Origin of the sequence: Pseudomonas sp. WS 5412, assembly GCF_012985615.1 — a bacterium.
GTDB classification, from domain to species: Bacteria; Pseudomonadota; Gammaproteobacteria; order Pseudomonadales; family Pseudomonadaceae; genus Aquipseudomonas; species Aquipseudomonas shahriarae.
Window position 1 is genome coordinate 54,334 of sequence record NZ_JAARMB010000001.1, and the last position, 57,162, is coordinate 111,495.

48 protein-coding genes and 2 pseudogenes (1 of these 50 only partly in view) are annotated in these 57,162 nt (G+C 60.1%); 31 read left to right on the forward strand and 19 right to left on the reverse strand.

Annotation, left to right across the window (positions count from 1 at the left end; translation table 11 throughout):
• From HBR94_RS00325 to HBR94_RS00335, 3 genes are all read right to left on the reverse strand, one after another.
• Positions 1–365, reverse strand: partial view of an ABC transporter permease gene (locus HBR94_RS00325; protein ID WP_057960753.1) — the 5' end (the start) only. The gene continues 901 nt to the left of window position 1, outside the view; the window shows 365 of its 1,266 coding nt (coding positions 1–365); it begins with the start codon at positions 363–365; its stop codon lies beyond the left edge, outside the window.
• Position 366: 1 nt separating this feature from the next.
• Entirely contained in the window at positions 367–1,077 is a 711-nt protein-coding gene (locus HBR94_RS00330; protein ID WP_057438963.1) for an ABC transporter ATP-binding protein, read from the reverse strand.
• A gap of 135 nt (positions 1,078–1,212) precedes the next feature.
• A complete protein-coding gene (locus HBR94_RS00335) occupies positions 1,213–1,806 on the reverse strand; it encodes a DUF2796 domain-containing protein (protein ID WP_057438964.1) in 594 nt (197 codons plus the stop codon).
• A gap of 135 nt (positions 1,807–1,941) precedes the next feature.
• Here HBR94_RS00335 and HBR94_RS00340 point away from each other — a divergent pair, with 135 nt between their 5' ends.
• Complete coding sequence (locus HBR94_RS00340; protein ID WP_170043985.1) at positions 1,942–2,292, forward strand: hypothetical protein; 351 nt, start codon at positions 1,942–1,944, stop codon at positions 2,290–2,292.
• Here HBR94_RS00340 and trxA read toward each other — a convergent pair.
• The 3 genes from trxA to HBR94_RS00355 all read right to left on the reverse strand — a co-directional run bounded on the left by trxA (position 2,289) and on the right by HBR94_RS00355 (position 4,381).
• On the reverse strand, positions 2,289–3,161 hold the full coding sequence (trxA, locus tag HBR94_RS00345) for a thioredoxin (protein WP_057960749.1): 873 nt from the start codon (positions 3,159–3,161) through the stop codon (positions 2,289–2,291). The two genes, HBR94_RS00340 and trxA, sit on opposite strands and share 4 nt — an antisense overlap.
• Before the next feature lie 111 nt (positions 3,162–3,272).
• The gene (locus tag HBR94_RS00350; RefSeq protein WP_170043986.1) at positions 3,273–3,929 is read right to left on the reverse strand and encodes a 50S ribosomal protein L11 methyltransferase; all 657 of its coding nucleotides are present in this window, start codon (positions 3,927–3,929) and stop codon (positions 3,273–3,275) included.
• The gene (locus HBR94_RS00355; protein WP_057438965.1) at positions 3,926–4,381 is read right to left on the reverse strand and encodes a YbaY family lipoprotein; all 456 of its coding nucleotides are present in this window, start codon (positions 4,379–4,381) and stop codon (positions 3,926–3,928) included. Before HBR94_RS00355 ends, HBR94_RS00350 begins: the two co-directional genes overlap by 4 nt.
• A gap of 139 nt (positions 4,382–4,520) precedes the next feature.
• Here HBR94_RS00355 and nrdR point away from each other — a divergent pair, with 139 nt between their 5' ends.
• The 11 genes from nrdR (at position 4,521) to HBR94_RS00410 (ending at position 12,738) form a co-directional block, all read left to right on the forward strand.
• Positions 4,521–4,985 carry a transcriptional regulator NrdR gene (gene nrdR, locus HBR94_RS00360; protein WP_057439031.1) on the forward strand — a complete coding sequence of 155 codons (465 nt, stop codon included), beginning with the start codon at positions 4,521–4,523 and terminating at the stop codon, positions 4,983–4,985.
• Entirely contained in the window at positions 4,982–6,118 is a 1,137-nt protein-coding gene (ribD, locus tag HBR94_RS00365; protein ID WP_057960745.1) for a bifunctional diaminohydroxyphosphoribosylaminopyrimidine deaminase/5-amino-6-(5-phosphoribosylamino)uracil reductase RibD, read from the forward strand. The genes nrdR and ribD overlap by 4 nt, the downstream gene beginning before the upstream one ends.
• 47 nt (positions 6,119–6,165) lie before the next feature.
• Entirely contained in the window at positions 6,166–6,828 is a 663-nt protein-coding gene (locus HBR94_RS00370) for a riboflavin synthase (RefSeq protein WP_170043987.1), read from the forward strand.
• A gap of 15 nt (positions 6,829–6,843) precedes the next feature.
• Positions 6,844–7,935, forward strand: a complete 1,092-nt coding sequence (gene ribBA / locus HBR94_RS00375; RefSeq protein WP_057438968.1) for a bifunctional 3,4-dihydroxy-2-butanone-4-phosphate synthase/GTP cyclohydrolase II — start codon at positions 6,844–6,846, stop codon at positions 7,933–7,935.
• A gap of 90 nt (positions 7,936–8,025) precedes the next feature.
• Complete coding sequence (ribE, locus tag HBR94_RS00380) at positions 8,026–8,502, forward strand: 6,7-dimethyl-8-ribityllumazine synthase (protein WP_003176356.1); 477 nt, start codon at positions 8,026–8,028, stop codon at positions 8,500–8,502.
• Positions 8,499–8,999: a transcription antitermination factor NusB gene (gene nusB, locus HBR94_RS00385; protein WP_170043988.1), complete on the forward strand. Its 501-nt coding sequence runs from the start codon at positions 8,499–8,501 to the stop codon at positions 8,997–8,999. The genes ribE and nusB overlap by 4 nt, the downstream gene beginning before the upstream one ends.
• 18 nt (positions 9,000–9,017) lie before the next feature.
• Entirely contained in the window at positions 9,018–9,983 is a 966-nt protein-coding gene (thiL, locus tag HBR94_RS00390; RefSeq protein WP_057438971.1) for a thiamine-phosphate kinase, read from the forward strand.
• 66 nt (positions 9,984–10,049) lie between these two features.
• Positions 10,050–10,778, forward strand: coding sequence for a transporter substrate-binding domain-containing protein (locus HBR94_RS00395; RefSeq protein ID WP_057438972.1), 729 nt, complete (start codon positions 10,050–10,052; stop codon positions 10,776–10,778).
• A 129-nt stretch (positions 10,779–10,907) separates the two neighbouring features.
• Positions 10,908–11,525, forward strand: coding sequence for a GTP cyclohydrolase II (ribA, locus tag HBR94_RS00400; protein WP_057438973.1), 618 nt, complete (start codon positions 10,908–10,910; stop codon positions 11,523–11,525).
• Positions 11,522–11,941: a nuclear FMR1 interacting 1 family protein gene (locus tag HBR94_RS00405; protein ID WP_057960742.1), complete on the forward strand. Its 420-nt coding sequence runs from the start codon at positions 11,522–11,524 to the stop codon at positions 11,939–11,941. Before ribA ends, HBR94_RS00405 begins: the two co-directional genes overlap by 4 nt.
• Complete coding sequence (locus HBR94_RS00410; protein WP_170043989.1) at positions 11,941–12,738, forward strand: cobalamin-binding protein; 798 nt, start codon at positions 11,941–11,943, stop codon at positions 12,736–12,738. Before HBR94_RS00405 ends, HBR94_RS00410 begins: the two co-directional genes overlap by 1 nt.
• 146 nt (positions 12,739–12,884) lie before the next feature.
• Here the strand turns inward: HBR94_RS00410 and HBR94_RS00415 are convergent, their stop codons facing one another.
• From HBR94_RS00415 to HBR94_RS00430, 4 genes are all read right to left on the reverse strand, one after another.
• Entirely contained in the window at positions 12,885–14,786 is a 1,902-nt protein-coding gene (locus HBR94_RS00415; RefSeq protein ID WP_170043990.1) for a TonB-dependent receptor, read from the reverse strand.
• A 135-nt stretch (positions 14,787–14,921) separates the two neighbouring features.
• Positions 14,922–16,820 carry a 1-deoxy-D-xylulose-5-phosphate synthase gene (gene dxs / locus HBR94_RS00420; protein ID WP_115129102.1) on the reverse strand — a complete coding sequence of 633 codons (1,899 nt, stop codon included), beginning with the start codon at positions 16,818–16,820 and terminating at the stop codon, positions 14,922–14,924.
• A gap of 110 nt (positions 16,821–16,930) precedes the next feature.
• Positions 16,931–17,818 (reverse strand): (2E,6E)-farnesyl diphosphate synthase, encoded by an 888-nt coding sequence (ispA, locus tag HBR94_RS00425; RefSeq protein ID WP_057444863.1) that lies wholly within the window; start codon positions 17,816–17,818, stop codon positions 16,931–16,933.
• Entirely contained in the window at positions 17,815–18,057 is a 243-nt protein-coding gene (locus HBR94_RS00430) for an exodeoxyribonuclease VII small subunit (RefSeq protein ID WP_029299452.1), read from the reverse strand. Before HBR94_RS00430 ends, ispA begins: the two co-directional genes overlap by 4 nt.
• A 148-nt stretch (positions 18,058–18,205) precedes the next feature.
• On the opposite strand from HBR94_RS00430, the gene HBR94_RS00435 reads away from it, so the two are divergent.
• On the forward strand, positions 18,206–18,379 hold the full coding sequence (locus tag HBR94_RS00435) for a hypothetical protein (protein WP_170043991.1): 174 nt from the start codon (positions 18,206–18,208) through the stop codon (positions 18,377–18,379).
• Here HBR94_RS00435 and HBR94_RS00440 read toward each other — a convergent pair.
• The 3 genes and pseudogenes from HBR94_RS00440 to HBR94_RS00450 all read right to left on the reverse strand — a co-directional run bounded on the left by HBR94_RS00440 (position 18,376) and on the right by HBR94_RS00450 (position 20,560).
• Positions 18,376–18,774, reverse strand: a complete 399-nt coding sequence (locus tag HBR94_RS00440; protein ID WP_057438975.1) for a MerR family transcriptional regulator — start codon at positions 18,772–18,774, stop codon at positions 18,376–18,378. The two genes, HBR94_RS00435 and HBR94_RS00440, sit on opposite strands and share 4 nt — an antisense overlap.
• Positions 18,761–19,356: pseudogene (locus HBR94_RS00445) on the reverse strand (NAD(P)H-dependent oxidoreductase). The gene HBR94_RS00440 and the pseudogene HBR94_RS00445 overlap by 14 nt, the downstream one beginning before the upstream one ends.
• A gap of 184 nt (positions 19,357–19,540) precedes the next feature.
• Positions 19,541–20,560 carry an AraC family transcriptional regulator gene (locus HBR94_RS00450; RefSeq protein WP_115129096.1) on the reverse strand — a complete coding sequence of 340 codons (1,020 nt, stop codon included), beginning with the start codon at positions 20,558–20,560 and terminating at the stop codon, positions 19,541–19,543.
• Between the two features lie 228 nt (positions 20,561–20,788).
• On the opposite strand from HBR94_RS00450, the gene HBR94_RS00455 reads away from it, so the two are divergent.
• From HBR94_RS00455 to HBR94_RS00480, 6 genes are all read left to right on the forward strand, one after another.
• On the forward strand, positions 20,789–22,384 hold the full coding sequence (locus HBR94_RS00455; protein WP_170043992.1) for an FAD-binding oxidoreductase: 1,596 nt from the start codon (positions 20,789–20,791) through the stop codon (positions 22,382–22,384).
• A gap of 4 nt (positions 22,385–22,388) precedes the next feature.
• Positions 22,389–23,978, forward strand: a complete 1,590-nt coding sequence (locus HBR94_RS00460; protein WP_170043993.1) for a glycerol-3-phosphate dehydrogenase/oxidase — start codon at positions 22,389–22,391, stop codon at positions 23,976–23,978.
• 10 nt (positions 23,979–23,988) lie between these two features.
• Positions 23,989–25,578 (forward strand): FGGY-family carbohydrate kinase, encoded by a 1,590-nt coding sequence (locus tag HBR94_RS00465; protein ID WP_057438979.1) that lies wholly within the window; start codon positions 23,989–23,991, stop codon positions 25,576–25,578.
• A 107-nt stretch (positions 25,579–25,685) separates the two neighbouring features.
• The gene (locus HBR94_RS00470) at positions 25,686–26,990 is read left to right on the forward strand and encodes a phospholipase (RefSeq protein ID WP_170043994.1); all 1,305 of its coding nucleotides are present in this window, start codon (positions 25,686–25,688) and stop codon (positions 26,988–26,990) included.
• A gap of 54 nt (positions 26,991–27,044) precedes the next feature.
• The gene (locus HBR94_RS00475) at positions 27,045–29,030 is read left to right on the forward strand and encodes a DUF1302 domain-containing protein (protein WP_170043995.1); all 1,986 of its coding nucleotides are present in this window, start codon (positions 27,045–27,047) and stop codon (positions 29,028–29,030) included.
• A gap of 60 nt (positions 29,031–29,090) precedes the next feature.
• Positions 29,091–30,464: a DUF1329 domain-containing protein gene (locus tag HBR94_RS00480; protein ID WP_115129093.1), complete on the forward strand. Its 1,374-nt coding sequence runs from the start codon at positions 29,091–29,093 to the stop codon at positions 30,462–30,464.
• A 66-nt stretch (positions 30,465–30,530) separates the two neighbouring features.
• Here the strand turns inward: HBR94_RS00480 and HBR94_RS00485 are convergent, their stop codons facing one another.
• Positions 30,531–31,418, reverse strand: coding sequence for a GntR family transcriptional regulator (locus HBR94_RS00485; RefSeq protein WP_128593455.1), 888 nt, complete (start codon positions 31,416–31,418; stop codon positions 30,531–30,533).
• Between the two features lie 213 nt (positions 31,419–31,631).
• Here HBR94_RS00485 and HBR94_RS00490 point away from each other — a divergent pair, with 213 nt between their 5' ends.
• The 3 genes from HBR94_RS00490 to HBR94_RS00500 are packed head-to-tail and all read left to right on the forward strand — an operon-like array spanning position 31,632 to position 36,205.
• The gene (locus tag HBR94_RS00490) at positions 31,632–34,232 is read left to right on the forward strand and encodes an aconitate hydratase (protein WP_234451164.1); all 2,601 of its coding nucleotides are present in this window, start codon (positions 31,632–31,634) and stop codon (positions 34,230–34,232) included.
• Between the two features lie 31 nt (positions 34,233–34,263).
• A complete protein-coding gene (gene prpF, locus HBR94_RS00495) occupies positions 34,264–35,478 on the forward strand; it encodes a 2-methylaconitate cis-trans isomerase PrpF (RefSeq protein WP_170043997.1) in 1,215 nt (404 codons plus the stop codon).
• Positions 35,468–36,205 carry a transporter substrate-binding domain-containing protein gene (locus HBR94_RS00500; RefSeq protein WP_170043998.1) on the forward strand — a complete coding sequence of 246 codons (738 nt, stop codon included), beginning with the start codon at positions 35,468–35,470 and terminating at the stop codon, positions 36,203–36,205. Before prpF ends, HBR94_RS00500 begins: the two co-directional genes overlap by 11 nt.
• 435 nt (positions 36,206–36,640) lie before the next feature.
• Here the strand turns inward: HBR94_RS00500 and HBR94_RS00505 are convergent, their stop codons facing one another.
• On the reverse strand, positions 36,641–37,252 hold the full coding sequence (locus HBR94_RS00505) for a TetR/AcrR family transcriptional regulator (protein ID WP_029292295.1): 612 nt from the start codon (positions 37,250–37,252) through the stop codon (positions 36,641–36,643).
• A 116-nt stretch (positions 37,253–37,368) separates the two neighbouring features.
• Here HBR94_RS00505 and HBR94_RS00510 point away from each other — a divergent pair, with 116 nt between their 5' ends.
• From HBR94_RS00510 to HBR94_RS00540, 7 genes are all read left to right on the forward strand, one after another.
• Complete coding sequence (locus HBR94_RS00510; protein WP_170043999.1) at positions 37,369–39,147, forward strand: ABC transporter ATP-binding protein; 1,779 nt, start codon at positions 37,369–37,371, stop codon at positions 39,145–39,147.
• On the forward strand, positions 39,141–40,868 hold the full coding sequence (locus HBR94_RS00515) for an ABC transporter ATP-binding protein (protein WP_170044000.1): 1,728 nt from the start codon (positions 39,141–39,143) through the stop codon (positions 40,866–40,868). Before HBR94_RS00510 ends, HBR94_RS00515 begins: the two co-directional genes overlap by 7 nt.
• Positions 40,868–41,800 (forward strand): iron chelate uptake ABC transporter family permease subunit, encoded by a 933-nt coding sequence (locus HBR94_RS00520; RefSeq protein WP_169989771.1) that lies wholly within the window; start codon positions 40,868–40,870, stop codon positions 41,798–41,800. The genes HBR94_RS00515 and HBR94_RS00520 overlap by 1 nt, the downstream gene beginning before the upstream one ends.
• The gene (locus HBR94_RS00525) at positions 41,797–42,729 is read left to right on the forward strand and encodes an iron chelate uptake ABC transporter family permease subunit (protein ID WP_170044001.1); all 933 of its coding nucleotides are present in this window, start codon (positions 41,797–41,799) and stop codon (positions 42,727–42,729) included. Before HBR94_RS00520 ends, HBR94_RS00525 begins: the two co-directional genes overlap by 4 nt.
• Positions 42,726–43,490, forward strand: coding sequence for an ATP-binding cassette domain-containing protein (locus tag HBR94_RS00530; protein WP_170044002.1), 765 nt, complete (start codon positions 42,726–42,728; stop codon positions 43,488–43,490). The genes HBR94_RS00525 and HBR94_RS00530 overlap by 4 nt, the downstream gene beginning before the upstream one ends.
• An 8-nt stretch (positions 43,491–43,498) precedes the next feature.
• Positions 43,499–44,431, forward strand: coding sequence for a siderophore ABC transporter substrate-binding protein (locus HBR94_RS00535; protein WP_170044003.1), 933 nt, complete (start codon positions 43,499–43,501; stop codon positions 44,429–44,431).
• A 65-nt stretch (positions 44,432–44,496) separates the two neighbouring features.
• Positions 44,497–46,680, forward strand: a complete 2,184-nt coding sequence (locus HBR94_RS00540; protein WP_262383336.1) for a TonB-dependent siderophore receptor — start codon at positions 44,497–44,499, stop codon at positions 46,678–46,680.
• 418 nt (positions 46,681–47,098) lie between these two features.
• On the opposite strand, the gene HBR94_RS00545 is transcribed toward HBR94_RS00540, so the two are convergent.
• Both HBR94_RS00545 and HBR94_RS00550 read right to left on the reverse strand, forming a co-directional pair.
• The gene (locus HBR94_RS00545) at positions 47,099–48,970 is read right to left on the reverse strand and encodes a DUF2075 domain-containing protein (protein ID WP_170044004.1); all 1,872 of its coding nucleotides are present in this window, start codon (positions 48,968–48,970) and stop codon (positions 47,099–47,101) included.
• 24 nt (positions 48,971–48,994) lie between these two features.
• Positions 48,995–49,378 (reverse strand): nucleotide pyrophosphohydrolase, encoded by a 384-nt coding sequence (locus tag HBR94_RS00550; protein WP_170044005.1) that lies wholly within the window; start codon positions 49,376–49,378, stop codon positions 48,995–48,997.
• A gap of 525 nt (positions 49,379–49,903) precedes the next feature.
• Here HBR94_RS00550 and HBR94_RS00555 point away from each other — a divergent pair.
• Both HBR94_RS00555 and HBR94_RS00560 read left to right on the forward strand, forming a co-directional pair.
• A complete protein-coding gene (locus tag HBR94_RS00555; protein ID WP_222931994.1) occupies positions 49,904–52,987 on the forward strand; it encodes a DEAD/DEAH box helicase family protein in 3,084 nt (1,027 codons plus the stop codon).
• A gap of 113 nt (positions 52,988–53,100) precedes the next feature.
• Positions 53,101–53,931, forward strand: coding sequence for a hypothetical protein (locus tag HBR94_RS00560; RefSeq protein ID WP_170044006.1), 831 nt, complete (start codon positions 53,101–53,103; stop codon positions 53,929–53,931).
• A gap of 31 nt (positions 53,932–53,962) precedes the next feature.
• On the opposite strand, the pseudogene HBR94_RS00565 reads toward HBR94_RS00560, so the two are convergent.
• Positions 53,963–54,812 (reverse strand): annotated as a pseudogene (locus HBR94_RS00565) (integrase); the annotation flags it as partial.
• A 936-nt stretch (positions 54,813–55,748) separates the two neighbouring features.
• Positions 55,749–56,990, reverse strand: a complete 1,242-nt coding sequence (locus tag HBR94_RS00570) for an integrase arm-type DNA-binding domain-containing protein (RefSeq protein ID WP_170044007.1) — start codon at positions 56,988–56,990, stop codon at positions 55,749–55,751.
• Positions 56,991–57,162: the final 172 nt, after the last annotated feature.

Below are 57,162 nucleotides of genomic sequence, written 5' to 3' on the forward strand. Positions count from 1 at the left end.
TGTTCGAAGTAGGCTTGGGTGGTGCCCATCACCCGGTAACCGCGATGGGAGTCGCCCAGGGACATGGGGATCGCCCATTTCACCTGCGGGCTGGCGGCAAAGTGCTCGAAGCTGTCCCAGCGGATGTTGTTAGTCGCGTTGCCAATGCGAAACACCGAATACAGCAGCAGGTTGACCGAGCCGGAGCGGGCGCCGACGATCAGGTCGGTGCCGCTGATGGTGCTGGCAAAGCTGGCGCGGGCCTCGGTACGCACACGCTCTACCGCCAACAGCAGGCACACCGACAGGGCGATGGCGAATGCCGTCAGGATCGCGGTAAAGCGGCGGTTTGCCAGGCTGGCCATGGCTAGACGGAACAAATACATCTCAAACCTCGAGCGGCGTGGCGGCGCGATTAAGCTCGGCCAACGACAGGTTGCGGTCAAACAGCGAAGCCAGGCTCTGGTCATGGCTGACGAACAACAGGCTGGCGCCCGCTTCGCGGCATTCGGCGAACAACAATTGAAGGAAGGCTTCCCGGGCGTCGTGGTCCAGGGCCGAGGTCGGTTCGTCGGCGATCACCAGTTCCGGCTGGCCGATCAATGCCCGGGCGGCGGCCACCCGTTGTTGCTGGCCGATCGACAGCGCATCGGCGCGTCGCCCAAGCAAATCAGGGTCCTTGAGGCCCAGGTGTGCGAGCAAGGTAGCGGCGGCCTGGTCGACACTGCCGTGGCGCTGGATCGCCCGCTGTGCGCGTAGCTTGGAGAAATGGCAGGGCAGTTCGACGTTCTCGCGGACTGAGAGAAACGGCAGCAGGTTGAACTGCTGGAAGATATAGCCGGTGTGGTCGACCCGAAACCGATCGCGGGCGCCGGCCGACAGTTTGGTCAATTCCTGGCCCAGCAGGCGAATGCTGCCGCGATTGGGGATCTGCACTCCACCCAGCAGGCCGAGCAAGGTGGTTTTGCCACTGCCGCTGGGGCCTTTCAGAAACAGGGTTTCCCCTGGCTCCAGGCGAAATGCCGGGATGTCCAGCAACTGGGGGTGACCGGGCCAGTTAAAGCCCAGGTCGGACAGTTCGATCAGTGCTTGGGTCATGGGAACTCAGTATCACCTGCAGAGCGCGGTCAACTGTGGAGGCGGGCTTGCCTGCGATGGTATCGACGCGGTGTCACTGATCCACCGCGTCGTCTGCATCGCAGGCAAGCCCGCTCCTACATCAACCGTGTGGAGTCAGAATTTCAGGGTCGCGGCCTGAGGCGTCGCTTCAACACCCTGCTGGCCGCTCGGGCCGATCAGTTGTACCTGAATTTTCTGGGTGGCGGGGAAGGTCTTGAAGATGTTCGCCAGATCGAGGTTTTTCAGCGCTGCGGGGCTGGCGCAGGTGAACTGGTAGTGGGCGTGGATTTCGCTGTGATCATGGTCATGGGCGGCCGCGCCTTTGCCATCAGTGGCGTGGTCATGATCATCGTCTGGCTTGTCGCCAAACAGCGGGCTTTCCAGCTCCTGGCTACTGACCACGCAACCGGCGGCCTTGGGCAGGCTGAACAGCACCAGCGGTTGTTCCAACTGCTTGCGGGCGGCGGCGAGCTTGGCTTTGTCGGCGTCGGTGGTGGCCAGGTGCTCGAAGCCCACCAGATTCATCGCCGGGCTTTCCAGCTCCAGTTCCAGCGCCTTGCCGTCCAGCACCGCGTTCAGGCGGCCAACACCGTGCTCGTGGGCGTCCAGGCTGCCATGTTCATGGTCATGATCGTGGTTATGTTCGTCAGCGGCCTGGGCGGCCAGTGGCAACAGGGCAAACGGCAAAGCGAGCAACAGGCGGCGCATAGCGAGACTCCAGGGCGTGAATGAAGATTTTGTTATGTGATCTTATAACAAAAGAGTCGAGAGTTTGACCGCCTGCTTGGCGTTGCGCAAGGCACATGGGAGCATGCTCGTCAGAAAAGTGCTGGAGGACGAGCAATGATGCGAATTCGTGGAACCATCGGCGAGCTGCCTGTGGATTTGACTCTGGAGCTGGACGACAGCGATTGGGCGCGGCTGGGCGTGCACCTGCAGACGGCCACGCCGGTGACGGGCGAAGTACCGGCTGCCCCGGCGCCGGTCAACCAGGACGAGAGCCTGTGGCAGGCCGCCCAGGACCTGCTGCGTGAGGCCGGGCAACTCAGCGGGTTGGAATTGTCGGATCGCCTCGAAGGGCTGGCCGGCAGCGCCCCGGCGGGCAAGCGCCTGTTGGTGCGCCTGCGCCATAGCGCCAAGGTGAAGGTGTCCAGCGGCGGGGATACGCCGCAGTACAGTTGGATCGCTGATTAGTACAGCGCGGCGAACAACTTGCGGCGATACACCGTGACCAGCGGGTGGTCGTTGCCCAGCAACTCGAACACTTGCAGCAGCGTCTTGTGCGGCAGGCCTTCGTTGTAGCTGCGGTTGCGGATAAACAACTTGAGCAAGCCTTCCAGCGCCGCGTCGTATTGCTGGCGAGCCAATTGCTGCACGGCCAGTTGATACGCCGCTTCATCGTCCTGCGGGTTTTGCGCCAGGCGGGCCTTGAGGTCAGCGGTATCCGGCAGGTCGGCAGCCTGGCGCAGGAACGTGATCTGCGCCTTGGCGCCGGCGAGGGCGGCCTTGTGAGCATCGCTCTTGACCGCATCCAGCACGGCCTGCGCCTCGCCCAGTTCACCGCGTTCGGCCAGGCAGCGGGCGTAGAGGATCAGCGCGGCGGCGTTGGTGTTGTCTTCACCGAGCAAGGCCACCAGCACCGCCTCGGCCTCACTGATGCGGCCTTCGGCAAACAGCGCCTGGGCCTGTTCCAGCGGGTCCGCCTCAGCCGGTGGCGGCATCTGCACATGGGGCTCCAGCAGCGCGCGAATCTCAGACTCCGGCTTCGCCCCGGCAAACCCATCCACCGGCTGGCCGTCCTTGAACAGCACCACGGTCGGCAGGCTGCGAATGCCAAAGCGCGCGACAACATCCTGCTCGGCTTCGCAATCGACCTTGGCCAGCAGCAACTCGCCCTGATAACTCTCGGCAATCTGCGCCAGCAGCGGCATCAACGCCTTGCACGGCGCACACCACTCGGCCCAGAAATCCACCAGCACGGGTTTGTGGAACGAATTTTCGATGACAGCCTGGTCGAAGGTGGCGGTGGTGACATCGAAAATGTACGGCGTGGGCTCACTCATTGGGAATCTCGAAGAAAGCGGGAATGGGGCAACTATAAGGCTTGGCGGGGTTGGCTGAAAGCGTGGGCGGGTCAACCAGGCTTTGTAGGAGCCGGTTTGCCGGCGATGGCCTTAAGGCCTGCGCGAATGGTACAGACTCACCCTGCGAAACTCCCAAGGCTCCGCCAGGTCCGGCAGGGTCAGCGCCTCGAGGATGCCTAGCCGCTGATAATCCGCATGCTGGAAATCCCGTACCCGCGAGTCGGCGACCAGCGCTTCGCGCCCACGGGTGAGGAATTGATCCAGCAGCGGCAGGTTCGCCCGGTCGTACAGCACGTCGGCCACCAGGATCAGGTCGAAACGATCGGCTTCGGCAAAGAAGTCCGCCGAATAGCCCAAGGTCACGCCATTGAGTTCAGCATTCGCACGGCAGGCGCCGAGCGCCAGTGGGTCCAGGTCACAGGCCACCACTTCCAGGGCGCCGGCTTTCACTGCGGCAATTCCCGCCACGCCGGAGCCGGCGCCAAAATCCAGGACGCGCTTGCCCGCCACCCACTCGGGGTTGGCGGCCAGGTAGCGGGCCAATGCCAGGCCGCTGGCCCAGCAGAAGCTCCAGTAGGGCGGCTCATGCAGGATGCGCCGGGTTTCCTCGCGGCTGAAGGCGCGGTCCATGTTGTCGGCGTCCAGCAGCCACAACGACAGGTCGGTGCCGGGCAACGGGCAGGGCAGCAGTTGCGCGTCGCCGATCAGTTCGCTCAAGGCCCGTTGCAGGTGCAGCGGTGGCGTCATGGGGCGCGCACGAGTTGCAGGGGCCCGGTGGTCTGGGTGATAGCTTGCTCGATACGCACCGCCGGCAGGTGCAGGATCAACTGCCCGGACTGGCTGGCGCGGCCACGCAGTTCAACGCGGGCGCCGGCGGGAAACGCTTGCGGGTTGAAGCGCAGGCGGAAGGCCAATGGTTTGTTGTTGCCGATCAGCACGCTGCTGGCGAGCAGTTGTTGCGGGCGGCTGCGCTCGTCGATCACCAGCAGTGCCAGCTCCACTTCAGCGCCGGCGGGCACACCCGTGAGGGTGCCGCTCACTTCACGCTGGTAGGCCGGCAATGGCCCCAGCGGTTCCTGGCCGGGGATTTTTTTCTCTTGCTGCGGCGTGGGTTGCGGGGCGGCTGGTTTTGGCGCTTCGCTGCTGCAGGCGACCAGAAAACTGAACATTGTGAGTAAAACCAGCGGTCGTAACGGCATGTACGGCTCCAAAAAGGGCAAAAATCCGTGAACTGAACATAAGAAACATAATAGTCAGCCTATATACCGTAAAGGCTATGGCTTGTCTTGCCACGGGGATGCGCTACCATGGCCCTCCCTTTTTTTGTTGCCTGCCACCATGCACTGTCCCTTCTGCGGTGCCAACGACACCAAGGTCATCGACTCGCGTCTGGTCGCCGAGGGCGACCAAGTGCGTCGCCGGCGCGAATGCCTGGCCTGCGGTGAGCGTTTCACCACCTTTGAAACCGCCGAACTGGTACTGCCCCGTCTGATCAAGTCCGACGGCAGCCGCCAGCCCTTCGACGAAGATAAACTGCGCGCCGGTATGCAGCGCGCCCTGGAAAAACGCCCGGTCAGTGTCGAGCGGCTGGAAGCGGCGCTGGCGCATATCAAGCACAAGCTGCGGGCGACCGGTGAGCGTGAGGTCAAGAGCCTGGTGGTTGGAGAACTGGTAATGGGCGAGCTGCAAAAGCTCGACGAAGTTGCCTACATTCGTTTCGCCTCGGTGTATCGACGCTTCCAGGATCTCAATGAGTTCCGTGAAGAGATCGACCGCCTGGCCCGTGAGCCGGTCAAAGAATGAACCCTCCTTCTGCAGAACAGGCCGTGCTCGACGCCCATTACATGGCCCGTGCCCTCGAACTGGCGCGCAAGGGCCTGTACACCACCCATCCCAACCCTCGGGTCGGCTGCGTGATTGTGCGCGACGGGCAGATTGTCGGTGAAGGCTGGCATGAACGCACCGGCGAACCCCATGCCGAGCCCAACGCCTTGCGCGCCGCAGGCGATAAAGCCCGTGGTGCCACGGTATATGTGACGCTCGAGCCGTGCAGCCATTATGGCCATACGCCGCCCTGCGCCGATGCGCTGGTGACCGCCGGCGTGGCACGGGTGGTCGCGGGTATGCAGGATCCGAATCCGGAAGTGGCTGGGCGTGGCATGCAGCGTCTGGCCCAGGCCGGCATCGAGGTGCTCAGCGGCGTACTGGAAAGCCAGGCACGCGCCCTGAACCCCGGCTTCCTCAAGCGCATGGAGCATGGCCTGCCGTTTGTGCGGGTCAAGCTGGCGATGAGCCTGGACGGGCGCACCGCGATGGCCAGTGGCGAGAGCCAGTGGATCACCGGCCCCGCCGCCCGCGCCGCCGTGCAGCGCCTGCGGGCCGAGGCCAGTGTGGTGCTGACCGGCGCCGATACTGTGCTGGCCGATGGCGCGCGCCTGACCGTGCGTGCCGCCGAACTGGGCCTGGATCCGCAAACCACCGCCCTGGCCATGTCGCGCCCACCGTTGCGCGTGCTGATCGACGGCCGCCTGCGGGTGCCGCTCAACGCGCCGTTCTTCAAGGCCGGGCCGGCCCTGGTCATCACCTGTGTGACTGCGGAAAACCAGTTTCCCCGTGGCCCCGAATGCCTGGTGGTGCCGGGTGTCGACGGCCAGGTCGACCTGCGCTCGGCGCTGGTGGCACTGGCGGCCCGTGGCGTCAACGAGGTGCTGGTGGAAGCCGGGCCAAGCCTGGCCGGCGCGTTTGCCCAGCAAGGCCTGGTGGACGAGTACGTGATTTTCGTCGCCGGTAAATTCCTCGGTTCCGCTGCCCGCCCCTTGCTGGACTGGCCGCTTGAGAAACTGGCCGACGCCCCCCAACTCAAGATCATTGAAATGCGCGCTGTAGGCGACGACTGGCGAGTCACTGCCATTCCGCTCCCCCCAGCGAGCGTATAATTGCGACCGGTCGCCCCGGCGCCCGCACTGTTTTCCAGGAGAAGGCCATGTTCACCGGCATTATCGAATCCATCGGCAGCATCCGCGCCATGACCCTCAAAGGTGGCGACGTGCGCCTGCTGGTTGAAACCGGCAAGCTGGACCTCGGCGACGTCAAGCTGGGCGACAGCATCGCCGTCAGCGGCGTATGCCTGACGGTCGTCGAACTGCCGGGCAATGGCTTTGCTGCCGATGTCAGCCGGGAAACCCTGGACTGCACCGCGATGAATGACCTCAAGGCCGGCAGCCCGGTCAACCTGGAGAAAGCCCTGACCCCGACCACCCGTCTGGGCGGCCACCTGGTCAGTGGCCATGTCGACGGCGTCGGCGAAGTGGTGGCACGCAGCGAAAACGCGCGGGCCGTGGAATTCCGCATCCGTGCGCCGAAAGAACTGGCCAAGTACATCGCCCACAAAGGCTCGATCACCGTCGATGGCACCAGCCTGACCGTGAACGCCGTAAATGGCGCCGAATTCGAACTGACCATCATTCCCCACACCCTTAGCGAAACCATCATGGCCTCGTACCAGCCGGGTCGCCGGGTGAACCTGGAAGTGGACTTGCTTGCCCGTTACCTGGAGCGCCTGCTGCTGGGCGAAAAGGCCGCAGAGCCTGCAGCCGGTAACATCACCGAAAGTTTTCTGGCCGCTAACGGCTACCTGAAATCCTGACCAAGGGGGTGCCGCGTGGCGCTCAATAGCATCGAAGAACTGGTTGACGATATCCGCCAAGGCAAGATGGTCATCCTGATGGATGACGAAGACCGCGAGAACGAAGGCGACCTGATCATGGCCGCCGAGTTGTGCCAACCTGAGCACATCAACTTCATGGCCAAGCACGCCCGTGGCCTGATCTGCATGCCCATGAGCCGCGAGCGCTGCGAACTGCTCAAGCTGCCGCTGATGTCGCCGCGCAATGGCTCGGGGTTTGGCACCAAGTTCACCGTCTCGATTGAAGCGACCACCGGCGTGACCACCGGCATCTCTGCCGCTGACCGCGCCCGCACCGTGCAGGCTGCTGCCGCGAAAGATGCCAAGGCCGAAGACATTGTCAGTCCTGGCCATATCTTCCCGCTGATGGCCCAGCCGGGTGGCACCCTGGCCCGTGCCGGCCACACCGAAGCCGCCTGCGATCTGGCGCGCATGGCCGGGTTCGAGCCGAGCGGGGTGATCTGCGAAGTGATGAACGACGACGGCACCATGGCCCGTCGCGCTGAACTGGAAGCCTTTGCCGCCGAACACAACATCAAGATCGGCACCATCGCCGACCTGATTCACTACCGGATGATCCACGAACGTACCGTTCAGCGGATTGCCGAGCAGCCGCTGGACAGCGAACTGGGGCATTTCAACCTGGTGACCTACCGTGATTCGGTGGAAGGCGACGTGCATATGGCCCTGACCCTGGGCAACATCTGCGCCGAAGAGCCGACCCTGGTGCGGGTGCACAACATGGACCCGTTGCGCGACCTGTTGATGGTCAAGCAGCCGGGCCGGTGGAGCCTGCGAGCCGCCATGGCTGCGGTTTCCGCGGCGGGCAGCGGTGTCGTGCTGTTGCTGGGCAATCCGGTGGATGGTGATGTGCTGCTGGCGCATATCCGCGAAAGCGCTGACCAGGTGCCGGTGAAAAAACCGACCACCTACAGCATCGTCGGCGCCGGCTCGCAGATCCTGCGTGACCTGGGCGTGCGTAAAATGCGCCTGATGAGCGCGCCCATGAAATTTAATGCGATATCCGGTTTCGACCTGGAAGTAGTAGAATACGTGCCCTCCGAATAAAGGCCGGCGATTATCGCTCCTTGTTCGCGGTTCAAATATCACTAAGGGGCGCGTCATATACGCGTCCCGGCTCTTTAAGAGATTTGTCGAATGACCCTGAAGACCATCGAAGGTACCTTCATCGCCCCCAAAGGCCGCTACGCCCTGGTGGTTGGCCGCTTCAACAGCTTCGTGGTTGAAAGCCTGGTAAGCGGTGCCGTGGACGCCCTGGTTCGCCACGGTGTGAGCGAAAGCGATATCACGATTATCCGTGCCCCTGGCGCCTTCGAAATTCCACTGGTTGCGCAGAAAGTTGCCCAACAAGGCGAATACGCAGCAATCATCGCCCTGGGCGCGGTCATTCGTGGCGGCACCCCGCACTTCGAATACGTGGCTGGCGAGTGCACCAAGGGCCTGGCCCAGGTGTCCATGGAGTTCGGCGTGCCAGTGGCCTTCGGCGTACTGACTGTTGATTCTATCGAGCAAGCCATCGAGCGCTCCGGCACCAAGGCCGGTAACAAAGGCGCTGAAGCTGCCCTGTCTGCCCTGGAAATGGTCAGCCTGCTGTCGCAGTTGGAGGCCAAGTGATTTCCGACGAGAGCGATCGTTTCAACCCGCGCGACCCCCGTCCTGCAGACGCCGGCAAGCCATCGAAGAACGAAAAGCGCCGTGCTGCCCGTCAGTTGGCGACCCAGGCGCTGTATCAGCGTCAGATGGCGGGTACTTCGTTGAACGAAATCGAAGCACAGTTTCGCGTCGACAACGATTTTACCTTCGCCGACCTGCCGTACTTCCACGACATCCTGCACGGCGTGCATGCCAACCTGACCGAGATCGACACGGCCCTGGCACCTTGCCTGGACCTGGCCCTCGAAGAGCTGGACCCGGTTGAACTGTGCGTGATGCGCCTGTCCACCTGGGAGCTGCTCAAGCGCGTTGACGTGCCGTACCGCGTAGTGATCAACGAAGGTATTGAGCTGGCGAAAGTCTACGGTTCGACCGACGGTCACAAGTTCGTCAACGGCGTGCTCGACAAGCTGGCCCCGCGCCTGCGTGAAGCCGAAGTGAAGGCGTACAAGCGCTAACCTGCGCTTGACTCCCTGATGGGCGAGTTCGAGCTGATCCGCACCTACTTCGCCGCCGCGCCCTGTGCGCAAGGCGGCGAGGGCATTGCCCTGGGGATCGGCGACGACTGCGCCTTGCTGGCAGTTCCCCCCGGGGAACAGCTGGCGATTTCAACCGATACCCTGGTGGCCGGCGTGCACTTTGCCGACCCCTGCGACCCGTTTTTGCTCGGCCAGCGTTCGCTGGCGGTGGCAGTCAGCGACTTGGCGGCCATGGGCGCCCATCCCCTCGCATTTACCCTTGCACTCACTACACCGACGGTCGCGGCCGATTGGTTGCAGCGCTATGCCCAGGGTTTGAATGCCATGGCCCAGCGCTGTGGTGTGGGCCTGGTGGGCGGTGATACCACCCGTGGGCCGCTGAGCCTGACCGTCACCGTGTTCGGCCGTGTCCCGGCGGGGCTGGCGTTGACCCGCAGTGGCGCGCAGCCCGGCGACCTGCTGTGTGTCGGCGGCGAGCTGGGCAATGCGGCCGGGGCCTTGCCGTTGGTGTTGGGGCAGCGTAGCGCTGCTGCGCAGATCGCCGAGCCGCTGCTGGGCCATTACTGGTCGCCGCAGCCGCAACTGGCCCTGGGCATGGCGTTGCGTGGCAAGGCTACGTCTGCGTTGGATATTTCCGACGGTCTGCTGGCAGATTGTGGGCATATCGCCAAGGCTTCAGCCGTAAGCCTGGTGATCGAGCGGCACCGTTTGCCGCTGTCGGCGGCGTTGCTGGCCTTTCTGGGGGATGATCAAGCGCGTTCCGCAGCCTTGAGCGGTGGCGATGATTACGTCCTGGCGTTCACCTTGCCGCCCGCTGAGCTGGCGCCATTGCTGGCCGACGGTTGGCCGGTGCATATTGTCGGGCGCGTAGAGGCGGGGGCCGGCGTGCGACTGCTGGATGCCGGTGGCCATGACATCACCCCGGCCGTGCGCGGTTATCAACATTTTCGCGAGACGCCGTGACCCGCCGGGCTGCGCTACCCTTTACAGCGTTGTAGAAACGATCGCTTTACCATGGAGGGCGTCATCATGGGGCTACGACGCTGGTTGCTGATTCTGCTGTGTGTGGTCGCGTCTCCCGTGTGGGCCGATGACACCCCCGAAGTGCCCGGCCAGATCCGTCTGGCCAGTGAAACCTGGAATGACTACACCAACGCCGATGGCAGCGGCCTGGCCTGGGATGTGTTGCGAGAAGTCTTCGAGCCGGCCGGGGTCAAGGTCAAGATCCGCAGCGTGCCCTACACCCGTTCGGTCGGTCTGGCCCGGCGGGGCGAAGTGGATGCCTGGGTCGGCTCCTATCATGATGAGACCGAGGGCGTGCTGTACGCCCGCTGGCACTACGACTCCGACCACATCTACGCCCTGGGCCTGGCGGGCAGCCCGGCGCCGACCCTGGTGACCCTGGGCTCTTACCGCCTGACCTGGGTACGTGGCTACAAGTACGAGGAATACCTGCCCAATATTCATCGTTTCAACCAGATCGAACGACGTAGCGGGATTTTGCCGATGCTCCAGCATGGGCGGGCCGACTTCTACATTGATGCCCTGGCCGAACTGCAGTACATCCTCGGCCAGGCTGACGACCCATCGGCGTTCAAACTCACGCACATTGCCGAATTGCCGTTGTTCCTGGGGTTTACCGACAGTGAGCGAGGGCGGTCATTGCGGGGGGTATTTGACCGGCGCATGGAGTTGTTGGTGAAAAGCGGCGAGTTGAAACCGATTTTCCAGCGCTGGAACCAACCGTATCCGTTTTGACGCCCATAGAACCAAGGCAAAGGCCAATCGAACCTATTGATCTTTATCAGCGATAATTCAGCTTAAGCGTCTGTAGGAACGTGCTGTTACAATGCCCGCCTCTGTGAAATCTGAAATCAGGAGCACACGGTGCCCGTCGTTTTCGTCGCTGCTTCCAAGCTGCCTACCCCTTTTGCCACGTTCACCATGCATGGCTTTCTTGAAAAAGCCTCCGGGCGCGAGCACGTCGTGCTCAGCCTGGGCGATGTGGCCGATGGCGCCCCGGTCCTGGGCCGCTTGCACTCTGAGTGCCTGACCGGTGACGCACTGTTCAGCCAGCGCTGCGACTGCGGCTCGCAACTGGAAGCCGCCATGCAAGCCATTGCCCGTGAAGGCCGTGGCGTGCTGCTGTATCTGCGTCAGGAAGGCCGTGGCATTGGCCTGCTGAACAAGATCCGCGCCTACGAACTGCAAGACGGTGGCGCCGATACCGTCGAGGCCAACGAGCGCCTGGGTTTCGCCGCCGATCAGCGCGATTACGCCATCTGCCTGCCGATGCTTGAGCACCTGGGCATCCAGTCCCTGCGCCTGATGACCAACAACCCGCGCAAGGTCAAGGCCTTGACCGAGATGGGCATCACCGTCGCCGAGCGTGTGCCGCTGCACACCGGGCATAACCCGCACAACAAACTCTACCTGGCGACCAAGGCCAGCAAGCTCGACCATATGATGGGCAACGAGCATCAGGGCGAGGCAGACCGGGCGTGACGCGCGGCCAGGTCAAGCGGCGCCTGTCCTTCAGTTGGTGGCAGTACCTGGCGCTGGCGTTGTTGCCGTTATTCGTGATCAATCTGGTATTTGGCCAGGGCGAGCCGTTGTTGCCGGTGCTGGCAATGCCATTCTTTATCGCCGGCGTTGCCTCGATGTTTGCCAGCCTGCGTTACTTCCATGCCTATAAACATGCACTGATCGCCACCTCCAAGGCCCTCGATACGCCTGAAGAGCCGGCCGCGTGGATCACCCTCGCGGCCCGTCGGCGTACGGCGCTGCTGGTCGCGGCGTTTCCCGCCTGGATCGGTGCACTGGCAGTGTTCGTCGGCCTGGAAGCGGTGCCGCTGTTTCTGCTGGCATTGTCGACCCTGGTGCTGTTCTACCTCTATCGCATCCCGCGTCAACTCGGCTGATGCGCCTCTGGCTGGCGGGTCTGCTGCTGGCCGCCAGTGCGTCGGCGATGGCGGTCGAGCGGGTGGTCAGCCTCGCGCCTTCCTTATCTGAAATCGTCGTTGAACTGGGTGCCAGCGATCTGCTGGTGGGCGTACTCGACGGCGGTGAACGGCCTGACGCGCTGCGTAGCCTGCCCTCGGTGGGGCGTTATGGGCAGTTGGATCTGGAACGACTGCTCAGCCTGCAGCCTGACTTGCTGCTGCTCTGGCCCGGCAGCGTCGGCCCGGCCCAGCGCGAGCAGCTCAAGCGTTTGAACATCCCTGTTTACGTCGCCGAACCCCATAGCCTTGAACAACTGAGCAGCCAGGTCGAAGCCATCGCCCGACAGCTAGGCCGCGCTGATGAAGGTCGCCAATTGGCTGCCCGCTTGCGTCAACGCTTGGCCGAGTTGCGCCAGCGCTATCAGCGCAGCCAGCCGTTGCGGGTGTTCTATCAGGTGTGGAACCAGCCTCTGTACACCGTGGGCGGTGGGCAGATCATCAGCGATGCGCTTAGCGTGTGTGGCGCGCGCAATGTGTTTGATGACCTCAAGCTGCCAGCCCCGCAGGTCAGTATCGAATCGGTGTTGCAACGTGATCCCGAAGTGATCCTCGCGGCGGATCAAGCGCAACTGGACGATTGGAAGGCCTGGCCCCAGGTGGCGGCGGTGGCTCAGGGGCGTTTGCTGATCGTGCCGGACAAAGGCCTGGAACGGCCCAGTGGGCAGATGGTGGAGGCGGTGGGCCGGCTGTGTCAGGTGATTGCGCCGAACAGCTGAGAGCGCTATCGCAGGCAAGCCAGCTCCCACATTTGACTGTATTCACACATCAAAAGGTGGGCGCTCGGCAGTGCAGAATATTTTGGCCGCACCACAGAACACATGTGGGAGCTGGCTTGCCTGCGATGGCGTCGGCCCGGACAACCTCAGAGCTGCGGCGTCCACGTCACCCCAAGCATCCACGTCCGGCCTTCTTCGCGGTACGGCTGGTTGTTCTCGAAGTTTGGATCGTCATAGCTGTACCAGGCCCGCGTATAGCGGCGATCCAGCAGGTTATCGACCTTCAGCGACAGCGCCACTTCCCGATTCAGCGCCCAACCGCTGCGCAACCCCAGCAGGTAATAGCCCGAGAGGCGGTGCTTGTTGTCTTCGGCATCGTAGCTGCTGCTGATGGCCTGCCAACTGGCGCCCAGGCTCAATTGTTCGAACTGCCGATCCAGGTCCAGGTTCAGGGTGCGCCGGGCACGGCGTGCCAGGGTGTGGCCGCTGTTGCGGTCGCGTGGGTCGATGATCGACAGGCCGAGGTTGCCTTGCCAGCCGAACAGTTCTTGCTTGAGTGCGGCTTCGAAGCCGTTGATGCGGGCGGTGGCGACATTGTGCGGACCCGAATTGTCGTAGATGATCGCGTCCTTGATATCAGTCCGATATAGCGAGGCTTCTAACCGGCTGACGTCGCTGAGTTGGCTACGCCACTGCACCTCGTAGCTTTTTGAGGTTTCAGGTTTAAGGTCTGGATTGCTGCTTATAAACCCGTTTTCGTTCGGGTAGTACAGATCATTAAACGTCGGCGCACGAAAGCCTTCGCTGTAACTTAGCAACACGTCGTTTTCGCTGTTAACTGGCAAGGTCAGCGTACCGCTCCAACTGTTCTGCCCGCCAAATTGCTGGTTTTGGTCGCGGCGCAGCCCCAGTTCGGTGGAAAACCACTCGCCCTTGAAACGATGCTGGATAAACGCGGCGCGGTTCCAGCGGCTGTTTTCGCTGAGCGTGGTGCTGCCGTGAAAACGGTCTTCATACCAATCACCGCCCAGGATCAGGCTGTTTTGCTGATCGAGCGTCAGGTCGTTCTGCCAGTTGATCGAGTCGCGATAGGTGTTGAACACACTGAAGTCAGTGCTGAGCTTGTCGCGTTTGGTGTCGCGGTTTTCGCTGTGGCCCAGCTCCACGCGGGTCTGCCAGGCCTCGTTGAGTTGGGCGTCGATGTACGCGCTGGCGCTGCTGACGGTGTAGTCGGTATAGGGCTTCTGGCCGACACTTTGCCCGGTAGCGAAATCATAGCGACCAAAGCTGTTGTCATATTCCGACTTGCCCCGGCTATCCAGCAGGTTGAAACCCACCTCCAGCTCATCGCTGAACTCATGGCTCAGGTTCAAGCTCAGCGACTTATTGCGATAGGCATCATGGTCGCGGTCGCTGGGGAAGGAGGTGTGGCTCCAGTCGATACCGGCGGTGTCATCCAGGCTCGCACCCAGGTTGAAGCGCGTGCGTTCATCGCCGCCCGACAGGCCCAGGCTGCGTTCCCAGGTGTTGTGGCTGCCAAAGCCCAGCTTCAAGCGCGGCTGCAGGCCTGGCCCGGCATTGCGGCGGGTAAATACCTGGATCACCCCGCCAATCGCATCGCTGCCGTAAATCACCGAGCGCGACCCGCGCAGCACTTCCACCCGCTCAATCTGATCAATATTCAGGTATTGCAGGCCGCTGTCGCCGGACGTGCTATTGGCAATCCGCTGGCCATCCACCAATACCAGGCTTTGCGCGGACTTGGTGCCACGTATGAAAATCCCCGGCAAGCTGCCCCGGCCACCGGTGCGCGCCACTTGCACGCCGGGCACGCGGCTGAGCAGGTCGGTCAGGCTGGAGGGTTGCAGGCGGTCGATATCGTCCCGGGTGAACACGGTGTTGGCAGCACTGCTGTCATTGCGTGCCTGCACCTGGCGGTTGGCGCTGATCACCACATCGGGGAGCTTCAGGGCAGCGTCGCGGGTGTCGGCGAGCAGGTCCACAGTGGGCAAGAGCAGGAGTGGCAGGGCAAGTCGAAGGTGTTTCATGGGCCGTCCATGGATTCCAAGGCAATACAAAACAAATGTGGGAGCTGGCTGGCCTGCGATTGCGTCGCCCCGGTCTCTCTGAAAGACCGAGGTGTTTGCATCGCAGGCCAGCCAGCTCCCACAGTTTGGTCCGGTTTACAGGCCGAGCAAAGCCATGCGATGGCGAACCGCAGCCTCGATCCCCGCTTCATCCAGCCCACACTCAGCCAGCATCTGCGCGGGTTTGGCGTGCTCCACATAAATGTCCGGCAAGCCCAGGTGCAGCACCGACTTGAGGATGTTCTCCCGCGCCAGGAATTCGCTGACGGCCGCACCGGCGCCGCCCATGATGGCGTTTTCTTCAACGGTCACCAGCAATTCATGGCTGCCGGCGATCTCGCGCACCAGGGTTTCGTCGAGGGGTTTGACAAAGCGCATGTCGATCACGGTGGCGTCGATTTTCTCCGCCACTTTCAGGGCTTCGGCCAGTTGCACGCCAAACACCAGGAACGCGGTCTTGCTGCCCTGGCGCCGCACGATGCCCTTGCCGATCTCGATCGGTTCCAGGTCTTTCTCGATCACCGCATTCGGGCCGTTGCCACGGGGGTAACGTACCGCTGCCGGGCCGTTGTACAGGTGGCCGGTGCTGAGCATCTTGCGCAGCTCGTTCTCGTCGCTCGGGGTCATCACCAGCATGCCGGGGATGCAGCGCAAGTACGACAGATCGTAGCTGCCGGCGTGTGTCGGGCCGTCTTCGCCCACCAAGCCGGCGCGGTCGATGGCGAACAGCACGTCGAGGTTCTGCACCGCTACATCGTGAATAAGCTGGTCATAACCGCGTTGCAGGAAGGTCGAGTAGATCGCCACCACCGGTTTGGCGCCTTCGCAGGCCATGCCGGCGGCAAAGGTCACCGCATGTTGCTCGGCAATCGCCACATCGAAGTAACGCAGCGGGAAACGCTCGCTGAACGCCACCAGGTCCGAGCCTTCCTTCATCGCTGGGGTAATGCCCACCAGGCGCGGGTCGGCGGCGGCCATGTCGCACAGCCATTCGCCAAATACACCGGAGTACTTCGGCCCGCTGGCCTTTTTTGGCGCCGCCACGGGCGCGTCCAGCGGTTCGAGCTTGGTGATGGCGTGGTAACCAATCGGGTCGACTTCCGCCGGGGCGAAGCCTTTGCCTTTCTTGGTGACGATATGCAGGAACTGCGGGCCCTTGAGGTCGCGCATATTGCGCAGGGTGGCGATCAGGGTCGGCAGGTCGTGGCCGTCGATCGGGCCGATATAGTTCCAGCCCAGCTCTTCGAACAGGGTGCCGGGGACCAGCATGCCCTTGGCGTATTCTTCGGTGCGGCGGGCAATTTCCCACGCGCCGGGCAGGCGTGACAGCACTTTTTTGCTGCCTTCGCGCATGCTGGCATAGGTGCGGCTGGACAGAATTTTTGCCAGGTAATTGGACAAGCCACCGACATTGCGCGAGATCGACATGTCGTTGTCGTTGAGGATCACCAGCATATTGGCGTCCACTTCCGGCGCATGGTTCAACGCTTCAAACGCCATGCCGGCTGTCAGCGCGCCATCACCGATCACGGCAATCGCCTTGCGATCACTGTTTTGCAGACGGGCGGCAATCGCCATGCCCAGGGCTGCACTGATCGAGGTGCTGGAGTGGCCGACGCCAAAGGTGTCGTATTCGCTCTCGGAGCGGCGCGGGAAGGCGGCGATGCCGTCCTTCTGGCGCAAGGTAGCCATGCGCTCGCGGCGTCCGGTGAGGATTTTGTGCGGATACGCCTGGTGACCCACGTCCCACACCAGCCGGTCGTCCGGGGTGTCGAATACGTAATGCAGCGCGATGGTCAGCTCGATGACGCCCAGGCCTGCACCAAAATGCCCACCGGTCTGGCCGACCGTGTAGAGCAATTCCAGGCGCAACTCATCGGCCAGGGTTTCCAGCTCGGCTTCACCCAGACGGCGCAAGCCGGCCGGCGTGTTGGCACGGTCCAGCAGCGGCGTGGTCGGGCGCTTGCGGGGAATCTCTTGAAACGTCGTGGGCATCAGGCGAATCGTTATAGGTATAGAAGAGGCGGCAGTTTACCTCAAGCATCGCAAACTGCCCACGCAGAGCACCGAACTTGGCCGATATGCGGCGGTAATCGCCGCCGTAATCAGTGGCGGCGTTCGACGATATACCGCGCCAGGTCACGCAGCGGCTCGGCTGCCGCGTCGAATGGTCGCAGGGCGGCCAGGGCCTGGTCGCGCAGCTCCAGGGCATAGGCCTTGGCGGCATCCAGCCCTAACAGCGACGGATAAGTCGGCTTGTCACGGGCAATATCGGCGCCCTGGCGCTTGCCGAGGGTCGCGGTATCGCTTTCCACGTCGAGAATATCGTCCTGCACCTGGAACGCCAGGCCGATGGCCCGGGCATAGATCTGCAAAGCGGCCAACTGCGCCGCTTCGGCGCGACCACTGGCCAGGGCGCCGAGGTGCACGGCAGCCTCGATCAGCGCCCCGGTCTTGTGCCGGTGCATATATTCCAGGGCTTGCTGGTCCAGCTTGAGGCCGACCGAGCCGAGGTCAATTGCCTGGCCCCCGACCATACCGGCCGGGCCTGCGGCGGCGGCCAACGCAGTGACCATGCGCAGGCGGATCTCGGCATTCACACCGCTCAAACGCGGGTCGAGCAGGGCACTGAACGCCAGGCTTTGCAGGCCGTCGCCGGCGAGGATCGCACAGGCTTCGTCAAAAGCCTTATGGGTAGTGGGCTGGCCGCGACGCAGATCGTCATCGTCCATGGCTGGCAAATCGTCATGCACCAGCGAATAGGCATGAATCAATTCCACCGCACACGCCGCGCCATTGGCTTGCGCGGCATCCACGCCCAGCGCCTCACAGGCCGCATAGGCGAGCAAAGGCCGTACGCGCTTGCCGCCGTTCATCACGCTATAGCGCATGGCTTCATACAGCCTGGCCAACTCCGGGCTTGGCGCCACAAACAGCGGTTCCAGCGCAGCATTGACCCGGGCCTGACTGCTGGCCTGATAAACGTCGATCATTGCGCTTGTTCCGCGTCGAAAGGTTCTTCGGCCAACTCCCCATCCCGTTCCAGCAACACCTGGACCTTCTGCTCCGCCTGCGCCAGAGCGCTCTGGCAATCGCGGGTCAGGCCAATACCTTGCTCAAACGCCGTCAACGAGTCTTCCAGCGACAACTCGCCGTTCTCCAGACGCTCGACCAGGGTTTGCAGATCGGCGAGGGATTGTTCGAAATCGAGTGCAACTTTTTTGCGGGCCATGGCGGCTATTCCGGTTGACGGTAAACGGGCGCGACACTAGCAGATAGGGGGGGTAGGGGCAAATGAGGGGCGCTTGAGCGCACCGGGGTTTTTCAGTCATACAGCCAAGGCTTCAGCTCCTAAGCAGCTCAATGAAATGGTCAGGAAGATGCTGGATGAGCATAAGGACGTGGCCAAACCCGGCGACTTCGAGCTCGATGACATCATGCTGCTGCTGCGTGAAGCCAATGGGTTTGCCCAGCAATGGGTTGACAGCATGACGCGGGAAATCCTGGCAGAAGAGCGCGCCCTGCAAAACAAATGGGGCGATCTGCTGAACTAGCCGTTGCGCGCAGTGCCGGTTTCCACCAGACGTGCAAACTGGCATTGACCCTGGGCCTGCTCCAGGCTGCCCTCAAACGCCACCAGCCCTGCATGCACCTGTTGCAGGGCTTGGATCTGCGTCATCAACTCGAGCTTCTTTTGCGCGATCGCCTGGTTGGCGCGCTGCCACGGCAGCTCATCGCCACGGTGCCCGTGGAGAATTCCCTGCAACTCCTTGAGCTTGAAGCCCAACTGCTGCGCGCACTTGATAAACGTCAGCAGCTCAACGCTCTGCGCCGAGTAAACCCGATACCGCCCCTCGCGTTGCGGCGGTGGCAGCAAGCCGATGTCCTCATAGTGACGAATCGCCTTGATCGTCGTGCCTGACAACTGCGCGGCTTTACCGATGTACATGCAGATCCATTCCTAAAAGAGTGTGCCAGCCTTTTTCAGCCACTTGTCGCGCTGCGCCGCAGTAGAGCCCAGCACAGGCCCGAACATGATTGTCTTGATCGGCTTGATACCACACAACTCAAGGGTGGTCTTGCGCATCTGGTGCAGGCCGGGCATGTGGTAGAACCAGCGGTAATACCACGGCGGCGTATCCAGGGCCACCAGCAGATGGGCGGTACGGCCCTTCAAGAGCTTGTCGGGGAATGCTTTGCCCTTGCGGTATTTGAAGGCGAAACCGGGCAGGAACACGCGGTCGATGAAGCCTTTCATCAATGCTGGAATTCCCCCCCACCAGATAGGGAAAATAAACGTCAGATGATCGGCCCAAAGGATGTCGGATTGCGCCATGAGCAAGTCCGGCTCCAAGGCTTGTACCTGAGCGTAACCGTGGTGCAGGACAGGATCGAAGCTCAACTCGCCCAGATACAAGGTGCGCACTTCGTGGCCGGCGCGGCTGGCTGATTCGCGATAGGCAGAGGCTAAGGCGTAGCAGAAACTGGTGCTGGCGGGGTGGCCAAGAATGAGCAGGATGCGGCGGGTCATGGGTGGGGAGTCCTGAGGTCGGGGCCCGCAGGATGGCGTGTGACCCTAGGGGGAGAGTCAAGTACCCAGGAATGGCCTGATCGGGCGCTATCGCAGGCAAGCCAGCTCCCATATTTGATCTTCGTTGTGTTGAATACCGGGTTCACTCTGTTTGGTCAGGACCTGAAATGCAGTCCCCCAAACCCTAACTGCCCCGATGGGTCTGCCGATACTCGCCCGGCGGCACGCCGGTGCGGCTCTTGAAGGTGCGGTGGAACGAGCGGGGTTCGGTGAAGCCCAGGTATTGGGCGATGTCCTGGATCGGCAGGTCGCTGTGCAGCAGGTAGTGCTCGGCCAGTTCCTGGCGCAGGTCGTCGAGGATCTGCTGGTAGGACGTGCCGGCCTGCTGCAGTTGGCGTTGCAGGGTGCGCACCGACATGGCGAACTGTTCGGCCACCTGTTCCTTGCGCGGCAGGCCTTCCTTGAGCAACTGGCGCAGGGCGTTTTTCACCCGCAGCGCCAGGCTTGAATCGTCCAGCGAGGCCATCAGGGCCAGGGCATGTTCTTCCAGGGTGCGCAGCAATTGCGCATCGGCCTGGCGCAGGGGGGTCTGCAGGTAACTCAAGGGCGCCACCAGGGCCGAGCAGGGTTGCTCGAACAGCACCGGGCAACCGAAGAAGTCCTCGTATTGGCTGAGCTGCGCGCCGTCCGGCAATGGGTGTTCGAGCAACACCTGGCTTGGCGACAGTTCGGTGTCGGCGATCCAGCGGGCATACACCAGCCAGGACGCCAGCACGTTCTCCACCATATGCCGGCGGATGCGCGGCTGCTGGTGGCGGCAGTTCCAGATCAGGCGGACTTGGTCATGGACCATTTCGGCGCGGCTGGTGCCCATGTCGCCCACCAGTTTTTCGAACGGCATGATGCGGTTCATTGCCTCGCCCAGGGTCGCGCAGTTCATGGTGATGTAGCCGAGCACGCTCCACGAGTTGGGCAACACGAAGCGCGCTGAATTGAGCCCGAACAGCAGGTCCCCGGAATGTTCGCAGAAATACTCCAGCAGGCGTTCGTGGGCTTCCACAGGCAGGCGCAGGCTGTTGTCGTCCAGTTGGCCGGCAGTGATCCCGGCCGCCTCCAGTGCGGGGGCGGTTGCCACGCCGAGCTGTTCGGCATGGCGCAGGTACTTCAGCAGAGGAGGGACGGAGGTAGAGCCGAGTGTCTGCATGATCGGGTTCCTGGCGGGGTGTTGCCGGCGGCAGTGCCTTGCGCGCGTCGATGGCACGCAAGGTAATTTGAAATCGTGACTAAAGTAAATGCTCCCGTGGATACATCCGGTAATACAGCGAGTGACCCAATTGGCTACTCCATCTGTCCCGATGCGACCGTGACAGCCAGCGCCGGCTGTTTAGTATGGGAGCACTGAAAATCACAAGATCTGCTGGGAGAAACAGGCATGCGACGCTGGAACGGCTGGGGCGAAGAAACCACGCAGATGGAGATGCCCGCCCATGGCGCAGCGTTTCTGCGCGAGCGATTGGGCGACGGGCACACCCTGCCGGACGCCAGCCTGGACAGTGCCCTGGCCGCAGTGCCCGCGTCGCGGCTGGCGCCCCACACGCTTTACAGCATCGAGCCCCGGGACCGTCTGATGCATGCCCGCGGTCAGAGCCTGCCGGACTGGCTGGCCCTGCGTGAAGGTGCCCTGGGTCGGTACCCGGATGCTGTGGCCCTGCCGGAAACTGTCGAGCAGATCCGCCAGCTGCTGGCCCTGGCCGACAGTGCCGACCTGTGCCTGATTCCCTATGGCGGTGGCACGTCCGTGGCCGGACATATCAACCCGCCGGCCTCCACGCGCCCGGTGCTGACGGTGTCCCTGGCCCACATGAACCGCCTGCTCGACCTCGACGAACAAAGCCTGATCGCCACGTTCGGCCCCGGTGCCAGTGGCCCCCAGGTGGAGAGCCAGTTGCGTGCCAAAGGCTACACCTTGGGGCACTTCCCGCAGTCCTGGGAGTTGTCGACCCTGGGCGGCTGGGTGGCCAGCCGCTCGAGCGGCCAGCAATCGCTGCGCTACGGGCGGATCGAGCAACTGTTCGCCGGCGGCACCCTGGAAACGTTCGCCGGGCCCCTGGAAATCCCGAGCTTCCCGGCCTCGGCCGCCGGCCCTGACCTGCGGGAAGTGGTGTTGGGCAGCGAAGGGCGCTTCGGCATCATTTCCACGGTCAAGGTCCGGGTCAGCGCGCTGCCCGAGGACGAGCGCTTCTATGGCGTGTTCCTGCCCGACTGGCCCCAGGCCCTGCAGGCGATCCGCCGACTGGTGCAGGCACGGGTGCCGCTGTCGATGCTGCGTCTGTCGAATGCCATGGAAACCCAGACCCAACTGGCGCTGGCTGGTCATCCCCATCAAATCGCCTGGCTGGAGCGCTACCTGGCACTGCGCGGGGCTGGCGAGGGCAAATGCCTGCTGACTTTCGGCGTCACCGGCAATCGTCGGCAGAATGCGCTGTCGTTGCGCCAGGCGCGCCAGCACCTCAAGGCTTTTGGCGGGGTGTTCACCGGCACCCTGCTGGGCAAGAAATGGCAACAGAACCGCTTTCGCTTCCCCTACCTGCGGGAGAATCTCTGGAATGCCGGCTACGTGGTCGACACCCTGGAGACTGCGACCGACTGGTGCCATGTCGACGCCTTGTTGCACGCGATCGAGGCCAGCCTGCGTGACTGCCTGGCGGCCGAGGGCGAGCGGGTCCATGTGTTTACCCACCTGTCCCATGTCTATGGCGAAGGTTCGAGCATCTACACCAGCTACGTGTTCCGCCCGGCGGCGGACTACCCGGCCACCCTGGAGCGCTGGAAGGCCCTGAAGCAGGCGGCCAGCCGCACCATCGTCGACAACCACGGCACCATCAGCCACCAGCATGGCGTGGGCAAGGACCACGCGCCCTACCTGCCGAGGGAGAAGGGCGAACTGGCGATGGCTGCGCTGCACAGCCTGAGCCGGCATTTCGATCCGGCCGGGCGTCTGAACCCCGGCACCCTGCTGGAAGACTAGGCCCATGAGCGATGACTGGAATGCCCAGTGGCGCGCGGCCGTGCTGCCGCAACTGGCGAATGAAACCTGGGACTTGATCGTGATTGGCGGTGGTATCAGCGGCGCAGGGATCCTGCGCGAGGCGGCCCGGCGCGGTTGGCGCTGCCTGCTGTTGGAACAACGGGATTTTGCCTGGGGCACCTCCAGCCGCTCGTCGAAAATGGTCCATGGCGGCCTGCGCTACATCGCCAAGGGCCAGTGGCGCCTGGCCCGTGATTCGGTACGCGAGCGCCAGCGCCTGATGGGCGAAGCACCGGGGTTGGTGGAACCCGTGAGTTTCCTGATGCCGCACTATCGCGGCGGGTTCCCCGGACCGCGGGTCTTCGGCGGCTTGCTGCGCCTGTATGACGCCCTGGCCGGTTGTCGCAGCCGCCAGTTTCATAAACCTGCGCAACTGCGCTACCTGGCGCCGGGGTTGATGGAGCCGGGGCTGCTGGGGGCTTCGCAGTTTCGCGATGCCCTGACCGACGATGCGCGCCTGGTCATGCGTGTGTTGGCCGAGGCCCGCGCCGATGGCGCCTGGGCGCTGAACGGCCTGCGGGTGCGCCAGTTGCTGCGCGAGGGCGGGCGGGTGTGTGGGGTCGAGGTCGAGGACACGCAAGGCGCTGCCGTTATGCAAGTGCGTTGCGCGGTGCTGGCAGTGGCCACCGGCGCCTGGGCTGAACGCCTGCAACCGGGTGGTGGGCAGCGGCAGTTGCGGCCCTTGCGAGGCAGCCACTTGTTGTTGCCGGGCTGGCGCTTGCCGGTGGCCCACGCCTTCAGTTTCATGCATCGGCGCGACGGTCGCCCGGTATTCGTCTTTCCCTGGGAAGGGGCCACTGTGGTGGGCACCACCGACCTGGATCATCGCGAGGACCTGGACCTCGGGGCGAGCATTACCCGCGAAGAGCTCGACTACCTGCTGGAGGCCTGCGCCCAGCCATTTCCCCAGGCCGAGGTAACGGCGGCGGACGTGCTGTGCACCTGGTCCGGGGTGCGCCCGGTAGTGGGCGCCGCTGACTCCCAGGCCAAGCCCTCCAATGAAACCCGCGAGCATGTGCTGTGGCAGGAGCCGGGCTGCGTGACGTTGGCGGGGGGCAAGCTGACCACCTTCAGGCCCCAGGCCATCGAGGTGTTGCGGGCCTGTGCCGGGATGCTCGGGAAGACCCTGGAGGATGACGGCACGCCAGTGTTCCAGGCCGTGCCACTGCAGGCGATTCCTGGGCTGAGCGCCGCCGGCCTGAGGCGTCTGGCCGGGCGCCATGGCCGTGACCTGCCACGTTTGGCCCGGCTGATACGCAGCCTGGGCAGCGAGTGTGTCGGCGCCAGCGATACCTTGTGGGCGGAGCTGGCGTTTGCCGCCGAGGCCGAGATGGTCCTGCACCTGGACGACCTGTTGTTGCGGCGCACCCGTCTGGGGTTGTTACTGCCCGACGGCGCCGCTCACTACCTGCCAGACATCCGCCGGCTATGTCAGCCGCGCCTGGGCTGGGACGACACGCGCTGGGAACAGGAACAGCAGCGCTACCTGCAACTCTGGCAACGCCATCACAGCGTCCCGTCCGCCTCGATCTGAAGAGCGCGTCATGAATAAAGAGAGCTTCGTGGATAACAATTCCCCCGACAAACACTATGTGCTGGCGATCGACAACGGCACCCAGAGTGTCCGCGCGCTGTTGTTCGACTTGCAGGGCAATCTGCTGGGCAAAGGCAAGGTCGAGTTGCAGGCCTACTACTCCACGCAGCCCGGCTGGGCCGAGCAGGATCCGGATTACTACTGGCGCAAACTGGGCGAAGCCTGCCAGCAATTGTGGGCGCAGACCGGCATCGACCGCAGCCTGATCCGTGGCGTGTCCCTGACCACCCAGCGCGGCACTTTGATCAATGTCGATGCCCAGGGCCAGGCCTTGCGCCCGGCGATCCTCTGGCTCGACCAGCGTCAGTGCGAGCCCGAGGGCGGGATCAAGGGCCCGTGGGGCTGGCTGTTCAAGTTGATCGGCGCCGAGGCCACGGTGGACTATTTTCGCGCCCAGGCCGAGGCCAACTGGATCGCCCAGCATCAGCCGGATATCTGGGCCGCCACCGACAAGTTCCTGCTGCTCTCGGGCTTTCTCAGCCATCGCCTGACCGGGCGTTTTGTCGACTCGGTGGGGTGCTGCGTGGGCTACTTGCCCTTCGACTTCAAGCACCTGCGCTGGGCCGCGCCCCGGGACTGGAAATGGCAGGCCCTGGCGGTGCGTGCGCAGCAGCTGCCGCGCCTGTATAAGCCAGGAGAAGAACTGGGCCGCATCACCGCCGAGGCCAGCCGCCACACAGGGATCCCCGAGGGCCTGCCACTGATTGCCGCTGGCTCCGACAAGGCCTGCGAGGTGCTCGGTTCCGGCGTGGTGGAGGCGACGACCGCGTGCCTGTCCTACGGCACCACGGCGACCATCACCACTACCCGCTCGCGCTACCTGGAGATAGTGCCGCTGATCCCGCCGTATCCGGCGGCGATCCCCGATCACTACAACTGTGAAGTGATGATCTATCGCGGCTACTGGATGGTCAGCTGGTTCAAGAACGAGTTCGGCCTGCGGGAAATGCAGCAGGCCCGGGAGCAGGGCCTGGAACCGGAGCAACTGTTCGATGCGCTGGTCAACGCGGTGCCGCCCGGCTCCATGGGCCTGACCCTGCAACCCTACTGGTCGCCGGGCATCCGCGAGCCGGGTGTAGAGGCCAAGGGCGCGATGATCGGCTTTGGCGACGTGCACACCCGTGCCCATATCTACCGGGCGATCCTCGAGGGGCTGGCCTATGCCTTGCGCCAGGGCAAGGAGCGTATCGAGCGCCGGTCGAAACTGTCGATCAAGCGCTTGCGCGTGGCCGGTGGCGGTTCCCAGAGCGACGCGGCGATGCAACTGACCGCCGATATCTTCGGCCTGCCCGCCGAGCGTCCGCATGTCTACGAGGCGTCCGGGCTGGGGGCGGCGATTGCCTGTGCGGTGGGGCTTGGGCTGTACCCGGACTTCGATACCGCCATCGCCGCCATGACCCGCACCGCCGAGGTGTTCATGCCCCAGCCCGAGGCGCAACAGATGTACGACCGCTTGTACCGCGAGGTCTACCTGCACATGTATCGCCAGCTCAAGCCGCTGTACCAGAGCATCCGCGAGATTACCGGCTACCCGGCGTAGGCCCAGGCTGTATGGCGCTATTGGAGAGTCGTTTTGGCAAGATCGGACAGTGTCGGGGGATACCCGGATTGTTAGGCTGAACGCATCTAAAAAAAGAGCGTAAAGCCATGAAGTTGCCGTCGTTGCTGCTGTGCCTGGGGCTGTGCAGTCTGTCGCCTGGGGCCGGTGCATGGTCCAATCACAGCGTGGGCAGCTACCTGGCCCTGCGGGATTTGCCCGCGTTGCGCGAGGCGCCCGAGGTGGCGGTCGAGTCCCTTGAGCAGTTTGTGTCCGAGCAGTACCCAGGGCTGGTGGCCTTGCTGGACGAACAGGAAAACTTCGCCCGCAAGCACTTTCCCGACTACCCGCCGCGCCCCGACAACCTGCGTCTGGCGCCGCAGCCTGGGGCCGATCTGCGCCGGGACTTGCTCATGGCCCTGCGGGTCAACCCACAGATCCACCTGGCCCAGGTGATCCAGCCCATGCCCGGCGAGGACCTGGCTGGGCGCCCGCAGCTCAAGGCCACCGAAGTGATGGTCGAACAGACCCTCTCGCCGTGGAATCGCCAGCGCTTTATCCAACTGCAGTCGGGGCAGACGGTCGCGCCGCTGGCCGTGCTGGCAACCGCCGCGGACGAGCCGGACTACGGCCACGATATCAACCTGTTCAGCGATAACCCAGGGGCGGTCGGCGCACTCTATGGCTTCGGTGTGCAGTCGTTTGGCGACGCGCGCTTCCAGTACAGCTCCCAGGCGCCGTTTCATATGGGCTTCTTTCACGAGAGCGCGGTGGTCTATGTGGCGGCGCCTTTCCTGTTGCGCAACTGGCCGGACTGGCGGGCCTACCAGTACTTCGGTCTGGCGCGTTTTGCCTTCGCCAATGGCCATCCCTACTGGGGCTATCGCTTCCTCGGCTGGGGCATGCACTACCTGCAGGACCTGACCCAGCCGTATCACGCCACCACTCTGCCGGGCGATGACTTGACCAGCATGCTGCTGATGGAAGGCAAGGCCCTGGCCGGCTACGACAGCGACAAGCGGGCGGCGATCGAACGTGTCGCCACGCGCCACAACGAGGTGGAGCGCTACCAGTTCGCCTGGCTGCGCCACCTGCTGCTGACGGGGGCGGATAACCCGATGCTGGCGGCCTATGCCGACGCCACTCAGGACGCCGATTACCCGGCTTACTCGACGGACTACCTGCGCCAAGTGGTCAGTGCCCAGGCGGATGCCCAGGCCGTGGCGTTCGACGAGGCCATCGGCCAGTGGCTGACCACGCCCGGGGCGACCCAGAGCTTCAGTGCCGGCAACCAGTTGTCCGCCGAACGCTACGACCATGCCCGGCTCAACGAACAGTTGGTGCAGTTGCTGCGCCACTTTGGCGCCCACAGTCGCAACTACGTCAGGGCTGGTCTCGACCGCCCGGCGCAGTAACAACAGACAACGCAGTGCAATAACAACAAAAAAGGTTGCAGGGGAGAGACGGTAATGAGCACCACAGTGCGCGCGCAAGGCTCGGGATCCGAGGGTAAATGGTCCATCACATCCACTGGGGCGGGCGTCGGCCTGGTAGGTCTGTTGCAACTGTGCAGCGGCGGGACCGTGCAGGCCATGGAGTTCAGCGTGCTGGACAACCAGGTCACCGGCTCGTTCGACAGCACCCTGTCTTATGGGCGTCTGTGGCGGGTCCAGGGGCGTGACAAGGGCAACGACGACGTCAACACCAACGACGGCAATCGCAACTTCGATACCGGGCTGGTTTCCGAGGTGTACAAGATCACTTCGGAGCTGGAAGCCAACTATCAGAACTACGGGCTGTTCGTGCGTGGCACGGGGTTCTATGACACCCAGATCATGGACAAGCGCAACGACTACTACCGCAACAACAACCCGTCGCAACCCAGCCAGAGCCATCCCCAGGATGACCACTTCACCGACCAGACCCGCGACATTGCTGGTAGCCGTGTAGAGATTCTCGACTCCTACATCTATGGCAACTGGGACGTTGGCCAGATGCCCCTGACCGCGCGCCTGGGGCGCCAGGTGTTCAACTGGGGCGAGGGCATTTTCTATCGCGGCGGGGTCAATACCACCAACCCGGTGGACGCGGCCAAGTACCGCCTGCCGGGCGCCGAGGTCAAGGAAGTGCTGATGCCGGTGGAAGCCATCAGCTTCAATATTGGCTTGAGCGACAACCTGTCGATGGAGAGCTTCTATCAGTGGAACTGGAAGGAGACCCGCATCGACCCGGTCGGCACCTTCTATTCCCAGAGCGACCTGTTCGCCGATGGCGGCCGCACGGGGTACAACAACTTCACCGGCAGCGCCCTCGACACCCCGACGCCCATCGGCGGCAACGTCATCGGGTTATACGACGCCCTGGGCAACAACCCGATGTTCGGCGGCATGCTGCGCAGTACCGGGCTGTATGCCAACGGCATGACCCCGGCCTACGGCAACACCCTCAAGGTGGCGTCCATCGGCAAGGACTACAACGCGCGCAACGATGGCCAGTACGGCTTTGCCTTCCGCTACATCGCCGAGGAACTCAACAGCACCGAGTTCGGCCTGTACCTGGTCAACTACCACGCCAAGGAGCCGACCATCGCCGCAGACCTGGCGGGTTACAAGGGCATCGACATGGCGGCGCTGACCAGCATGCTGTCGTCGGTGGCCGGCAGCCAGGCCGCGGCCTTGGCCAATGGCCTGGCGACGGTGGATGTAATGGGCAATATCCAGGCGCACCGGCGTTATGCCGAAGACATCCGCATGTATGGCTTCAGCTTCAACACCACCCTGGGCAAGGCCTCGGTGTTTGGCGAGCTGGCCTACCGGCCGAACCTGCCGATTGGTATCGCCGCGACCAACGACCTGATCGGCGACCTGGCCAATGGCGCCGGCGCGGCGGCGGGCGGGCAGTTCATCAATGTCGGCGGGCAGATGGTCAACCTCAACAGCCAGATCGACAACTCCGAGCGCGTCGAGGCCTTCAACACCTCGCTGGGCAGCATCTACAACTTCGGCCCGGGCCTGAGCTTCGACTCGCTGTTCGGCGTGTTCGAACTGGCCTCCGAGCACCTGCGTGGCAGCAGCCTGAAGTACCAGGCCTACGATGGCAGCACCCGCTACTACGCGGGCAGCGGCAACACCTCTTATGTGTCTGGTGGTGAGCGTGATGACCAGGTCAGCCGTGATTCCTACAGCTATACGGTGATGTTCAACGGCACCTGGAACGACGTGTTCGCCGGGGTCAACCTGTCGCCCTACGCGGTCTACAAGGACGACTTCAAGGGCAACTCCTATCAGGCCGGCAACTACATCGAGGGACGCAAGGCTTACACCCTGGGGCTCAAGGCCAACTACCAGAACAAGCTGGAAGCCGAGCTGCAATACACCGAGTTCTTTGGTGGCGGCCAGAACAACGTGATCCGCGACCGCGACAACATCGGTTTCAACCTCAAGTACTTCCTGTAAGCCGCTGCCGTGCTGCGGCGCGAGGGCGGCTGCCCGCCCTCGTTTTTTTGGAGATTCGCCATGTTCCACACACCTCGAATACTCACCGCCAGCCTGGCCCTGGCCCTCGGCCTGGCCGCCGGCAACGCGCTTGCTGCGCTCTCGCCCCAGGATGCGCAACAGCTCAAGGCCCAGCTCACACCGCTCGGCGCCGAGCGCGCGGGCAATGCCGCCGGCACCATCCCGACCTGGGAAGGTGGGATCACCCAGGCCCCCAAGGGCTATGAAAAGGGTAAACACCATGTCGACCCTTTTGCCGGCGACAAGCCGCTGTTCACCATCACCAAGGCTAACCTGGAACAGTACAAGGCCAACCTGACGGCGGGCGAGATCGCCTTGTTCAACAGCTACCCCGACACCTTCCAGATGCCCATCTACCCAAGCCGGCGTTCTGGCTCGGCGCCCCAGTGGGTGTATGACAACACCTTCAAGAACGCCACCAGCGCCAAGCTGCTGGACGGCGGCACCGGCTTCGCCGACGCCTTTGGCGGCGTGCCATTCCCCATTCCGCAAAACGGTGTGGAAGCACTGTGGAACCACATCACCCGCTATCGTGGCACCTACGTGGTCCGCCGTGCTTCGGAAGCGCCCGTGCAGCGCAATGGCAGCTTCGCCCTGGTCACGTCGCAGCAGGAAGGGTTGTTTAACTATTACCGGCAGGGCGGGCAGTACGCCGACCTGAAGAACATCCTGTTCTACTACCTGACCTTCGTAAAAAGCCCGGCCCGCCTGGCCGGTGGCGCGACCCTGGTGCACGAGACCCTCGACCAGATCAAAGACGCGCGCCAAGCCTGGATCTACGACGCCGGCCAACGCCGCGTACGCCGCGCGCCGAACCTGGCGTACGACACGCCGATCTCGTCCTCCGATGGCCTGCGCACGGCAGATGACACCGACATGTTCAACGGCTCGCCGGATCGCTACGACTGGAAACTGCTGGGCAAGAAGGAAATCTACATCCCCTACAACAACTACAAAGTCGCCAGCGCCGACGTGAAATACGCCGACCTGCTCAAGGTCGGCCACCTCAACCCGCAATACACGCGCTACGAGCTGCACCGTGTGTGGGTTGTCGAAGGCACCCTGAAACCGACGGCGCGTCACCTGTACTCCAAACGCGTGCTGTACCTCGATGAAGACAGCTGGGGCGCAGCGGTAGTTGACCAGTACGACGGTCGTGGCGAACTGTGGCGGGTGTCGATGGCCTACCTGAAGAACTTCTACGACCTGCCCACGACCTGGAGTGCATTGGATGTGTTCCATGACCTGCAGGCGCGGCGTTATTACGTGCAGAACCTGGATAACGAAGAGCCGCAGACGGTGGATTTTGGCCAGGCGATTCCTGAGGATTCTTACTTTATGCCGTCGGCGTTGCGCTTGCGGGGCACGCGGTAGGTCTACCGGGATTTGAGAGAGCTGCGCAGGTGAGCGCAGCTCTGTGAGGGACCGCCGAGGCCGGGGCTATTCGAACAGCGCTGGATCTACTTTCTTGCGCCGAGCCTGTTCCAGGTGTTTGCGCATTTGGTCGGCTGCTGCAAGGCGGTCTCCTCGTTCGAGGCAATCGAGAATGGCCAGATGCTCCTGGGCCTGGCCTTTGCGTGGCGCTCGCGTGCTGGCTTGGCGGTATTCCACAAGCCTACGCAATTGGTTTAAACGGCGGACCGTTTGCTGCAGGAAGCGATTGCCGGAACACCCCGCCAGTGTCTCGTGAAACTGGGCGTTCGCTTCGAACAACTCCTGAGGCGTCATGCTCAAGTACCCGCCGCCGGCAATGAACTCTTGCTGCTTGCGACAGGCCGCCAGCGTTTCACCATCGATCAGGAATGTGGGGGAGAGCAGGCCGGATGGCTCGATGGTCGCGCGCAAGGCATAGCTTTCTTCATACGCCTCCACTGAGTCGATCATGGGGAGAAAACGCCATCCTTGGCCGGCACGCTGTTCAATCCATCCTTCCTGCTGGATGCGTGATAGAACGGCCCTCAGCGCCGCCCGTGACACATCAAACTGACGCATGAATTCAATCTCGGTGAACAGCTCCGGGAGCTGCCTGCCCAGACGCAATTCGGCAAATTTCAGGTACAGCGGATCGTCACTGCCTTCCATGACTTGCGAGGCCAGATCGACGAGATCCTCGCTGGACCTGGCCAGGAAAAAGCCGCGATTGCGGTCGTAAGTGAGCATGCCTTTTTCGACCAAATGGCCCATCGCAAACTTTACCGGCGTGCGCGATACGTTCAGCGCCGCCGCCAACTGCGACTCAACCAGGTGATGTCCGATAGCAAAGCGTTCACGACGCACGAGAGAAACAATGTCACGCGCAATGCGTGCTTGCAGCGGGCTTAGGGGCATCGGATCGAGACCAAGTAGAGCTGACCATGGAAGCCCCATTCTAGCGTGCCGGTAAGCTTAACCACACCGTAGAAATCGTGGGCGTGGGTGGGCGCCCGATTTGACCGGTACGATGAAGCGGATAAAGCTTGGATTGATCTATATCGCGATAAAGTTCAATATGCGCCTCACAAAAACATTGCCCGTGCAGCCTGTGAGGATTAGCCAATGCCTATGTCAAAGCGTCGAACCGTTAGCGCCAACGGAGTCGAGTACCGTGTCAGCGATATCCGTGGGGTTGTAACTGATCTGGGGGGTGATTACGCAACGCTGCCCTACAGCTTGCGAATCCTGGCCGAGAACGTTTTGCGTGGCGAGACTGATCCTGAAGCCGCACTGAAAGTGATTTGTGCACGCTCCAAAGAATTCGACATTCCGTTTCGACCGGCCAGGGTTGTGCTGCAGGATTTGTTGGGCACGCCGGCACTGGTCGACCTTGCCGGGTTGAGAGATGCCGTCGCCGAGAAAGGTGGCAACCCGCGCCTGGTGAACCCTGTCACCCCCACTCACCTTGTTGTGGATCACTCACTCAATGTCGAGCGTTGGGGCGATGCCAGCGCGCAGGCCGATAACGAGGCCATCGAGCGCGTACGCAATGCCGAGCGTTTCCAGTTCCTGGACTGGTGCAACAAGGCGTTCAGCAATCTTTCGATCATTCCCTCGGGCAAAGGCATCCTGCACCAGATCAACCTTGAGCGCCTGACCACCGTCGTGGGTACTCAGCGCCGTGGCAATGAGCTGTGGGCTTTCCCGGATACGCTGGTAGGTACCGACAGCCATACAACGATGATTAACGCCATTGGCGTGTTGGGCTGGGGGGTTGGGGGGATCGAAGCCGAAGCTGCGATGCTGGGCAAATCGCTGATGCTGCGATTGCCGGACATTGTCGGGGTACGCCTGGAGGGCAACTTGCCTGGGGGCTATCTTGCGACCGACATCGCGCTAGCGTTGACTGAGCAACTTCGTAAAGCGGGGGTTATCGGTGCTTTCCTGGAGTTCTTCGGCCCGGGTGTCGCGCAACTGTCGCTGGCAGACCGGGGAACCTTATCGAATATGGCGCCGGAATTCGGTGCGACAGCGGCAATGTTCGCAATTGATGATCGCACGCTTCACTACCTTCGTATGACCGGGCGTGGCGGTGAGATTTCCGGCCTCACCGAGGCGTATGCGCGTGCACAGGGGCTGTGGCATGACAGTCTCGCGGGCGTTGAGTACAACCGGGTCGTGACCCTTGATCTCAGCACCGTCGCGCGCTCGATTGCCGGGCCGAAGCAGCCTCACCAGCGTATTGTCCTGGGGCAAAAGGCGCCTGCTACCCAACTGCCTGGCGGCCTGGACAATGGTTCTGTGGTGCTCGCCGCCATCACCAGTTGCACCAATACGTCCAACCCCCGTGGAGTGATTGCTGCTGGACTGGTTGCACGTAACGCCCGCAAGCGTGGACTGAAAAGAGCGCCTTGGGTTAAGACGTCCTTCGCCCCGGGCTCGAGGGTGGTGTCGGACTATCTTGAGCGGTCTGGCTTGAATGAGGACCTGGATGCGTTAGGTTTCAACCTGGTCGGCTATGGCTGCACGACCTGCAACGGTATGTCCGGCCCGTTGCTCAGTACCGAAATCGAAGACGAAATTCGGGCTCGCAAGCTGGAAACCGTGGCCGCTACTTCCGGCAACCGTAACTTTGAAGGGCGTGTTCACCCGTTGGCCCGCGAAGTCTTCATCATGTCTGCGCCGCTGATCGTTGCGTACGCGATTGCAGGTACCTACCTGATCGACCCGGAAAAAGATGCATTGGGTCTCGACGACGATGGCGTGCCGGTCTATCTCCACGAATTGTGGCCGAGCGATGAGGAACTGACGCAAATCGAAGCCGATAATCTGACTGCCGATTTGTTCGACAAGGCCTACGAAGATGTTCCCCGTGAAGCGGGCTTGATTGCCAGCGACCTGCGCGCCGGCGTCAGCGATCAGTATCCCTGGCAGGCCAACAGCACCTACATCCGCAAACCTCCCTACTGGAGTGATGCGGTGAGTGCGACAGACACCACCCAGGACCTCAGCAACATGCGTGTGCTGGCCATGCTCTCGGACAACATCACCACCGATCACATCTCGCCCTCTGGCGCGATTCTTCCAGAAAGCGATGCGGGTCAATACTTGCAATCCCACGGCATCGCGGTACAGGACTTCAACTCATATGGCACTCGCCGTGGCAACCATGAGGCCGCGCAGCGTGCGACCTTCGCAAGCCCCCGCCTGAAAAACGAACTGTTTGAAGATGGCCGTGAAGGCCCGTGGACATTGCTTCTGCCCGAGAAAAAAGTCACCACGATTTTCCAGGCCGCGCAGATTTACGCACAACGCAAGCAGCCGCTGATCGTTGTGGCCGGCAAAGAGTACGGCAGCGGTTCTTCCCGTGACTGGGCGGCAAAGGGCCCGCGCCTGTTAGGCGTGCGGGTGGTCGTGGCCGAAAGCTTCGAACGCATTCACCGCACCAACCTGGCGGGTCTCGGCATTCTGCCTTTGCAGTTTGAAGACGGTGTTTCTCGCCAGAGCCTGGGCTTGAACGGACGCGAATTATTCAGCGTTGAAGGCATCACCCAAGACTTCCAGCCGGGCGCAACAATCACCCTGGTGATCGAGCGTGAGAATGGCGAGAAAGAGCGGGTGTCGGTCTTGAGCCGCCTGGACACCTTCGAAGACGTTCGCTACTTGCGCAGCGGTGGTTTGCTGCCGCAGTTGCTGATTGAAAGTATGCAGAGCGCCTCCCTCAACTGATGCAACGCTGATTCGCTGGAGTAAAACTAGAATGACCCAAAGACGTATTCCTGCCGTTTACATGCGTGGTGGCTCGAGCAAGGGCGTTTTCTTTCTTGAGGAGCACCTGCCGCCCGCAGGTGCTGAGCGGGATGCCATCCTTCTGCGGGTGATCGGCAGCCCCGACGTGTATGGCAAGCAGATAGATGGCATGGGCGGCGCGACTTCCAGTACCAGTAAGGTGGTGATCATCGGTCAATCCAGGCGTGACGACTGTGATGTCGACTATCTGTTTGGTGCACCCGCCGTCGAGACGGCGGTCATCGACTGGTCTGGTAACTGTGGAAATCTGAGCGCGGCGGTTGGCCCCTACGCGATATCCGAAGGTCTCGTCGAGGCACCGCTTGATGGCATGGCCGTTGTTCGTATCTGGCAGGCCAATATCCAGAAAAGAATCATCGCTCACGTTCCGATGCGCAACGGCGAAGTCCAGGAAGAGGGCGACTTCATGCTCGACGGCGTGGCATTTCCGGCAGCGGAAGTCGTTCTGGAGTTTCTCAACCCCGGTGGTGCGGACGGCAGCCTTCTTCCAACGGGGAATGCCGTCGACGAACTGCACGTACCGGGCCTTGGTAAGCTTGCAGTGACATTGCTGAATGCCGGCAACCCGACAATCTTTATAGACGCGCAGCAGGTGGGCTTGAAGGGAACCGAGACACAAGACCAGGTCAACGGTGATGCGCAGCTACTTACCCGGCTGGAGACCATTCGCGCGCATTGCACTGTAGCCATGGGCTTGGCCGCGAGTGCTGACGAAGCAACGCGGTGGCGTCCTCACACGCCGAAGCTTTGCCTGGTTGCCAGGCCGCAACCCTACAAAGCCGCCGGGGGTAAGCAGGTTGAGCCTGAGGACATTGATGTGATTGCGCGAATACTTTCAATGGGCAAGCTTCACCATGCGATCACTGGCACCGGAGCGGTTGCCGTGGCAGTTGCCGCAGCGCTTGATGGCACCTTGGTCAATCGCATCGTCGGCAATATCGGCGATCGCCAGGTGCGCATGGGGCATACCGCCGGCAGCGTCGCGGTCGGCGCGAAAACCGTCCTGGAAGATGGCGCCTGGGTGGTTGAAAAAGCAGTGATGAGCCGGAGTGCACGCCGACTGATGGAAGGCTGGGTATGCCTCCCCGAACTCCTTGTTGACCCTATGCATCGACGTGCTCAGCCATGTTCCATGGCGGCTAAGGCGAGCAACCATGAACGTTGATATGGCTGCAGTACGAAATGATTTAGCGCCAAGTGGTGAACTGCGAGTGGCGATCAACTTGGGTAATCCCGTTTTGGCCCAGCGCGATGCGGTCACTGGCCGATTGGGAGGCGTCTCGGTTGCACTCGCGAACGAGTTGGCCAAGGAGTTGGGGATTGCAGTCAACCTGATGCCCTACGACGCGGCTGGGAAAGTGTTCGCGGCCTTGGAGGAGGGGGTTTGGGATTTGGCGTTTCTGGCTATCGAGCCTGTACGAGCGCAAAAGATCTGCTTCTCCAGTCCCTATGTGAGCATCGATGGCACCTACCTCGTTCATGCAGCAAGCCCTTTCGAACGTGCATCTGATTTGGATATGCAAGGCCACAGAATTTCTGTCGGCCGAGGTGCTGCGTATGACCTGTACCTGTCACGCACCCTGCAACATGCTGAGCTTGTTCGAGCGGACACCTCTGCAAGCGCCGTCGACCTCTTTTTACAGCGGGGGCTGGAAGCAGCGGCCGGGGTCAGACAGCCTTTGGAGCGGTTTGCAAACTCAACCACTGGGGTCAGGGTACTGAAAGACAACTTCACGGAAATTCGCCAGGCGATGGCTGTTCCGAAGGCACGCAGAATTGCGGCTGAATACATCGAAGACTTCATCTGCCGTCTTGTGAGGAGTGGTTTTGTGGCCAAGTTGTTAGCTGATAGTGGGCAAGGCGATGTACGTGTTGTGGTGCCGATTATTTGAACTGTGGCTAGTTAGCGAGGGCATCTTTGTTGGCGCCAAGGGGGTGGGCAAATCGAGGTTTGGGGGGAGGCTGAATGTCTCGGAGGAGGGGATAGGTACGCGCTTCTCGGTGCGGCGACACCGACGCAATCACTGCGTTTGCAACGCGAAGCTTCGCGCAAACTCATCCGCTCAACGCAAGTACTTCGTTCCGAACAGGACTTGATGTGGCCGCAAACACTGGATGAACATGTCGAACTGTTTATCCAGCATTTCCCGTGTATGTGCATGCAGATCTGCTTTTTCTTGTCCCAGACAAGGAGCCCGGACGCCAAGTCGAAAGAATTTATCGCGCAACTACGTAGTTTTCTGATCTGGATGGCCTCAGAAACCGGTTAAGTCCAGATTGGAACGATTACATCCTATCGGCCTGCCCAAGGCAGGCCTTGGCAATGCTCAGGCAACGCCCTCCACCAATACCAACGCCCCCACCACCAACGCCTCCATCCCCCGCGCCAACTCCACCTCCATCTCCGCTTCTTCCGTATCCCGCGCCGTTTCCACCACTGGCTCCCGCTGCGTCACCGTATACACCGTATCCGCCACCGCCATGCAGTGAAACGCCACCGTCGCCAGTAGCCACCGCGCCTGTTCCTTGCTCACCCCAAACCCCTGCGCAATCAACGCTTGGTGCCCATCAATCTTGGCCAGCATCGGCGCGGTTGCTGCCGCGCGGCGGATCACGTAGGGAGTCAGCCCGGGGTGGGTTTTGACGAACTCGCGTACCGAGGTGGCGAACACGATCAGGTAATCCTTCAACCCACCGTCGGCCTCGCCGCAGTCCTGGGGGATCTGCCAGCGGGTGAAGATTTCTTCAGCAACCATGGCCTTGAGCGCTTCGAGGTTGGCCACGTGTTTGTACAGCGCCATATGGCTGACCCCCAACGCCGCCGCCAGGCCGACGAAGGTGATGTTGGGCAGGCCCATCTCGATGCCGGCGTCGACGATGCGCTCGCGGGTGATGCTCGGCGGGCGGCCGCGGGTGGCGGTTTTTTTTGCGGGTTCCATGGGTATTCCTTAATCACTGAACACAAGGTTGTAGCTGTCTTGTCGGCTTTGCGCAAATTAGTTTATAGTCATGCAACTAAATATGATTCTGATTCTCAAACGGACCTTTTCTGTCAATGGACTCTCCTGAAGCGGCTTCGGCCAACCCTCAAGTCGCAGGCACGCTTAGCCGGATTCTGACGCCTATCCGTGGGCGTCTGTATGTCGCCGCAGGGCTTGCCGCTGTCGGCGGCATGCTGACGCTGGTGCCGCTGGCGGCCATCGCCCATATCGCCGCACGTGTCCTCGGCGCTGGCGGTCAGCTGTCGAGCGAAGTGTGGTGGGTTGTTGGCCTTAGTGCTTTAAGCCTTTTCGCGGGGATGGCATTGATTTTTACCGCTGAGCTGCTCGCCCACCTGGCCGACAATCGCCTCACTCACCATTTACGCCGCGCGATCACCCAGCGCCTGAGTCGTGTGCCGCTGGGTTGGTTCAGCAGCCGAGCATCGGGCGAAGTGAAACGGGCGATGCAGGACGATATCAATACGCTGCACAGCCTCACCGCGCATTTCTACACCACCGCCGGGCGCGCGGGCGGAGCGGTGTTGGTGTCGATGGTTTACCTGTTTGCGATGGACTGGCGTTTGGCGCTGGTGTCGCTGTTGCCGTTTGCCGGGTATTTCCTGTTTTTCTCGCGGGCCATGGGCGCCAGCGGCGCGAGTATGCAGGAATTTGTCAGCGGGATGGCTCGCATCGACAACGCGGTGGTGGAGTTCGTCAACGGCATTCCGGTGGTCAAGGCTTTCGGCGCCAGTGGCAAAGCGCACGGGGCTTATCGCAGCGCCATCGACACCTTTGCCACGACCTTTATCGACTTCACCCGCCCGCTGGTGGCGTCGATGGCGAATGCCAACGCGATGATCGCGCCGGTCACTGTGCTCGGCGTAGTGCTGGCAGCGGGCACGCTGTTTGTTAGCCTGGGTTGGATCGCGCCAGTGGACGTGCTGCCCTTCGTATTGGTGGCGCCGGGTCTGAGCGCGCCGTTGCTGCTGTTGCACTACATCACCCACGATTTGAACAACGCCACCGGCGCTGCGCAGCGCGTGCAGGGGTTGCTGGACACGCCGACGCTGACGCAATCGGCCGTGCAGTTGCCGAGCGGCAACGCAATCTGCTTTGAGCAGGTCGGCTATGCCTATGAGCCCGACCACGCGGTGTTGAGGGACATCAACTTCACCCTGCAACCGGGCACCACCACGGCCATCGTCGGCCTGTCCGGCGCCGGCAAGTCAACGCTGGCGCGCCTGCTGCTGCGGTTTTTCGATCCCAGCAGTGGGCGCATCACTTTGGGCGGTGCGGACCTGCGCCATATCGATACGCCGCTGTTGTACCAGCGCATCGGTTTTGTGCTGCAAGAGGTGCGCCTGATCAACGCCAGCGTGCGCGACAACATCGCCCTCGGCCGACCGTCCGCCACCGCGCAACAGATCGAAGATGCCGCCCGCGCGGCGAATATCCACGAGCGCATTCTGCGCCTGCCGCGTGGTTACGACTCGGTGATCGGCGAGGACGCCCAGCTCTCCGGCGGCGAGCAACAGCGCCTCAGTATCGCCCGTGCAGTGCTGCTGGACCCGCCAGTGCTGGTGCTCGACGAGGCCACCGCCGCTGCCGATGCCGACAACGAAGTGGCGATCCAGGAAGCACTGTCACGCTTCGCCCAGGGCCGCACATTGTTGGTCATCGCCCATCGGCTCGACACGGTGATGCACGCCGATCAGATCCTCGTGATCCACGACGGCACCCTGCACGAGCAGGGCCGTCACGCCGACCTGCTGGCCCATGGCGGGCTCTACGCGCGGTTATGGCAACTGGGCGATTACGCCCGTAGCGAATCACAGGTGGTGCAACCATGCTGAAGACTTTTGTGCGCCTGCTCGGTGAAGACGCGCCCACGCTGCGCCGCTATGCCGTGATGGCGGTGTTCTACGGCCTGCTCAGCGGGCTGACCCTGATCACGCTGGTGCCGCTGATCAGCCACCTGTTGGCCGGTGATGCGCTGGAGGCAGGGCGTTGGTTGGTTGCGCTGCTGTCCGGCGTGACCGCTTGCGCGCTGTGGCGTCGCACCCTCGACAAAGCCGGTGTAGCCGTCGGCGTGGCGGTGCTGCAAGGTGCGCGACAACGCGTCGGCGATCACGTGGCGCGCCTGCCGGTGGGCTGGTTCAGCGCGCAAAACAGTGCGCGGCTCGGCCATCTGATCACCCAGGGCATGATGGCGCTGGCGCAGTTGCCGGCGCATGTGTTCACCCCGGTGATCAGCGGCGCGGTGACGCCGTTGGTGCTGGTTGCCGCGCTGTTTGCCTTGCACTGGCCCTTGGGTGTTTTGGCGTTGCTGGCGCTACCGGTGTTGGTGGGCGTGATGCTGCTCACCGCGCGCCTGGGCCACAGTGCCGACAACACCTATCAGCAGAACTTCGCCCAGACCAGCCAGCGCATGGTCGAGTTCGCGCAGGCCCAGTCGGTGTTGCGCGCGTTCAATGGTAGCGGCGGCGCCACGCGTTTGCTGGACCAGGCCATCGACCAGCAACGCCAGTCCGGCCAGCGTTTGATCTATCGCTCCTCATTGTCGGCGGTGTTCAATGCCTGGGCGGTGCAAGGGATCTTCTGCGCGTTACTGGTGGCGGTCGCGCTGTGGTGCGACGCTCTGGATGCCCACGAAGCTATCGCCGCCTGCGTGGCCTTGGTGCTGGTGTGTCGTTATATCGAACCGTTGCTGGAAGTGGCCAGTTATGGCGAGATCCTGCGCAGAGCCAACGCCCAGCTCGATGAGGTGCACAGCATTCTTGCCGAGCAGCCGTTACCGGTCGCCGCGCAAGCGAAAATGCCCATGGATAGTTCGGTGGAATTGCGCAACGTCAGTTTTCGTTATGCTCCCGACGAACCCCAGGTGCTGCGCGGGGTGAGCCTGCGTATCGAGCCGGGCAGCATGACCGCGCTGATCGGCCCGTCGGGCTCGGGAAAGACCACGTTGGTGCGGCTGCTGGCGCGCTTCTTCGATGCGAACCGGGGCCAGGTGTTGATCGGTGGCGTGGAGGTGCGCGAGATGTCCGAAGCGGTGCTGGCCGCGCAGATCAGCCAGATTTTCCAGGACACCTACCTGTTCCAGGGCAGCATTGCCGACAACATCCGCCTCGGTAAACCGGGCGCCAGCCTGGCCGAGATTGCGGCGGTGGCGCAGCAAGCCGGCGTGGCCGAGATCATTGCGCGTTTGCCCCTGGGCCTGCACACGCCGGTGGGCGAGGGCGGGGCGCGGTTGTCAGGGGGCGAGCGCCAACGTATCGCCATTGCCCGTGCGTTGCTCAAGGACGCGCCGATCCTGCTGGTGGACGAAGCCACCGCCGCCCTCGACACCTACAACCAAGCCGCCATCGCCGATGCGTTGGCCAGGTTGCGCGGGCGCTGCACGTTGATTGTTATCGCGCATCAGTTGTCGACGGTGGCCATGGCCGATCAGATTCTAGTGCTGGATGACGGCGAGATTGTCGAGCAGGGCACGCCAGCGATCCTGGCGGCCAGCGCTGGGCGGTACGCGCAGTTTCTCGCCCAGCGCCGGGCGGCCCGTGGTTGGCGGATTGCATGATGCGTCTAGTGGGCTGCGGCGTGTTGCTGGTGCTGTGCGGCGTGTCGCTGCTGGTTGGCGCCCGCGAGATCGACCTGTTGGCAATCGACGGCGACGCGTGGCTGACGCTGACGGCCAGCCGCTTGCCGCGCTTGGCCGCGCTGGTGCTGACTGGCGTGGGCTTGGCGGTGTGCGGGGTGATCTTGCAGCACATCCTGCGCAACAAGTTCGTGGAGCCGGGGACCACCGGCGGCCTGGACGCGGCCAAGCTTGGCATCCTCGTCTCGCTGGGCGTGGCGCCGGCCGCCAGCGCCGGCGTGCGCATGCTGTTTGCGCTGCTGTGTTGCTTCGCGGCGAGCCTAGTGTTCCTGGCGATCATCCGGCGCCTGCGTTTTCACCATACCTTGCTGGTGCCGGTGATTGGCCTGATGTACGGCGGTGTGCTCAGCGCCATTTCCGAGTTTTATGCGTACCGCCACAACATCCTGCAAAGCATGCAGGGCTGGCTGCTGGGGGATTTTTCCAAGGTGGTGCAGGGCAACTACGAGATCATTTATCTGATCCTGCCCATCGTCGCGCTGGCGTACCTGTATGCGCAGCGTTTTACCGTGATGGGCATGGGCGAGGGCATGGCCACCAGCCTGGGCCTGAACTACGCGGCCACGGCGGCGCTGGGCCTGTTGCTGGTGGCCGTGACCGTGGCGGCGACGGTGATCACCATCGGTTCGATCCCCTTTGTCGGCCTGATGATTCCCAATTTGGTGGCCTTGTATTACGGCGAAAACCTCAGCCGCACTCTGCCCATCGTCGCCCTCGGCGGTGCCGCGTTGCTGCTGGCCTGCGACATTCTCGGGCGCCTGCTGATCTTCCCGTTCGAAGTGCCGATTGGCCTCACCGCGGGCATCGTGGGTGGCGGGTTGTTCCTCGCGTTGATCGTCTGGAGGCAGCGATGAAGCGGCTGTGGGCCTTGGTATTCGCCCTGGCGTTGGGCTTTGTGCTGTTCCGTTCGGGACTGGATTTTGACTACGTGATCCCCAAGCGGCTCGCGCGGTTGGCGGCGATGTGTATCGGCGGGGTGTGCGTGGCGTGGTCGTCGATCATTTTCCAGACCCTCACCGGCAACCGCATCCTCACGCCGGCGATCATGGGTTATGAAGCGGTGTACCTGTTGTTCCAGGCGTTGTTGGTGTTGTTGTTGGGCACCGCCAGCCTGATGCTGCTGGGCAGCCAGGGCAACTTTGTGCTGTCGGTGCTGCTGATGCTCGGCTACTCCTGGGCGCTGCAACGCTGGTTACTGCGCGAGGGCAACAGCAACGTGTACTTCCTGTTGCTGCTGGGCCTGGTGTTGAGCCTGGTGATCGGCACGGTCACGCAGTTTGTGCAGTTGAAGATCAGCCCCGGCGAGTTCTCGATCCTGCAAGACTTCAGCCAGGCCTCGTTCAACCGCGTGCAGCCGCAGCAACTGCTGTTCTCGGGGTTGTTGGTGGCGGCGCTGTGCGTGGGCTTTGCACGCACGTTGCCGACCCTCGATGTGCTCGCCCTGGGCCGCGACCAAGCCATGTCGCTGGGGGTGGATTACCCGCGCGTGGTGCGCCTGCAGCTGGCGTTGGTCGCGGCGTTGGTGGCGATTTCCACTGGGCTGCTGGGGCCCACGACGTTCATGGGCGTGCTCGTGGCCAACACCACCTATGCGTTGGCGCGCACGTTCCGCCACCGGGTCACGTTGCCCATGGGCAGCACGATTGCCATCGCGATTTTTATCGCGGCGCAACTGCTGGTCGAGCACGTCTTCAACTACAAGACCACCGTCAGCATTCTTGTGAACCTGCTGTGCGGCACGTATTTCCTGGCGCTGATGCTGCGCACCCGAGGCACCCGATGATAGCTGTGCACAACCTCCACAAAACCTACGGCACCCAGACCGTGCTGGCCGGCGTCAACGCGAACTTTGCCGCTGGGCGCCTGACCTCGCTGATCGGCCCCAATGGCGCCGGCAAGACCACGCTGTTGATGATGATCGCGAGGCTGATGGCACCGAGCGGCGGCGACATTCGCCTGGATGGCCGCCAGGTCGGCGATATCCCGCTGCGCGACTACGCCAAGCGCGTGGCCACCTTGCGCCAGGCGCCGGATTTCAACCTGCGCCTGACCGTCGAGGAACTGGTGGCCTTCGGGCGCTTCCCTTACAGCCGTGGCGCGCTGACCGGCGAAGATCACCGCGTGATCGATGACGCGCTGAGCTTTCTCGCGCTGCAACCCCTGCGCCGCGCCTACCTCGACGAGCTCAGCGGCGGCCAGCGGCAAATGGCGTTCCTGGCCATGACCATCGCCCAGCAAACCGACTGCCTGCTGCTAGACGAGCCGTTGAACAACCTCGATATCAAACACGCCGTGCACATCATGCGTGCGCTGCGCCGGCTGTGTGACGAGCAGGGCCGTACGGTGATCCTGGTGGTGCACGACATCAACTTCGCCGCCCATTACTCCGACCACATCCTCGCGATGAAAGGCGGTGCCGTGCATTGCGCTGGCAGCGTGGCCGAGGTGGTCAACGAAACCCGCCTGGGCGAACTGTACGACCTCGACTTCGAGATCACCCACGGCGCCCGTGGCCGCCTGTGCAACTACTTCAACCCCGCATGAGAACTCCCATGAACCGCATACACACAGCCTGGGCCTGCGCCCTGTTACTGGCCGCGCTTGGCGCAGGGCCGGCTTCGGCCGCCGCCCCGATCAGCGTGACCCACGCGTTGGGCAGCACACTGATCCAGCCGCCCGTACAGCGCGTGGTGGCCCTGGACATGAACGAAGTGGATTTTCTCGACCAACTGGGCGTACCGGTGGCCGGTATGCCCAAGGACTTCGTGCCGCAGTTCCTGCAACGCTACAAGAACGACGCGGCGGTGGTGGACACCGGCGCCATCGTCCAGCCGAACCTGGAGCGGGTGCACGCGGCCAAGCCGGACCTGATCCTGATCACCTCGCTGCAGGCCCCGCACTACGGCGAACTCAGCGAGATCGCGCCCACCGTGCATTTCGACGTGGATTACCGCGACAGCCAGAAGCGCCATATCGAAGTAATCAAGCAGCACCTGCTGACCCTCGGGCAGATCTTCGCCAAGCCGGCCCTGGCGCAACAACAGGTTACCGCCCTCGACGCCAAGGTTGCAGAAGCGAAACGCATCACCGCCGACCGCCCCGAACGCGCCCTGGTGGTGCTGCATAACAACGGCGCGTTCAGCTCGTTTGGCGTGCAGTCGCGCTACGGCTTTGTGTTCACCGAGCTGGGGGTGAAACCGGCCAGCCCGACCGCCGAGGCCGGCTTGCATGGCCAGCCGATTTCCAGTGAATTCATCCAGCAGGCCAACCCGGACATTCTCTACGTAGTTGACCGCACGGCCGTCATGGAGCATCGCCCGTTGCTGAATGCGCAAACCCTAGGCAACCCGTTGTTGCGCCAGACCAATGCCTGGAAAACCGGGCGCGTGGTGTTTGTCGATGCCGATGCCTGGTACGTCATGGCGGCCAGCCCTAGCTCGATCAAGCAAGTGATCGCCGATGTGATCCAGGGCTATCAACCCTGATTCCAGGCGTTAACCCCGCTTCAAGCTGCCAATACTAAAAAACATTCCACCTTACGGAGCCTTCCATGACTCACCGTACACGTACCCCTGTGCCCGCTCGTCCGGGCTTTACCTCCATGGTCTTGCTCGGCCTGGCAATCAGCAGCGCCTCCGCGTTCGCCGAAGAACTCGCGCAAGCCGAAGAAAACCGCGTGTCCACCTTGCCGGCGATTCGCGTCGAGGGTGAAATGCCGGCCGCTGACTTGCCGCTGAGCTACGCCGGTGACCAGGTGGCGTATGGCAGCCGGCTCGGCCTGCTGGGCAACAAGGACTTTATGGAAACGCCGTTCAGCACCATCAGCTACACAGAAAAGTTCATTGCCGACCGCCAGGCCCAGACCGTCACCGATGTGATCGCCGCGACCGACCCTGCGGTGTTCAGCAATGGCCTGAAGGGCACCTACAGCGAGAACTATTCGATCCGTGGTTTTGCCACCAGCATCAGCGACGTGACCATCGACGGCCTGTTTGGCGTGGCGCCGTACTACCGTATTTCGCCGGAGATGTACGAGCGCATCGAAGTGTTGAAAGGCCCGTCGGCGCTGCTCAACGGCATGCCGCCAGGCGGTTCGGTGGGAGGCATGGTCAACCTGGTGCCCAAGCGTGCCGGTGCTGAGCCGCTGACGCGCTTTACCACCACCTACATGTCCGAGGCGCAGTTTGGCGGTCACCTCGACGTAGGCCGTCGCTTTGGCGATGAGCAGCAATTTGGCGTGCGCTTCAACGGTGTGTACCGCGATGGCGACACAGCGACCGAGCGGCAACAGCAGAAAGCGCAGTTGAATTCGTTGGGCCTGGATTGGCGCGGTGAGCGGGCGCGGCTGTCGGCCGACCTCTACAACAGCGAAGACCGCGTGCGTGGGCAAAACCGTGGGATCAGCCTGGCGGCGAATGTGGCCGTGCCCAAGCCACCGAAGTCGGACACTTTGCTCAACCCGGACTGGGCGTTTGTCGATACCAAGGATCAGGGCGCGATTGTGCGCGGCGAATTCGACCTGACTGAGCAACTGTTGGCCTATGCGGCGTTCGGCGCCAGCGAGACCCACTACCGCTACAGCGGCGCGATGTCGGCCCAGGTGATCAACAATGCGGGGGATTTGAAGACCAGCATGGGCCAACTGAAGATGGACATCGAGAAAACCTCGGGCGAGGCGGGGCTCAAGGGCAAATGGCAGACCGGGCCGATCGGGCACCAGTGGGTGGTCAATGCCACGCGGTATGCCGACAAGCAAAAGGACTATGGCCGGCGTTGGGTACCCGGTGCGGATTGGCTGACCAATATCTATCACCCGACCTGGGGGCCGGAGGCGCCGCGCAGCTTTGCGCCGGTGGCACACACCGAATCCACGCTGACCAGCTACGGCGTGGCGGACACCTTGTCGGTCCTTGACGACAAGGTGCAACTGACCCTTGGCGTGCGCCGCCAGAACGTGGTCACGGACACCTTCAATACCACCACCGGCGCGCGTAACAAGCCCGGCTATGACGAAAGCGCAACAACACCCGCCGCAGCCGTGGTGGTCAAGCTCACGGAACAGGTTTCGGTGTATGCCAACTACATCGAGGGCCTGAGCAAAGGCGAGATGGCGCCGATGACGGCGGCTAACTACGGCGACGTTTTTGCCCCGTACAAATCCAAGCAGAAGGAAATCGGCCTCAAGCTCGACCTGGGCGCGTTCACCCACACCCTCAGCCTGTATCAGATCGAGCGCCCGGGCAGCTCGACCGATCCGGTGACCAACGTGTTCTCCTTTGGTGGCGAACAGCGCAACCGAGGCATCGAGTGGGGCTTCTTCGGCTCGCCCATCGACGACGTCCGCCTGATGGGCGGCGTTGCCCATGTTGATCCGAAGATCACCAAATCGCCAGGCGGCGATGACGAAGGCAAGACGGCCACCGGGTTGCCCAAGCTGCAAGGCAAGCTCGGCGCGGAATGGGACACGCCACTGGTGCCGGGCCTGACCCTGACCGCCAACGCGACGGCGGTTTCCCAGCAATACATCAGTGATGACAACTCGCAGTCGATCCCCGGCTACACTATTTTCGACCTGGGCTCGCGGTATGCAATGCAGGTCGCCGGGCGACCGGTGACCCTGCGTGGCACGGTGACCAACGTCACTGACAAGGCGTACTGGGGCATGCCGCTGACGTCCAGCCTGGGCCTGGGCGCGCCGCGCACGTACGAGTTGTCGGCGACCGTGGATTTTTGACGCTTTAGCAAGAGTAAAACTTCAACCTGTGGCGAGGGAGCAAACTCCCTCGCCACACAGCTATTCAGAATGCGACTCTTTTATCCCCCCACTTCATCGTCGGATGAGGTCAAATGGCGTTGAACACAATCGGACAGGGGGAATGCCTGAATTCCCCCGGAATAGCTAAGCTATCAGGAAGATTTTCAGATGGGATAGGATTATTTCGGGCAATTAAAAAGCCGGCTTGTGGTTAGCTTTTAATCGATCTATATGTTTGAAAAACAATAAGTTAAATAGTTTGAAAAGCGCTCTGATCCCCCATTTGTTCCCCCACTTTTTTGTGGTTTTTGCACGGCATTTGACCGACTTTTTTGTGGTTCAGCCTACGGTTTTCGTGAGGCTGAACCCGAATAGTGACATCCAACCCGCGGGGCCATCAGTCGTTGCTGTACCCGGCAAGTCGACTCTCAAAGTATTGCGCGGTCTCCTGATCTGTACAGTATAGGTAGCAGCCCTTCATCCCACGAGTCATCAATGTTCGGTACGTGTTTTTGATGATCAGGTCTGTCTCTTGCTGCGCCAGAGCAGGTTGTTCCTTCATCAACTTCTTCCAGCCACGAATCGATTTGTCGTGCTTGTCTCGCTCATGCGGCGAAGTCACCACCTGCCCATCACGCACGACTAGATCCGGTCCGATGATCACTCCAATATAATCAACTTCCAGCCCTTGGCAGGTGTGGATACAACCGACCTGTTCAATGGAATTTTCAGCGATGATCCACAAGCTGCCATCCTGATCCAGATTCCATTGGCGTGCGTAGTCATTGCCGATAACGATGTCAGCGGCCTTGGAGTCTTTCTTGCTGAGCCAAGACCAGCAGTAACCCGCGACAACGCGAGCCTTGTTTCCGTGGTTTTTCTGCTCGATAGCCGCATGCATCGCCTGAGGGGAGTCGAACACCTTGAACTCATACTCGCTGGTATCGAGTAGCGGGTTGGCTGTCGCGTGAATCCCCAATACGTCATCCAACCACGCCAGGTAGCCATCAGAACCACTGCAACGGAACTGGGAAGACAGTATGTATTCCTCCACGGTTGCGCCTTTGGCTTTGGCAAAGGCGCGGATAGCCTGCTTGCTACCAATGTCGTTCAAGGTCACGCGCTGGTCTTCGTCGATGAAAAAAATCGAGCATTTTGCTGATTCGATCAGCTCCTTTATCTGGTTTTCACCCAGGTTTCCATAAAGCCCGCTTTTCTCATTGAGCCTGTGGGCTTCGTCAACGATGAGCGCGCCATACGTATTGGGCTCGGTATCGATGAAGGCTCCCGAACCGGAAAAAAAGTTGGAGAAGTGGCTACGTTTGACGGTGCCAACCAACTTGCTCTCGTACACCTTGCGCGGCGCAGCATTTTTTGAGACGTACTTGCTCAACAGCTTCAAGGCGGTGAGCCTCACCAGCAAGTTGATCGCTAATACTGTTTTTCCGGTACCCGGACCTCCTTCGATGATCAGCACCTTCGGCGCTTCAACAGAGGCCTCACTTGCCGCAGCGAGCGCCGACTCGAAGATTGACTTTTGATCATCAATCAATACGAACTCAGGCTTGCCTTTCATTAGCCCGCTCAGCGCCTCCGCCAGTGCTTTGGACGGGCGAATCTTCCCGTTGGCGAGTTCGTAAAGAACCTCCTTGTTGTCGCCATGAATGATGTGTTTCTTGAGGAAACTTCGCAGCTTTGCTAGCTCTTCGGGGCCCTTGAGGAACAAAGGGGCTTTGCTGGTATAGGCTTCGTAGTGAGCAGAGTCGATGACGCCATCACTGACATAGTTATGGAGGTAGGCACAGGGGCGTACTTCGATGCTTTTGTCGTAGACGGCTTCGTTGAAGCCCTCCAGCAGCGCGGCGTATGACCAGACTTGGTAGGACGGATGAATGGTTTCGACAAGACCTCCACCCAGCGTCGTTTTGACAATCGCATCCTTGGTGGTTGCGCTGGCCTTGCTCCATTGCTTCAGTTCGATCAATACCGCATTTTTGGCCTGATTCTCATCGCGGCCTGTCAGCAAAAAGTCGATTCGTTTCGATGACTGAGGGATATGCAGCTCAATTGCCAGGCCGGCGCTGTTGGGCAGGCCGTCGTCTCGAAGCACCTTGGCCATATAAGTCAGTGAACCCTGCCAGGATCTAATCTCCGAAGCTCCTACCTTCTTACCGGTGGCCTCTTTGAAGTGCCTGAGGATCACGTCTTCAATATCGTCGTTATCGCTGTCTTTGAGGAATTGCTGTTTGGTCGCAGCGTAAACGATCACGAGTGGTCCTTAGAACCCAATGGGTCAGAGTTGGTCGTACTTTTTGCTGGTGCTTTTAGCTTTGTCGACAGGGTATTTCTGCCCGTTCAGGGTGAGCTTGCTTGTCACTGCTTCGTTGAGGTCGACGCCCAGCACACTGCCCAAGCGGACCAAGTACATAAGCACGTCAGCCAGTTCGTCCTTCACAGCTTGAGCGGTTTCGGGACGCTTTGCTGCACCCGTTGAATCGGCCTCGCTCATCCATTGGAAAATTTCGCAGAGTTCACCTACCTCGCCTGTGAGTGCCATGAGGAGGTTCTTGGGTGAGTGAAATTGCTGCCAGTCGCGATCATCCGCAAAGCGTTGCAGCGATGCTTCAAGATTCTTCACGTCGACCAACTGCTCGGGTGTTCTATCAACCTTGCTCACAGACTCGCCTCTTGGTGCCAGCAGTTAAGGTGACCGAACAGCTGGTTCAGAAATCCAGGTCGAGATTGTAAGAGCTTTCCTTTTTTGTGGCAGATTTTTCGCTGATTTTCCTCGGCTCGTTCGTTTGCTACGAGGATCTTGCTTGAAATGACTAACGGCGACGGGCCGCAATCGACCGGTGCGGTTGATAAGACCCGAGCAGTCCGGCTCTCGCCACAGTGAGTTTGCAGAGCGCCCTTGTTCAACACTGCTACGTGAAATTTGAGCCAGTTTTTCTTTACGTCAAGATCAAGTGAACATTTCAAATTCAGGCGGGTATTTTTTTGCCGCAGAAACTATCAACGACTGTTTTCAGCAGAGCTCACGCCACTCAGAGCAGAGCACGAATAAGATGCGCAGTTTATAAGTGGCTGCTCTCATTGAGGGGTGGCATTATGCTATCCTTGGCATGGTTAGTAAATTAATCTCATAAAAGCAGAAATCTGCCTTTGTAAATTATAAGTTTTAACGTACAGGGAGGTATATGTGAGCATTAAAATTTGTGGCTTTCCACTGAATGCGGAATTGTGGAGCGGATTGAGGGAATGTCAAAAGCGAAGTGTCGAGACAGCTCTCACCTATATTAAGAGGCCGGTGGAGGCGCTAGGCTCAAAATCTTGCCTAATCAGCTTGCCAACCGGAGCCGGAAAGTCTGGTGTAATAGCTGTAGTGGCACATACATCACCGCAACCTAGAGTATTGGTTTTATGTCATCGCAGAGCTGTATGCGACCAGTTGATAAAAGAAATTAGTGGGGGTTTTTTTGAGGCTCTAGTTCCTGGTTATGAAGGGGCTAAGAAAGAGGTTTACGAAGATGTCAATGATACAAGCGCTCCTGGAGTTTACGTATCAACTTTTCAAAAGCTCGTAAGTTTTACGCCCGAGCAGCTTGCCAGACTTAAGAAAGAAATTGACTTGATTATAGTGGATGAAGGTCACTCCGAACCCTCTCCAATCTGGAAAGGTCTAGTTCGTGACGCTGGAGCACATAAGATTGTAATTACAGCTACCCCGTATCGGAATGATTTGTTCCAGTTTGACGTTGATGATAGCTCCAGCTACATCTATACATTTGAAGAGGCGCTGGAACAAAAAATATTGATGGATCCCGTCTTCTGCTTGGCAGAAGGTGACGAGTTAATTAAAAGCATAACGATGTTCTTACAAGACTATCCTAGTGCGAAATGCATAGTAAAGTGTAAAGAGTTCGGGGATATCGAATACTATTACAAGCTTTTGAATGAAAAGTTCTCCGTTCTAGCAGTGCATGAACAGTATGTTCGCGACCCAAGGCATAATGTAAAGGTTGATGTGCCTGCAAATCTTCGCGACTCTGAATATCAAGTAATAATACATCAGCGTAAACTCGATGAAGGGGTTGATATTCCTCAGGCAAAGCTGCTGATTCTCACCTATGCAGTAAATTCAGGGCGTGAACTAGTACAAACAGTTGGGCGAATCGTAAGGCTTTATCAAGATATTAATCCGATAGTGATTGAATGTAATGTAAACGCTAACGAAAGGATGTGGGTTAACTATAGGTACTTTGATAAGTCACTAAGCACCCCCGCGGCGGCAAGTAAATTTATATCTTCTTTAGATGTAAATAAGCTGATCGAAATATATCTTGATTCGTTTCCTGATGCTAGTTATTACGGTAATAGGTTTCTAAAAAAATTTGATATAAATGCTTTCAATCCTGAAGACTCATTGATAATACCAACCGCATCTATCTGCTTTCTTAATACGCTCGATAATTTTGATATTCAAGCTGCGGCCGACGTTCTGTACTGGCGGAGCAACCAAGCGGGGGAGTTAGCTAAGCACTTTGAGGTTGCAGGAGGTATAAATATAATTATTTCAATAGCCTTTAATAGATCTAGGTTTTTAAAAGATGAGTTTTTCTTTGAGCCGTCATTAGAGGTTACTCTCCTGAAAAAGCTTCAACCAAGCGTCGTTGCTATCTATGACAGTAGAGGGCGCAGATTTAACTATGATGCGGAAATGTGCATAGGAAGCCCCATAGGACAAGATAAATTATTAAATGTAATGGCTCTAGGGGCTTCGGCCGTAACTAAGGAAGCAAGTAGTAGGTCGGTTGGTACGACCAATAAACGGCCAGAAAGCGTTTCGATGAAAGGCCGTAATCTTGAAAATATAGCTGATCTTCAGCGAAACTCTTCCTATCGTGTTGCGACATTGAAATGTGACAATCTTGATCATTTAGGCGCAAAACAGAGCAGCTATTATATAGGCATCGATTCTGGAAGAATATCCGATCAAAAAGATGGTCAATATATGTTGGATGAGCTAGATCAATGGCTACAAAATATGGAGGCGACCATTTCTGCCGATAAGATTATAAGTAGTAATCTCTTGCATTCATTTGCGAAGCCTATTCCTGTTGATCTTAACCTGAAAATTGAAAGTGTAATTTTTGATTTTAGCGATTTGCCTCAGCCCGTACACATCCTCATCGATGGGCACAAAGCTGTTATAGATAATAGTTTTGTGTACCTAGAAAATAGCGGTGGAGTGATTTTAGATCCAGCTTTTCCAAAGTTGAAAATAAATATTTCACTTTGCGATCAAAGTCCATTCGTGATCTTTGAATCAGAAAGCAATTTTTTGTGTGATGTATACGGAGACGGTCAGCAATATGTAGACCTTTTCCCATTTCTCTTTGAACACTTGCACAAAATTCTTCTAGAAGATGGGGTTAGTTATTCCCAAGGGAAATTCTACGAGCTAAAACTTCCAGTTGAAGGTGATTTTCGAATTGCGAGCTCAAGTCTTGAAAATATAGTCATTGGGTTGCCAGAGTTGCTCAGTCCGTTGCTCGATGAGAAAGGTTATGTGGAACTCGATAAGGATGAGAAAAAAGTTATTCAAGTAGTCAATGAAGAATTTAATGAGGGTTCTTTGTTTCATTTGCTTGATAAGCTAAAAGACAATTCACAACCCAATCCAACTCGATCCCAGCTTGGCCCTTTTCATAAGTATATTCCGGATGTCGATCTTGTTTTTTGTACGGATATGGATACCGAGCCAGCAGATTTTATACTTTCATCGGTAAGTAAACTTATTTACGTTCACGTTAAGTGCGGCAGCGCCAAAGTAAAGCCTCACTCCTCAGCCGGTGCATTAGCAGAGGTGGGAGGGCAGGCTATCAAGAACATTGAAATGCTGATAACTGGTAATAAAAACCTCAAAGCGGCTAACTGGAATATTTTGGCATCAAGTTGGCCGACGCGAAACGCTCCACAGCAAATGACGGAACGGATTAGGCTTCTACGTGGTGCGCGCTTTTCAGCTCCTAATCAGAAAGCTCGTGAGCGAGCAGTTGAGCAGGCTTGGGAAATTGTAGCTCAACGGCGCAGATCAAGTCGTGTGCAAAAAGAAGTTTGGATAGTTTCCGCAAATAGCTTTTCGGCTACCCATTTTGAGATCCAACTGAATAAAGGTCACAATGGTAGTCAGGAATCGCTCCAAGCCTATCAGCTAATCCAGAGTTGGATATCCACAGCAAATAGTAATGATGTTGATTTAAAGATTTTCGTTTCTGTATAGTTCTTTGTGAAAGGCGATATTGAATTAATTTAGTGTCGTGTGTGTTTTAGAGTCTGATGAATGGGTGAGAGTTGCGCAGTAAGAGGGGCTTCAGTGAAGTGGTTGTTTTGCTGATGAAAAGTTTCTTAGAGAATAAAATTTTCAATTTGGCTTTGGAGTTAGAAATGTCATTTCCCGCAAAAGTTTATAGAGTGTTGATTGGTTCTCCATCCGATGTTGCTGAAGAGCGTAAAGCCATTCCATTGGCACTAAATGAGTGGAATGTTAAAAACTCATTTGATAAGAAAACAGTGTTTTTACCTACTAAATGGGAGACGGATACTGTTCCAATTATGGGGGGGCGTCCTCAGGAGCTTATAAATAAACAAATAGTCATAGGGTCAGATATTCTTATCGCGATATTTGGCTTAAGGCTAGGTAGCCCGACTGGAGAGGCCAGGAGTGGTACGGTCGAAGAAATTCAGACTTTTATGCAAATGGGTAAGCCTGTCATTGTTTATTTTTCAAACAAGCCTATGAATCCGAATGAATACAAAAAAAATGCAAAGCAGTTCGAAGAGCTTTGCGAGTTCAAAGAGGAGTGTATGAGAAACGGACTAATTGGTGATTATGCATCTGTTGATGAGCTTAATGCGAAAATTAAAGATCACTTGTCTCTCATTATTGGGCAATTTGAGGAGAGCGATATTCCACCACCGCGTACTAATGCAGGTTCACATGTTGTCGAGTTACCTAAGGTAACACCGACTTCGGTCGGCGATTTCACCGTTGCTCCAGTAATTATAGATTACAGTGAAAAAGCAATTTTGGTAAAAGGAAATACAACCTCTTATAAGGATAAGTTTGTCGAGCTTGGTGGTAAATGGAATGGTTCGTTAAAGGGCTGGATATTTCCAAAGAAGCGAATAGATAGTGTTAAGGCTGTCCTTGGGATGACTAAATAATTTTTAGTGTAATGTTAAGTATTCGTGCTGTGGCGGTGTGACCAGTCAGCTGCTCGTAACGCTCGCAGGCGTAGGCCGCCCACAGTTTATGAAAGCCTTTCAGTCCTTGGTCACGCAGTATTCCTCGGGCGGGGAGCACGGTCTGTTGCAGGACCGTAGCGTAACTTTCGTCTCGGGCCAGCAAGTTGCGGCTGCCGGTCGGCGACGCATTACGAGCAAACATCAGCGCCCCTTCACCTCTTCATTTGCCACGACCCATCGCGGCGCTGAAGCCCCTGAGCGGCCGCCTTTGGTGCCGTCTTGGATGGTTGATGATGCCTAAGTGTTTGGCTTCGCGTAGTAATCGTGGCAGGTCAGCCAGGATCGCGTCGCGCGGGCGAATTCTGGTTGCTCGGGTCAACAGGACAATCGCGGCCACCCAGTCGTTTGTTGTTCGACAAGTCCCTCCACCACTCGCCGCACCAGTTGGCGGTCTTGGTCATCCAGCGCGCGGGTGCGTACCGTCGAGCGCTGCAGTCCTAACGCCTGACTCGGACTAGCGATCCTGACGTACTGATCATCACGCAGCACAGCAAGGGTGCGGTTGACGCTGCTCAGGCGGTTCTGCGCAGAGGCGATGGCCAGCTCACCTTGTTCAATTTGTTGGCGCAGATGTCCGGCGTAGTCCAGCAAGGTCTGCTGATCAATTTCTCGCGCATCGTTAAACCCTGGTCCATCCTCCAACCGACACCAGCGCACAAACGCCTGCCGACGATCACTGTGCGCTTTGACCGTGCCGTAATGGCCGCCGCCAAACATGTCCCGCAACGCTTGTGGCCGGAATAACTCAATTGCCGGCCGTAGCCAAAGTTGCGCCCATCCCGTTTACCTATCAGTGCCATGATCGAACTGCTCGCAAAACCAAACCGTTGAAGCCTTTCCTCACGTCATCCCGCCAAGAATGTTGAGTGTTATCAGGGATCAAGGCCCCTGCGACCTGTGAGGGTTGTCCACTAACGCGGGACTGGCGGCTCTTTACGACCGGGAGCTTGGGCATCTCATGATCTGGCCTCCTGAGCACTTCCGAGGAAGTGGGCGGGTGGAGGCTGCACTGGCTGACGAGAACAGCGCCGCGAGATCCTGAGTCAGGTGAAGGCAGTGAAGCGATGACCGGGGCATGCCTGACTGTCAGTCAGGTGCAGTCCATTCCGTGAGCTGGCACCATCATCTGCATCGCTGTTGCTGGTGACTTCGGTGTTTGTCACGCCGATTGTCACGAGGGGGAATGCCGCAAAGCCTTGTACGAGTTGGGCTGCAGCAGCGGTAGGTGCGCCCGTCTCTTTCCTGAAGAAAGAGACGGGCGCAGGTTGGCGCAAGGAAATGGCCAAGCGGATAGGTTGCTGCAAGGCAGCTATGAAAGGGAATGAGTTGCCGCAGTGGGCACACTGGTAAAAGTAGGCATCCATCACATCGCTGTGACCGTGCGAGCCGCCGGACGCTAATCGCACTTTGGGAGAACCACCACCGTGTGGCGTAGCCTTAAAGGTTCTGGCTACCTGGGTTGCTGTCGACGACAGCGCTTTGCCCGATCTTTTTTACCCCTGTGGGTAATTCGGGTCAAGGCTCGAATTTTTGGGAGTTCTGCGGCTGTGATGAAATTATCCGCTGGTGGAGATCCGTGGTTTTCCACAGATAGTTGCGTGGGCTTTAGATTTTTTAAATGAGGTCCATCCAAGCAGGGCGGCTTTGCAGCCCTGTTTGGATGGACCCGGCTTGAAAGTCGATAACCAGAGACCTTGTGGCCTTACACCGACGTTAGTCGCGTGGTTGCGGCCTCATCAATCTTCAGAGGTTTCGCGTTGAACCTTATCAGCGCGTTCAGGTGTGGATGTAGCGTAGATGGCCCACGCGTTCATCAGCTCCCGTCGCTTATCAAAAAAGTCTGATCGAGAGTATGCGCTTTCCGTTTCCCCGCGCTCGTCATGGGCCAGTGCGAGCTCGCAGATATCTCTCGGGAAAGGAGTCTTTTCACCTGCCCAGTCCCGGAAGGTCGAGCGGAAGCCGTGACGAGTGATGTGCTCATAACCCAGTGTATGTAGCAGATTGCGAATGCCATTAGCGTGCATCACGCCGCTTCGGCCGTGGCCGGGGAAAACGTATGGACTTCTGATATTGATTTTCGGAAGGCCCTTCAGAAGTGAAAGCACCTCTGGGGCCAGGGGAATCGCGAACGCTTGTCGTGTTTTCATGCGCTCATCAGGCAGAGACCACCGACCCAACTCCAAGTCAAATTCATCCCAGCGTGCGAATCGGACCATATGCGAGCGAGCCCCGGTTAGGATCAGTAACTGAGCTGCGACAGAAACGTGGCTGGTATCCTTGCGTAAGGCTTCCATGAGCTTCGGCAGGTCCTGCCATTTCAATGCAGGATGATGTTGGCGTTTGCGAGCTTTCTTCTTCTCATGCCGGCTGAGCAGGTTTTCGAGATGGCCGCGCCAGCGTGCCGGGTTCTCTCCGGTTCTGAGACCTCGGGCTCTGGCGGCATCCAGGATCTGTTCGATTTGCCCACGTACTTCGTCAGCCGTCCGCGTTTTAGTTGACCATATTGGCTGCAAGGCTTTGATCAGATGCTTGGTCTCGATCTGGTCCGCTGAAAGCTTCCCTACCGTAGGGAATGCATAGAGTTCGAGTTTCCTCAGCCAGCCCTTGCGCCATTTCTCCGACCAGCTCGAGCCGTGGGCATCTCGATAGTCGGTGGCCAATTTCTCGAAGGTAATCAGATGTGCCAGTTCTCGGCGCTCTGCCTCCCGCTGAGCGGCTTGTTCAACCTGTCGTTTCGCGAGTGGATCAGTGCCGTGGAGGATCTGGACTTTATTTTCATAGGCGGCTGCGCGGGCTTTTTTCAGGTCGAGCTGAGGGTAGCTCCCCAGACCCATTTCCCTGCGTTTGCCGTTCAATTGAAAGCGGAGTACCCAGGTTTTTCGTCCTGAGGGTTTCACCAAAAGACGAAGCCCTTCACCGTCTTCATACGTCCCAGCCTCAACCAAATTTTTGATTTGATTGGCAGTCAGTTTGCCCATTTTTTCGCCCTCTGTTCCCCCACTTGTTCCCCCACTTACGCGTGGAACGCCTCGGATCAAAACGGAAGTCACAGGAACAAAAATAGGCTGAAACCCTTGATCTAGCAAGGCTCTCGCGGATTTTGGTAGATGAGAATAGCTTTCAAAAAGACATTAAAAAGCCGGCTTGTGG

Excerpts from the sequence above, each read along its gene's own strand:
- HBR94_RS00330 (WP_057438963.1), bottom strand. The coding sequence starts at position 1,077 with ATGACCCAAGCACTGATCGAACTGTCCGACCTGGGCTTTAACTGGCCC.
- HBR94_RS00335 (WP_057438964.1), bottom strand. The coding sequence starts at position 1,806 with ATGCGCCGCCTGTTGCTCGCTTTGCCGTTTGCCCTGTTGCCACTGGCC.
- HBR94_RS00340 (WP_170043985.1), top strand. The coding sequence starts at position 1,942 with ATGATGCGAATTCGTGGAACCATCGGCGAGCTGCCTGTGGATTTGACT.
- trxA (WP_057960749.1), bottom strand. The coding sequence starts at position 3,161 with ATGAGTGAGCCCACGCCGTACATTTTCGATGTCACCACCGCCACCTTC.
- HBR94_RS00350 (WP_170043986.1), bottom strand. The coding sequence starts at position 3,929 with ATGACGCCACCGCTGCACCTGCAACGGGCCTTGAGCGAACTGATCGGC.
- HBR94_RS00355 (WP_057438965.1), bottom strand. The coding sequence starts at position 4,381 with ATGCCGTTACGACCGCTGGTTTTACTCACAATGTTCAGTTTTCTGGTC.
- nrdR (WP_057439031.1), top strand. The coding sequence starts at position 4,521 with ATGCACTGTCCCTTCTGCGGTGCCAACGACACCAAGGTCATCGACTCG.
- ribD (WP_057960745.1), top strand. The coding sequence starts at position 4,982 with ATGAACCCTCCTTCTGCAGAACAGGCCGTGCTCGACGCCCATTACATG.
- HBR94_RS00370 (WP_170043987.1), top strand. The coding sequence starts at position 6,166 with ATGTTCACCGGCATTATCGAATCCATCGGCAGCATCCGCGCCATGACC.
- ribE (WP_003176356.1), top strand. The coding sequence starts at position 8,026 with ATGACCCTGAAGACCATCGAAGGTACCTTCATCGCCCCCAAAGGCCGC.
- thiL (WP_057438971.1), top strand. The coding sequence starts at position 9,018 with ATGGGCGAGTTCGAGCTGATCCGCACCTACTTCGCCGCCGCGCCCTGT.
- HBR94_RS00395 (WP_057438972.1), top strand. The coding sequence starts at position 10,050 with ATGGGGCTACGACGCTGGTTGCTGATTCTGCTGTGTGTGGTCGCGTCT.
- HBR94_RS00410 (WP_170043989.1), top strand. The coding sequence starts at position 11,941 with ATGCGCCTCTGGCTGGCGGGTCTGCTGCTGGCCGCCAGTGCGTCGGCG.
- HBR94_RS00415 (WP_170043990.1), bottom strand. The coding sequence starts at position 14,786 with ATGAAACACCTTCGACTTGCCCTGCCACTCCTGCTCTTGCCCACTGTG.
- dxs (WP_115129102.1), bottom strand. The coding sequence starts at position 16,820 with ATGCCCACGACGTTTCAAGAGATTCCCCGCAAGCGCCCGACCACGCCG.
- ispA (WP_057444863.1), bottom strand. The coding sequence starts at position 17,818 with ATGATCGACGTTTATCAGGCCAGCAGTCAGGCCCGGGTCAATGCTGCG.
- HBR94_RS00430 (WP_029299452.1), bottom strand. The coding sequence starts at position 18,057 with ATGGCCCGCAAAAAAGTTGCACTCGATTTCGAACAATCCCTCGCCGAT.
- HBR94_RS00435 (WP_170043991.1), top strand. The coding sequence starts at position 18,206 with ATGCTGGATGAGCATAAGGACGTGGCCAAACCCGGCGACTTCGAGCTC.
- HBR94_RS00440 (WP_057438975.1), bottom strand. The coding sequence starts at position 18,774 with ATGTACATCGGTAAAGCCGCGCAGTTGTCAGGCACGACGATCAAGGCG.
- HBR94_RS00450 (WP_115129096.1), bottom strand. The coding sequence starts at position 20,560 with ATGCAGACACTCGGCTCTACCTCCGTCCCTCCTCTGCTGAAGTACCTG.
- HBR94_RS00455 (WP_170043992.1), top strand. The coding sequence starts at position 20,789 with ATGCGACGCTGGAACGGCTGGGGCGAAGAAACCACGCAGATGGAGATG.
- HBR94_RS00460 (WP_170043993.1), top strand. The coding sequence starts at position 22,389 with ATGAGCGATGACTGGAATGCCCAGTGGCGCGCGGCCGTGCTGCCGCAA.
- HBR94_RS00465 (WP_057438979.1), top strand. The coding sequence starts at position 23,989 with ATGAATAAAGAGAGCTTCGTGGATAACAATTCCCCCGACAAACACTAT.
- HBR94_RS00470 (WP_170043994.1), top strand. The coding sequence starts at position 25,686 with ATGAAGTTGCCGTCGTTGCTGCTGTGCCTGGGGCTGTGCAGTCTGTCG.
- HBR94_RS00475 (WP_170043995.1), top strand. The coding sequence starts at position 27,045 with ATGAGCACCACAGTGCGCGCGCAAGGCTCGGGATCCGAGGGTAAATGG.
- HBR94_RS00480 (WP_115129093.1), top strand. The coding sequence starts at position 29,091 with ATGTTCCACACACCTCGAATACTCACCGCCAGCCTGGCCCTGGCCCTC.
- HBR94_RS00485 (WP_128593455.1), bottom strand. The coding sequence starts at position 31,418 with ATGCCCCTAAGCCCGCTGCAAGCACGCATTGCGCGTGACATTGTTTCT.
- HBR94_RS00490 (WP_234451164.1), top strand. The coding sequence starts at position 31,632 with ATGTCAAAGCGTCGAACCGTTAGCGCCAACGGAGTCGAGTACCGTGTC.
- prpF (WP_170043997.1), top strand. The coding sequence starts at position 34,264 with ATGACCCAAAGACGTATTCCTGCCGTTTACATGCGTGGTGGCTCGAGC.
- HBR94_RS00500 (WP_170043998.1), top strand. The coding sequence starts at position 35,468 with ATGAACGTTGATATGGCTGCAGTACGAAATGATTTAGCGCCAAGTGGT.
- HBR94_RS00505 (WP_029292295.1), bottom strand. The coding sequence starts at position 37,252 with ATGGAACCCGCAAAAAAAACCGCCACCCGCGGCCGCCCGCCGAGCATC.
- HBR94_RS00510 (WP_170043999.1), top strand. The coding sequence starts at position 37,369 with ATGGACTCTCCTGAAGCGGCTTCGGCCAACCCTCAAGTCGCAGGCACG.
- HBR94_RS00515 (WP_170044000.1), top strand. The coding sequence starts at position 39,141 with ATGCTGAAGACTTTTGTGCGCCTGCTCGGTGAAGACGCGCCCACGCTG.
- HBR94_RS00520 (WP_169989771.1), top strand. The coding sequence starts at position 40,868 with ATGCGTCTAGTGGGCTGCGGCGTGTTGCTGGTGCTGTGCGGCGTGTCG.
- HBR94_RS00525 (WP_170044001.1), top strand. The coding sequence starts at position 41,797 with ATGAAGCGGCTGTGGGCCTTGGTATTCGCCCTGGCGTTGGGCTTTGTG.
- HBR94_RS00530 (WP_170044002.1), top strand. The coding sequence starts at position 42,726 with ATGATAGCTGTGCACAACCTCCACAAAACCTACGGCACCCAGACCGTG.
- HBR94_RS00535 (WP_170044003.1), top strand. The coding sequence starts at position 43,499 with ATGAACCGCATACACACAGCCTGGGCCTGCGCCCTGTTACTGGCCGCG.
- HBR94_RS00540 (WP_262383336.1), top strand. The coding sequence starts at position 44,497 with ATGACTCACCGTACACGTACCCCTGTGCCCGCTCGTCCGGGCTTTACC.
- HBR94_RS00560 (WP_170044006.1), top strand. The coding sequence starts at position 53,101 with ATGAAAAGTTTCTTAGAGAATAAAATTTTCAATTTGGCTTTGGAGTTA.
- HBR94_RS00570 (WP_170044007.1), bottom strand. The coding sequence starts at position 56,990 with ATGGGCAAACTGACTGCCAATCAAATCAAAAATTTGGTTGAGGCTGGG.